Here is a 56,499-nt window from a genome sequence, read left to right as displayed (position 1 = left end):
ACGGGATGGGGTGGCAGGCAGGCTTGCCCTGGAAAGGGCCTAGGCAGAGCACCTGCGCTTCGCGCTGAAGATAAAAACCGACCCAGTTCAGCTCGCTGAGCTCCTGCTGAATAAACGCGCAGGTTTGGGCGCTGTTGGTCAGCCAGTCGCGGGTATCCAGCAAAGCCTCTAACTGGCGGTTTAACAGCGTGTAATCGGTTGTCGACATACCGTCTCCTTTGGTGAAAACGCATCAGGCCAGCCTCTCGGCTGGCCTGATAGTACTAGCTTAAGATCGTGCTTGAATGAGCGGTGGGGAAGATTACTCTTCAATCCAGCCCGGTACTGCTGCGCCTTTGAACAGCTCTTCGGCTTTTTCAATGACTTCGTCACGCTGGTAGGCGTCTACTAGTTGACGAATCTCTTCGCGCTCTTCATCGCCACTGCGCACGGCAATCAGGTTCACATAAGGAGACTCTGGGCCTTCTTTGATCAGCGCGTCGTCAAGGCTTAAGCCGGCCGGCTGGGCAAAGGTGTTGTTGATGAAGGCCATGTCTACGTCAGGCAGTACGCGGGGCAGCTGCGCCGCTTCGATTTCACGGAAGCGGAAGTTACGCGGGTTTTCGGCGATATCGATCGGCGTGGCTTCCAGGAACGTCGGATCGTTGAGCGTGATCAGGCCTTCGTTGTGCATTAGGATAAGCGCACGCCCTTCGTTGGAGGGGTCGTTGGGCAGCGCGATTTGTGCGCCGTCCGGCAGCTCATCAATGCTGTCGTACTTTTCAGAGTAAGCGCCGATGGGATACACGAAGGTGTAACCGGCAATGGCAAAGTCGTAGCCGCGGTCATTCACCATCGCCTGCATGTAGGGCTCGTGCTGGTAAGCGTTGGCATCCAGGCTGCCATCGGCCAGTGCGGCATTCGGCGTTACGTAGTCAGTGAACTCGATGATTTCGACGTTCAGGTCGTACTCTTCTTTGGCAATGCGAGCGGCGACTTCCATCACTTCGGTTTCAGGACCAGCTACGGTGCCCATTTTAATGGTACGGGTTTCCGCATTGGCAACGTTGATGGCAAGTGCAAGCGCGGTCAGGCTGCCGATAATGACTTTTTGCATGGCGTTACTCCAGTGTCGTTATGCATCGTGGTGCAATGATGAGGGAATAAGAAACGCAAGTCTAATGCGTTTTTGTTATATTTAGCTATGTCGATGAAAGGCGCTGGCTATGACTATTTACGGTCGCTTTTGCGCACTAAATAGTCGCCTAGGCTTTGGAACCCTTGTACCAGCACCACTAGAATCACCACAGTGATTAGCATGATGGTTGGGTTGAAGCGGTTGTAGCCATAGCGAATGCCAAGGTCGCCAAGGCCGCCGCCGCCTACTGCGCCTGCCATGGCTGAGTAGCTCACCAGAGTGACGAGCGTAATGGTGAGGCCAGTAATAATACCGCCGCGAGCTTCGGGAATCAGCACCTTGGTAATAATTTGCCAAGGCGTCGCACCCATGGATTGTGCCGATTCAATTAACCCTGGAGAAATCTCGTTGAGCGCGCCTTCAATGAGGCGAGCCACAAACGGAATTGCTGCAATGGTCAGCGGTACGGAGGCGGCGTTGATGCCGATAGACGTACCTACCAGCATGCGGGTGAAGGGGATGATGGCCACCATCAAAATGATGAAGGGAATTGAGCGGCCAATATTGGTAATGATACCCAACACTTGGTTAAGCACCGGCATCGCCAGAATTTGCCGCGGGCGGGTAACATAAAGCATTACGCCCAGCGGCAGGCCAAGCAGTGTGGCGATGACGCCGGACACTGCCACCATATAAAGGGTATCCAGCGTGGCCTGTAAAATAAGATCAAACATTGCGCTGGACATGGCCGAGTACCTCCACCTGTAGTTGATGCGCTTCTAAATAGGACATGGCTTGCTGGGTTTGCTCATGGCTGCCCAGTAATTCGGCAATCATTAGGCCAAGCGTGCGGTCCTGAATAGACTCGACTTTGGCCTGCAAAATACTGACATCGACGCTGCACTCACGCGCCAAGCGAGAAATGAGCGGTGTGGAAACGGCGTCGCCTGAGAAAGTCAGCCGCACCACCGGATGTGTATGTTCGCTGGGGCTCTCTTCCAGGCGTTCCAAAAGCTCTTTAGGAGGACTGAGCTGTAGAAAGTCGTTCAAAAAGTCGCGGCCAAGCTGGGTGGCTGGCGCAGTAAAGAAGTCGCCGACTTCCGCGTCTTCTACCAGCTTGCCGTCAGAGATCAGGCTGACCCGATGGCAAATCGATTTCACCACTTCCATTTCGTGGGTAATCAGCAGAATGGTAATCCCCAACTGATGGTTGATATCCCTGAGGAGTTCAAGGATTGAACTGGTCGTTTGCGGGTCGAGGGCTGAAGTCGCTTCGTCGCATAGCAGCACGTTGGGCTTGCTGGCCAGGGCGCGGGCAATGGCCACGCGCTGTTTTTGGCCGCCGGAAAGCTGGGCAGGGTACTGCTTCGCTTTATCGGCTAAGCCCACCATCTCCAATAGCGGTAAAACACGATTTTTGATAGCGCTGCGCTTTTCGCCCATCAGCTCCAGGGGGAGGGCGACATTATCAAACACGGTACGCGTGGTGAGCAGATTAAAATGCTGGAAAATCATGCCAATACGGTGGCGGGCTTGGTTAAGCTCGCGACGGCGTAGACCGGTCATTTCTTGACCATCCACCAAAACGCTACCGCTAGTGGGGCGTTCTAGCAGATTGACGCAGCGAATGAGCGTCGATTTGCCCGCACCGGACAGACCAATCACGCCGTGTATCGTGCCTTTGGGAATCGTTAAATTAACATTCTGAAGAGCATGGACGGCGCTGTCGCCGCTGCCATAGGTTTTACTAACGTTGCTAAGTTCAATCATAGCGTCTGCCTTAATGGTAGGCCGAAGACGGAGTGCGAGGGGCAAGCGTAGGGCGGGGAACAAAAAAAGGCCACCCTTGCGGGTGGCCATCAACGCTGGACACACCCTTTTAGCTGCATTTCACCCCGCCAAAGGCCAGGTGGACGCCCGCAATCTGGGTACAAATCGGCGTCATTACATTTGCGGCGAAAGTCTAAAGAGTGGCGAATGGGTTGTCAATTAAATCCGTTCTATTTCATGTTTTTAAGTTCGCATACGGGTTTATTTTCCTTTTTATTGGTCATGTTTGGTTTTTATTGCTGTTTTGGGGTGATTGAGCTGCTTGCTAACAGCAAAAAAGCCATGATCAATAGACGTCTGCTAACCACTGGCTGCACAAGGTTGGGTCATTAGTAGTAAGCTTGCGCGAGTTTTTATGGTCTATGCCATCCTACTAACCTGAGATTGAAAGGAAGGGCCAATGTTTACTGGCATTGTTCAAGGTATCGCAGAGGTCGTTGAGGTGCATGAACTAGAGGAGTTCCGCACCCATGTGGTTGCTCTGCCAGAGAGTATGCGTAGCGGGTTAGAGATTGGTGCATCAGTGGCACATAACGGCGTTTGCCTGACGGTAACGGCGATAGATGGTGAGCGCGTTAGCTTTGACCTGATGCGCGAAACGCTGAGATTGACCAATCTTGGTGCAATTACGCCAGGCCAATGCGTCAATATAGAGCGCGCAGCTCGTTTTGGGGATGAAATTGGCGGGCACTCCATGTCAGGCCACATTATTTGTATGGCGAAGGTAGCGGCTATTGAAGAGGCTCCTAATAACCGTCGGCTCTGGTTTGCGTTGCCTGATAAAGCGGCCAAGTTTTTGTTTGAAAAGGGCTATATTGGCGTCGACGGTATCAGCCTCACCGTTGGCGATGTACGCCCATCTGCCGATGGGGCAGGGGTGGAATTCAGTGTTAATCTCATCCCTGAAACATTGTCACGCACGATGTTAGGTAGCCGTTTGATGAATGACTGGGTCAATATTGAAGTTGACCCGCAGACTCAAGTGATTGTTGAGACGGTGGAGCGGGTTCTAGCGAGCCGCCAATAGTGGGAAATCTTGGCTCTTTGTTGACCAATCGGTTAGCTCATGGCCTGAAGTTTGCTAAATAAATTAGGTATGAGGCTTCTCCTCAACTTAGCCAGCCGCACTTGAGGTGCTCGCATCGCGTGGTGCCTTTCGGTAGTATGTGCGGCTTTTCTCGCATCAAGGGACGCATTCAGCGTAAGCGCGAAGGATAAAAACTAAATGAAATCACTGGACAACTACTTCAAGCTCACAGAGCAGAAGACCAATGTAAAAACGGAAGTGATCGCCGGGATTACAACGTTTCTTACCATGGCGTATATCATCTTCGTTAACCCAAGCATTCTCTCGGAAGCGGGAATGGATTACGGCGCTGTGTTCGTAGCCACCTGTTTGGCCGCGGCGATTGGCTGTTTCGTGATGGGCCTATGGGCCAATTATCCGATCGCTCAAGCGCCGGGTATGGGGTTGAATGCCTTCTTTACCTACGGCGTGGTGCTCGGTATGGGCTACACCTGGGAAGCGGCGTTAGGGGCCGTCTTCTTCTCTGGTTTGACCTTTTTCCTGCTGAGTATTTTTAAAATTCGCGAATGGATCATTAATTCTATTCCGCTGTCGCTGCGATTGGGCATTGCGGCGGGTATCGGTCTGTTCCTGGCGATGATCGCCCTGAAGAATGCGGGCATCGTGGTGTCCAACCCGGCGACCTATGTGGCGCTGGGCGACCTGTCCCAGCCGCCGGCCATTTACGCCTTGTTGGGCTTTTTCGTGATTACCGCGCTGGCCTACCTGCGCGTGACCGGTGCGGTGATGATCGGTATTCTGGGGGTGACCGTCATGGCCATGGTGCTGGGCCACAACCAGTATGGCGGGATCATGTCCATGCCGCCTTCCATCGCGCCGACGTTCATGGCCATGGATCTGATGGGTGCGCTGGACGTGGCCATGTTGAGCGTGATTTTTGCGTTCCTGTTCGTGGACCTGTTCGATACCTCGGGTACGCTGGTGGGCGTGGCACACCGTGGCAAGCTGCTGGACAAGGATGGCAAGCTGCCGCGCATTGGTCGTGCCATGATGGCCGATAGCACGGCGTCCATGGCCGGTGCTGCGCTGGGTACTTCCACCACGACCAGTTACATCGAGTCGACAGCGGGCATTGCCTCGGGCGGCCGTACCGGTCTGACGGCGGTGGTTGTTGGCATACTGTTTTTGATCAGCCTGTTCTTTGCGCCGCTGGCGGGTTCCATTCCGGCCTATGCCACGGCGGGCGCTCTGCTGTACGTGGCGGTGTTGATGGCGGGTAGCCTGGCGCATGCCAACTGGGAAGACCCCACAGACGCCGCGCCGGTGCTGATCGCTGCGCTGGCCATGCCGCTGACCTTCTCGATTGCCGAGGGTATTGCCCTGGGCTTTATCAGCTACGTTGCCATCAAGACCCTGTCAGGTCGATTCAGCGACCTGAATCCGGCAGTGGTCGTGCTGGCGCTGCTGTTTGCAGCAAAGTTCCTGTTCCTGGGCTAACTGCCCGCATTTTGACTAATCAATGAGAGACGCGATGAGCATCTACGGCGATTACATTAAGTCCGTTATTCGCACGGTTCCTGACTGGCCAGAGCAAGGAGTGAACTTCCGTGACATCACTCCGCTGCTGCAAAACAGCGCTGCCTTTCGCAAGCTGATCGATAGCTTCGTGCACCGCTACCAGGAGATGAACTTGGATGCCATCGCGGCCATTGACGCCCGTGGCTTTATTATCGGTGCGCCGCTGGCGTATGAGTTGGGCTGCAGCTTTGTGCCGGTGCGCAAAAAAGGCAAGCTTCCGTTTAAAACTATCAGCGAAACCTACACGCTGGAGTATGGCCATTCAGAAGTAGAGCTGCATGCTGATGCGTTCCAGGAAGGCGACCGGATCCTGTTAATGGACGACTTGATTGCCACTGGTGGCACGATGCTGGCAGCCGCGAATTTGATTCAGCGCTGCGGTGGGCAGGTGGTGGAAACAGCCACTATCATTGATCTACCTGAGCTGGGTGGTTCTCAGAAAATTCGCGATGCGGGCTATAGCGTATTCGCGGTCTGTTCCTTTAACGAAGACGAGTAACTCCCCATGAGCAGCGAACGCTACCATCAACATTTCACCGTCTCTTGGGACCAAATTCACCGCGACGTGCGCCAACTTTGCCATCTTTTAATCGAACGTGATTTTAAGGGCATTGTGGCGATTACTCGCGGCGGCTTGATTCCGGCTGCGCTGATTGCTCGCGAACTGAATATCCGTTTGATTGATACCGTGTGCATCAAAAGTTACGACCATATGGATCAAGGTGGTCTGGATATTATGAAAGGGGTGGATCACGACGGTGACGGCTGGCTGCTGGTTGATGACCTCGTCGATACGGGAAAAACGGCACGCGCCGTACGCGAAATGCTCCCAAAAGCGCACTTTGTCACGATTTACGCTAAGCCAGAGGGTCGCCCTTTGGTGGATCAATACCTGACCGAAGTGGCTCAGCAGTGCTGGATTCAGTTCCCTTGGGATATGGGCATTGCCTACGTAGAGCCTCTCGCTGACCAAATGAAAAAGTAATATGGCTAACCCGCTACCCGAAGACTGGAGCCAGTGGCTGGGGCAGGATTTTCAGGCTGACTATATGTCCGCCCTGAAAGCATTTTTGGCCGCAGAGAAAGCGGCTAAGAAAGTGATCTACCCTCACTCCTCAAACTGGTTTCGCGCCTTTGAATTAACGCCGCTCTCCTCGGTGAAAGTGGTAATTCTAGGGCAGGATCCTTACCACGGGCCTAATCAGGCCCATGGGCTCTGTTTTTCGGTACAGCCGGGCGTGCAAGTGCCGCCGTCGCTGGTCAATATCTACAAAGAGTTGGCAAGCGATGTCGGTTTTACCCCAGTGCGTCATGGCTTTTTAGAGTCGTGGGCGAAGCAGGGGGTGCTGCTGCTGAACACAGCGCTTACCGTTGAACAGGGCAACGCCGCGTCGCATCGGGGAAAAGGTTGGGAGCATTTTACCGACCGGGCTATTGAAACCGTGAGTCAGCATGCAGAGTCCTGCGTTTTTTTGCTGTGGGGTAGCCATGCTCGCCAGAAAAAAGCGCTCATCGATACCTCTCGCCATTTGGTACTTGAGTCACCACACCCGTCGCCCCTGTCGGCGCGCCGTGGTTTCTTTGGTAATCACCACTTTTCGCGGGCGAATCAATTCTTGCAGGAGCAAGGGCGGACGCCAATTGAGTGGCAATTGCCCGAAACCCCTTAACCTGATGGTCAGTTGCGGGTAGAATGGCGCGCAATTTTGTAAGCATGTCGATGCGACCTAGGTCGCCATCCTGAATCCCCTGCAGTGAGGAAGCCCCATGAGTGTCTACGCCATTAACCATCCGCTTGTTCAACATAAGCTGGGATTGATGCGCGAAGCTGATTTGAGCACTAAGAGCTTTCGTGAACTGGCAGGTGAAGTGGCTAAGCTTTTGACCTATGAAGCAACCAAAGGTCTGGAGCTGGAAGACCATGAGATTCAGGGCTGGAACGGCGAGCCCATTGCGACCCGTCGTTTGAAAGGTAAGAAAGTCACTATCGTGCCGATCCTGCGTGCCGGGCTAGGCATGTTGGAGGGCGTAACGGATTTAATCCCTAGCGCACGGGTAAGCGTTGTTGGCCTTTACCGGGATGAAGAGACGCTTCAACCGGTACCTTACTTCGCTAAATTCGCCAACGACATCGAAGAGCGCATGGCGATTGTGATTGATCCGATGCTGGCGACTGGTGGTTCGATGGTGGCCACGCTGGATATGCTGCGTGAGCGTGGCTGTGAACATATGAAAGTGATTGTCTTAGTTGCTGCCCCTGAAGGGATTAAACGGGTGCAAGATGCTTATCCTGATGTAGAGATTTACACGGCGTCGGTGGATGACCGACTCGATGAGAATGGCTACATCGTCCCCGGCTTGGGAGATGCCGGCGATAAGATTTTCGGAACGCGTTAAGCGCTCCGCCTCAAAAGGCCCCTTACGCTTCGCGTTGGGGGCATTTTTTTGCCTCCGTTACTAATAACCGACCCCCAGGAGTGGTGTGATGACAAACAGTGCTGGTCAAGAGTCGTGGCCTAAAATGCTGCTTACCGGCGCGCAAATGCTGTTCGTGGCCTTTGGTGCGCTTGTGTTGGTTCCGCTATTAACCGGGCTAGACCCCAGCGTGGCACTCTTTACCGCCGGGATTGGCACGTTGGTGTTTCATGGCGTGACCAAACAAACGGTGCCGGTGTTTCTAGCTTCTTCCTTTGCATTTATTGCTCCTATTCAAGGCTCAATCGCCAGTTTTGGCGTTTCTGCCACGCTGGGTGGCCTGATGGCCGCGGGACTTGTCTATGTTGCCATTTCCCAGGCGGTGCGCTTGAAGGGCACCGCCTGGTTGCATCGTTTGCTGCCTGCTGTCGTGGTGGGCCCAGTGATTATGGTGATCGGCTTAGCGCTAGCGCCAGTCGCGGTCAGTATGGCAACCGGTGAAATCAGCGATAATATTAGCTATGGGCAAGCTATTTTTCTCTCCATGGCCAGTCTGTTAGTAACCTTATTGCTTGCGGTGCTTGGCCGTGGGCTGCTGCGTTTAGTGCCGATTATAGGCGGCATTGCAACGGGGTATGCGTTGGCGCTGATTATGGGGGTGGTTGATTTTACTCCGGTGCGTGAAGCGGCTTGGCTCTCTATCCCCAACTTTACCGCGCCGAGTTTTCACTGGGCGGCCATCCTGTTTATGATTCCAGTGGCCATCGCTCCCGCCGTTGAGCATATTGGCGATATGGTGGCGATTGGCTCGGTGACACGTAAAAACTATCTTGAAAAACCTGGCTTGCACCGCACGTTACTGGGCGATGGCTTGGCAACGACGGCAGCAGCCCTGTTCGGTGGGCCGCCTAACACGACCTATTCAGAAGTTACCGGTGCTGTGACGCTAACCAAGGCATTCAATCCAAAATATATGATTGTGGCTGCCGTTATTGCCATCATCCTTGCCTTTGTTGGCAAATTGGGGGCGCTGCTGCAGACAATTCCCGGGCCGGTCATGGGGGGGATTATGACGCTGCTATTCGGCTCTATTGCTGTAGTGGGGATGAATACCCTGGTGCGCGCAGGTCAGTCGCTTACGGCGGCGCGTAACCTAGTGGTGGTGTCACTTATTTTGGTGTTTGGTATCGGTGGTATGCAGTTTGGTGGCGGGCAATTCACTTTGCAGGGCGTTAGCTTAGCCGCTTTGGTAGGCATTGCGTTAAACTGGTTATTGCCCGCAGAAAAAGAGGATGAGTAACCCGTGGCGCGAATGGTGACTTATGAGTGATGCCCTACGATGCTCGTTTCCCGTATTAGGGGTGGCAGCCTGGAGTGGGACCGGTAAAACCACGCTGCTAGAGCAGCTGTTACCTCTACTGCGTGAAAAGGGCCTTTCGGTAGCGGTGATTAAACATGCCCACCACCAGTTTGATGTGGACCAGCCGGGTAAAGACAGCTACAAGCTGCGTAGCGCCGGGGCCACTCCTATGCTGATTGCATCGCGCCAACGTTTTGCACTGATGCAGGAGACGCCAGGGCAGGAGGAGCCTAATTTAGCCTATTTGCTTACCCTAATGGCACCGCATCACCCAGATCTGGTGATTGTGGAAGGCTTTAAAGCATGGCCTATTCCCAAGCTGGTGCTTTACCGAGACGGAATAGGCGATCCGGCTATTTTATGCGATGAGTGGGTGCAGGCGGCTGCGCTTACTGCTGAGCCGCCGGTGGCTCTTAGGCCATCGGTGGCCCGCTTGGATTTAAATAATTGTGAAGAGATTGCTCGCTGGGTAAGTGAGTGGGCCGACCAACAACGCCGCACTCTGGCTTGATGATGAAAAGGTGACACCATGCAGTTAACCCACCTGAACGCGCACGGCGAAGCGAATATGGTTGATGTCGGCGATAAGCGCGAGACCCGTCGTGAGGCTGTTGCCTCTGGGCGAATCGTGATGCAGCCCAATACTCTGCAGCTATTAAGCGATGGGGCGCTGCCCAAAGGGGATGTACTCGCAACAGCGCGTATTGCGGGTATTCAAGCAGCGAAGCGAACTCATGAACTGATTCCGCTCTGCCACTCGCTGGCGCTCTCCAAAGTAGCGGTGGATTTCGATATTGACCATGCAAATGGCTGGGTGAATGTATCGGCCATGTGTCGCTTGAACGGGCGCACGGGCGTCGAGATGGAAGCGTTGACGGCCGTTTCGGTTGCTTGCCTGACGCTTTACGATATGTGTAAAGCCGTTGATAAAGAGATGCGCATTGAAGCTGTGCAGCTCGACAGCAAGCGAGGCGGATTGCGTGGTGACTATCAGCGGGAGCGTGAGATGGTCACGCCTATTGTCACCGGTGAAGGCGCAGTGGGAGAGGTAAGCTTAGGTGAGCGCTGTGCCTCGCCCTGTGTGCGCGTCAAGTTTTTGGCAGAGCTGCGTGAGCGGGTCGGTGAGAGTGATCTGGCCATTGGGCTTGATAAGCTGCCAAGTCGCGATGTGGCCGGGCTAAAAGCTGCGCTTAGTGCCCAGGATGCACGCTTTTCCGTGCTGGCTGATCAGCGCACTCTATGTGCCATTAACCAAGTGATGGCAAATGATAGCGCTCGTATCACTGATGATGACGAAGTGGCCTTTTTTCCACCGGTAACGGGAGGCTAAGCCGTGTCTGTTAGCGAGCCGACATTGCCAGACATCGCGGTAGAAGTGCAGTCCGCTCCGTTTTCAATGGCGTACGGCTATGAGAGCGCGCTGCGCCAGCGCACCGACATTGGTGCGATTGTGACGTTCACCGGGTTAGTGCGAGATTTTAACGAGACGCCCGACGTAACGGGGTTAACCCTTGAGCACTATCCAGGAATGACTGAGCGCACCTTAACGCAAATTGCTGAGCAAGCCTGGCAGCGCTGGGCGCTGCAGGCGGTGCGTGTTATTCATCGGGTGGGCGACTTATCCCCGGGCGACCCTATCGTTAGAGTGCTGGTGGCAAGCGCACACCGCCGCGATGCGTTTGAGGCCTGCGATTTCATTATGGATTATTTAAAAACCCAGGCGCCGTTTTGGAAGAAAGAGCACTCCAAGCAGGGGGCGTACTGGGTTAAAGAGCGCCACACCGATCAGCAGGATGCTGAACGCTGGTAACACCTGTGTTTAAGGCTCGTCGTTTAACTCTTCGATGGTCGGCATTTCAGCGGCCATGATCTGCAGGTGCACGTCTGGCATATGTTGCAAGTGGTTAGCCAGCCAGTGCACCAGCCTTGGCTGCAGCGCATGGCGCAAATCAGCCAAGGTGTCTGCCTCAATCTCTTCTAGCTGCTCATCCAGCCACTCGCTGAAGCTATCTTCATCCATAGGGCTTGCGCCGTTGGCGTCAAGCATCAGACGACCAATACGACACCATCCCGTTTCTGTTGCTGCTACCGGTAGCGCTAGAAACAGACTGCCACGACGGGCAGTGGGATGGCTGCTCTCAAGGCCAGGGTGAGGCACGACGCTATTTTGGTTAACAATGCAAGGCGGCTGTGGGTAGCGCGTTTCGCAGCGCAGCCCTTGGTGGTCAAGCACGATCATATCGCCATTCACCGGTGCTAGCGGCGCTCTGATACCTAGCTCCTCAGCAAGCGCTTGGTGCGCCTCCTGATGGCGCGCTTCACCATGTACCGGCAGTAGCATTTTGGGCCTCACCCACTGGTAGAGCTTTTTCAGCTCTTCCTGAGCGGGGTGGCCGGTTGCATGAAGCTCGGGGTGGTTCATTTCGTCGAACAGCGTGACACCGAGTTGCAGTAAACGTTTTTTAAGCTGCTCGATAGGGCGCTCATTGCCTGGAATTGTTTTGGCGGAAAAAATCACGCTATCGCCGGGTTCCAAGTCCACAAAGGGGTGTCGACGCTGCGCTAAACGCTGCAAGGCAGCGCGAGGCTCGCCTTGGCTACCGGTGGCAATAATCACGACCTCCTCCGGTGGTAGATAGCCCAAATCATGGGGTGGCACCAGGGGGGGGAAGTTATCCAGATAACCAAGGCCTCTAGCAACACTGACCATGCGCTCCATTGAGCGGCCCATCAAACTAACGCGACGGCCACACGCTTGGGCCGCTAAGCCAATGGCCAGTACGCGCGCTAGGTTGCTAGCAAAACAGGACACTACCACGCGGCCTTTACACGCTTTCAATGTGGTGGAAAGCGCCTTGGCAACATCCCCCTCGCTGCCCGACTGCCCTGGCATTGGCGCATTGGTCGAGTCACCTACCAGAAGATCCACCGGCGCCAGTGCTCTAAACTGGGCAGCGTTCACGGGGGCGCCAATCAGTGGGTTGGGGTCGAGTTTCCAGTCGCCGGTGTGCAGTATGCGGTAATCACCCGCCTGCATCATGATGGAGCAGCTTTCGGGGATGGAGTGGGTAACACTCAAGTAGCGCAGTGTAAATGGCCCGCTCTCCACCGCATCGCCTGGTTCAATCACTTCAATGGAGGCGCTGCTGAGCTGGTGTTCGGCGAATTTGTAACGCAATAGCCCTGCTGCGAGAGGAGTGGCAAAGATAGGGCAACCCCATTTGGGCCATAGCCACGCCACCGCACCAATATGATCTTCATGACCATGGGTGATAAACAGCGCCTTAGGTGTGATCTTCAGTGCCTCTAGGGTATCGGTATTAGGTACTTGCAGGGGCGAGTTGGGCAGGTCTTGGCGAATCATCATGCCGCAATCTACGGCGATCCACTGGTCGTCGTATCCATACAGCGTAAGATTCATTCCAATTTCACCACATCCACCTAGCGGGAGTAGGCGCAGGGGCGGGCGACGACGGGGACGAAGTTGAACGCGGGATGGATGCATCAGTTATGAAAAGCCTAGAAAGTAATTCCTTAACTATACGGGAAGCGGGGGGCGGGTAACAATCATCGCGGCACCTGACCACGATGCTTCCTCATCGTGCTTACGGTACACTACCGCCGCTAATGTGGTTTACCTGCTGGTAGGCAGGTGCTTGGCGAGCGTGCCGTTAAATACGTTAAGAGTGTTTGTTATGTCTCATTACTATCGTTTAGTTGTTTCCTGCCCAGATCAAGTGGGCATCGTGGCGCGTGTCTCAAGTTTTATTGCTCAACAAGGCGGCTCAATTACCGAAGCCAGCCAGCACTCTGACTTAGAGACTGGCCGCTTTTTTATGCGTTACGAGATTCTGGCGGATTCTCTGGGTATGTCGGCGGAAGCACTGCGCACGTCGTTTGAGCCGGTGGCGGCTGAATTTGATATGCAGTGGTCGCTGGTGGATACCCAAAAGCGCCGCCGTGTGGTGTTGATGGTGTCTCGGGAATCCCACTGTTTGGTGGACCTTCTCTACCGCTGGCAGGCAGGTGAGTTGGATTGCGATATTGTCGGCGTTATCTCTAATCACGATGATATGCGCTCGCTGACTGAATGGTATGGCATCCCTTATCATCATGTACCAGTTGACCCGGCTAATAAACAAACGGCTTTTGAACAGGTGCAGGAGCAGATTGATGCTGCCCGCGCTGACTGCATAGTGCTGGCACGCTATATGCAAATTCTGCCGCCTTCGCTTTGCGAACGGTATGCAGGACGCGTGATTAACATTCATCACAGCTTCTTGCCTTCCTTTGCGGGTGCCAAGCCGTATCATCAAGCCTATGAGCGGGGCGTGAAACTGATTGGGGCAACTTGCCACTATGTGACAGAAGAGCTGGATGCAGGCCCCATAATTGAGCAGGACATTCACCGGGTCAGCCACTGTCACACGCCTACTGATTTGGTACGTTTTGGTCGCGATGTGGAAAAAGCGGTATTGGCGCGGGGGCTGCGTTGGCACCTAGAAGATCGCGTGCTAATTCACGGCAACAAAACGGTCGTTTTTAGCTAATCGGCAGAAGGGGGCGCTATGTCGTTTGCACAAAGCGTATTGGCACCGTGGGCACTCGTGATGACGTGGCTTTTATCGTTGGGTGTCATCGTCTGGTGCTTATGCCTGCGCCCCTGGCGGCCACTGCTTGAGGATACAGCGCTTCAGCACCGCTGGATGGCAGCTACGTTGGCCATCATGTTGATGTGGCAATTGCGTGCGCAAGCGGTGGACTGGTTAACGCTTCACTTGGTGTTTACGGTGCTGATGACGCTAGTCTTTAAAATGCCGCTGGCGTTGATCAGCAATGTGATGATTAATGTCGCCATGGTGGCTATTGGCAGAAACGATTGGTCGCTAATGGGGGCAAATATGCTGGTGACAGGTATTGTGCCTGCGACCGTGACCGGTTTTGTATGGCGAATCGTTGACCGTCGGTTGCCTGATAATTTGATGGTGTTTTTATTTGCTTGTGGCTTTTTTGGAACGGCCTTGGCGACCTTAGGGGGAGGGCTATCTGCTGTTGCGCTGATTATCGTAGCGGGCACTGATCCCGAGGCCGTCTATCTCGCCCAAGAGTATGCCCGCTTTTTACCGTTACTGATGCCGTCAGAGGCATTTATAACCGGTATGCTGCTGAGTATTTTACTAGTGTACCACCCAAGCTGGGTGGCCACCTTTAATGACCACCGCTATATCGACTTGCAGTAGCCTGCCTTACAGGTTGGGCAACTAGCCAAGCGCTTGCCCATTACCACCGCGAATAACACCAACACCCACGCCTTCAATATCAAGCTGCTGAGTGCGTAGGTCGATCTCAATTGGTGCGAAATCTGCGTTCTCGGCAATCAGTGTTACTTGATGCCCTTGGCGTTTAAAACGCTTGACCGTTACTTCGTCTTCTAATCGTGCCACGACAATTTGCCCATCGCGAACGCGGTCAGTGCGATGCACGGCCAGAAGGTCGCCTTCAAGAATGCCTACATCTTTCATGGATAGGCCGCGCACCCGTAGCAGGTAATCTGCTTTAGGCGTGAAGTACTCAGCGGGCAGCGGGCAGTAACGGTCAATATGTTCAGCCGCAAGGATAGGGCTGCCAGCGGCGACCTCACCAATCACAGGAAGCCCATTGGGCAGCGGCTCATTAGTAGCAGGTGCTGCAGCCGCTGGCGTTTCAGTAAGCTCCTGCGGCTCCTGGTTAGGTAAGCGGATGCCTCGTGATGTATTGCGAATTATACGAATAGCGCCTTTGCGCTCGAGCGCACGCAAATGCTCTTCTGCTGCGTTAGGCGAGCGGAATCCCAGCGCTTTGGCAATTTCGGCGCGGGTAGGGGGGTAGCCAAGCTCACCCATGGTCTTAACAATAAAATCAAATACGTGCTGCTGACGTGCTGTGAGTGGACGCGACATACCAAACTCCAAAACAGTGAAAAGACAGTAGCTACATGTCGGCTTAATCAGTATGTGTTTAAGTATACAGTATGTTGCTCTGTCCAGTACATGACGAGTTACACCCAACCGAGACAGTCGTTAAGTGTTTAGTTAACGCTTACTACCCTTTGGATAAGAGATTGAGCCAGCAGGGGTTATGACATAGTATTCAGCTATGTTTAAAACACCTGTTTTTTGGAGGGCGCTATGGCCCAATCGGATACGGTAACGCGTATTTTAGATACTGCAGAGGTACTGTTTGCAGAGCGAGGCTTTGCCGAGACGTCGCTGCGTAATATCACCAGCAAGGCCCGGGTTAATTTGGCGGCCGTGAACTACCACTTTGGTTCCAAAAAAGCGCTAATTCAAGCGGTGTTTTCCCGCTATCTCGATCCATTTTCAGAGCGTTTTCACACCGCACTGGACGAGCTAGAAGCTCACTATCAAGGCCAGCCTATTCCTCTAGAAGTGCTGTTAGAGACCATGGCCACTACGGTACTGGCAGTGCCCGCCGAACGTAATAGCCTAAAGGTATTTATGCGGCTACTAGGGTTAGCCTACAGTCAGGCGCAAGGGCATCTGCGTCGCTATATTCAGCAGCAGTATGGCGATGTATTTACCCGTTTTACCGAGCTGGTGCGTAAAGCCACGCCTGAGCTGCCGGACGCCGAGCGCTTTTGGCGGCTACACTTTATGCTAGGCACAGTGATATTTACGCTCTCAGGACTGGATGCCCTGCGTGATATTGCTGCAAAGGATTATCAAGAGCAGGTGACGGTGCGTGACCTTGTGCGGCGGCTACGTCCAGTCGTTGTTGCTGCGATGAACGCGCCGCTACCGGCTGCGGTTGAAGAGGGAAACCATGGCAACGCCCAGGCTAGCTGAATTACCGCCTTCCCAATCTGGTTGGGTGGAGATTGACACCCAGCGGCAGCGGTTGCGCTGGTGGCAGGGAAAGGAAGTGAACTATGAGTGCACGATCTCCACTGGGGTTGCTGGCGTAGGGCAGCAAGAGGGTAGCGGCCAAACACCGCTGGGCTGGCACTATGTCCGTGCGTCTATCGGCAAGGGCTTGCCTGATAATGCGGTATTTCGTGGTCGCCGATGGACTGGCGAAGTATTTTCGCCTGAATTGGCGACCAATTACCCTGAGCGAGACTGGATTCTAACGCGCATTATGTGGCTCTGCGGGCTGGAGCGCGGCGTTAACCGCGGCGCTGACGTGGACTCCCAGCGGCGCTACATTTATTTGCACGGCACGCCTGAAGACCAACCGATGGGTGTGGCTGCCTCTCACGGCTGCATCCGCCTGCGAAATCACGATTTACACTACCTGTTTGCACACGCCCAACCCGGTACGCCGGTTTGGTTGCATTAAGCCCACTTCCGGGCGTCCTGCCAGAATTTTGACACGCTAAGCGGTTAGTCTAAAATGGCGCCCTTTTTGTCGGATCCTCCCCATGACGCAACCCATTGGCCCGGTCATGCTTGACCTAGAAGGGCCACAGTTATCCAACGCTGAAAAGACATTGCTAAAAGACCCTGCGGTGGGCGGCGTTATCCTATTCGCCCGTAATGTCGAAGATGCGTACCAAGTGCGGCAGCTCTGCAGCAGTATTCGTCGTGTGCGTGGTGATCTACTGCTAGGTATTGACCAAGAGGGCGGTCGAGTCCAGCGGATCAAAAAAGGGGTGACCAAGCTGCCCGCCATGGCGCGAATTGGCGATCTGTATGCCAGCGACCCAGTAGCAGGGCTCACCTTAGCCAAAGACACAGGCTGGCTGCTGGGGATGGAAATGGCCGCCTGTGGGTTGGATATGAGTTTTGCGCCAGTGTTGGATGTTGAGAGCGGTATCTCCAGCGTCATTGGCGACCGTAGTTTCAGCAGCGATCCAGAGCATGTCGCCCAACTAGGGCGCGCCTTTATCGAAGGCTTGCATGAAGCTGGCATGGCGGCAGTTGGTAAGCATTTTCCTGGCCATGGCGGAGTGGCGGCGGATTCCCATATTGCGCTGCCAGTGGATGAGCGACCCCTGGCCGAGCTGAAAGCCCGAGACCTCGTGCCGTTTCGCGAGTTAGCGGGTGTGTTGAACGGTGTCATGCCTGCCCACGTGACTTATTCAGCGTTTGATACTCGCCCTGCAGGGTTCTCACCCAACTGGTTAGGCATGCTGCGTGAATCATTGGGGTTCAAAGGGTGTATTTTTTCCGATGATTTAAGCATGACGGGGGCGCATGAGGCAGGCGGCCCGGCTGAGCGTGCCAAAGCGGCGCTGGCCGCTGGCTGCGATATGTTGCTGATCTGCAATGACCGAGCGGCAGCCATTGAGGTACTAGGGGCCTGCCAAGGGGTGCTGAATAAACGGCCTGCCAAGCTGCGTTACGGTCGTGCTAGGCCTGAACTGGATGCACTGGCTGCACTCGGCCGTTGGCGCCGCACGCATGCCAAGCTCGAAGCGCTAGCGAATTAATTCCATTTTTATACCGTTTTCTTATTAGATGTTTTTGGAGAAGTAGCATGTCCAAGTTGGATAAAGAAGCGCTTGAATCGTTAGATTCTATGCGTGAGTTGATGGATAACGCCGACTGCCTGATTTCACAAGAGCAGGTTGAGCGAGCGTTGGATCGCATGGCGGAAGAGATCACGCGAGACTTGGGCGACAAGCTACCGGTGTTTTACTGCGTTATGAATGGCGGGCTCATTACCACGGGGCATCTGCTGACGCGTCTTGGTTTTCCGCTGGAAGTGGACTATTTACATGCGACCCGTTACCGCAACGAGCTGCGCGGCGGTGAGCTTTTCTGGCGCGTATCGCCTGAAATTCCCATGGCGGGCCGACATGTAGTGATTGTTGACGACATCCTCGATGAAGGCGCAACCCTAGCGGCCATTCTGAAATACTGCAAAGAAGCCCAGGCGGCCAGTGTGACTACCGCAGTGTTGGTCGACAAGCAGCACGACCGCAAAGCCGTTCCGGGATTAAAAGCAGATTACTGCAGCCTAGAAGTGGCCGACCGTTACGTGTTTGGTTTTGGTATGGACTACAAAGGCTACTGGCGTAATGCCCCTGGAATTTTTGCTCCCAAGGGCATGTAAGCTAGCGCAATCCTAGCGGGGTGAGAACCGCCTCGCTAGGCCGGTTTCCGCAATCATGCGCGTAGAGATCTCTTCTATTGAAAATCGCGTCGTATCAATAAACGGAATATGCATTGCCCGGTACAGCGATTCTGCCTGCTCTACTTCTTGTAAGCACTGATCCATCGAGCTATAGCGGCTATTGGGGCGGCGTTCATTACGAATGGCCGAGAGTCGGCGTGCATCAATGGTAAGGCCAAACAGCTTGTGCCGATGAGGTGCCAGCGCTTTGGGTAGCTTCAAGCTGCCATCTTCATCCAGGTCATCTTCGGTGAGCGGATAGTTCGCGGCGCGAATGCCGAACTGCAGCGCCAAGTAGAGTGAGGTCGGCGTTTTACCACAGCGGGAAACCCCCACTAGAATAATATCGGCTTTGTCGTATTGGTGGGTGCGTGCTCCATCGTCGTTATCGAGTGCAAAGTGAACCGAGTGGATGCGATCCATATATACGTCGTCGCTACCGATGGAGTGTGTTCTGCCGACGCTGTAGGAAGAGTGCGTTTCCAGCTCCTGCTCAAGGGGTTCTAGAAACGTCGAAAAAATATCGACCTTAAACCCCGACGCTTGGCGGATAACGTTACGAATCTGTTGATCCACAATCGTATCAATGATAATCGGTCTACAGCCATCGCGTACGGCGGTCGATTCGATAATCTGTGCCAGTGCCTGTGCTTTTTCAACCGTATCAATATACGGTTTAGTCAGCATATTGATCTCCACATCACTGAACTGCGCTAAGAGACTGCGCCCTAAGCTTTCTGCGGTGATGCCGGTGCCATCCGAAATAAAGAAAGCTGTTCGTTTCATAACCTGATCCGCCAGTCTGCTATGTTCATGGATAAGCTATTGTGTGCTGTGCAAACGACGAGCACAACGCCTAGTCGATACTACATAAAACGCTAATTTCGTGTATTTGTTGTAAAAATCCTCCACTCCCTTCGCTGTTAGACCAATGGCGAATACGCTGCCGCAGTGCTAGGGTGACAACGTCTATTAGTGTCGTCCCAACGGGTCGTAACGAAGTCTAAAAGCGAGGGGGTTGCGTGGAAGAGTACATTCTGTGGTTCGATCAGCTAGGTATGGCAGACGTCGAACGCGTGGGTGGTAAAAACGCTTCGCTTGGCGAAATGATTTCCAATTTATCGGGTGTAGGCGTCACGGTGCCAGGCGGCTTCGCGACCACTGCTCACGCGTACCGCGAGTTTCTCTCTCACGAAGGTCTGAACGACCGCATTAACGACAAGCTTGCTCGTTTAGATGTCGATGATGTCAAAGCACTGGCTGAGGCAGGAAAAACGATTCGTCAGTGGATCATTGATACACCGCTGCCGCCTGGCTTTGAAGCCGCGCTTCGCGATGCCTACGAACAGCTCCAAACGCAACATCCAAGCCTCAAAGTAGCCGTGCGCAGCTCCGCCACGGCGGAAGACCTTCCCGATGCCTCCTTCGCTGGGCAGCAGGAAACCTTCTTGAACATTGAAGGTTTTGCCAATATCAAACATGCGGTGCATGAAGTGTTTGCCTCGCTGTTTAACGATCGCGCCATCTCCTACCGTGTGCATCGTGGCTACGCCCACGAGAATGTTGCGCTGTCAGCGGGCGTTCAAAAGATGGTGCGCTCTGAAACCGGCGCATCAGGCGTTATGTTTACCCTGGATACCGAATCTGGCTACCGTGATGCCGTTTTTGTCACGGCCTCTTGGGGGCTGGGCGAAACCGTGGTGCAGGGAGCCGTCAATCCTGACGAGTTCTATGTTCACAAGCCCACCCTGGCTGCTGGCCGCCCGGCCGTTCTGCGCCGCACGTTAGGGTCCAAGTTGATCAAGATGGTTTACGGCCAAGATGCCAGCGCCGGTAAATCTGTTGAAACCGTTGACGTGCCTTTCAAAGACCGTGGCCGCTTCTGCATCAACGATGAGCAGGTGATGGATCTTGCTCGTCAAGCAGTGACCATTGAGCAACACTACCAGCGCCCGATGGATATTGAGTGGGCATTGGATGGCGATGACGGCAAGCTCTATATCGTTCAAGCGCGTCCTGAAACCGTCGTGTCACAGCAGGAGGGCGGTAAGCTTGAGCGCTTCCAACTGCGTGAGAAAGGGCGCACGCTGATTACTGGCCGTGCCATTGGCCAGCGTATCGGCAGCGGGGCAGTTAAGATTGTCCTCAGCCCAGACGAGATGGACAAAATTCAAGAAGGCGACATCTTGGTCACCGACATGACGGACCCAGATTGGGAGCCCATCATGAAGCGCGCCTCGGCAATCGTGACTAACCGTGGTGGGCGTACCTGCCACGCGGCGATTATTGCCCGGGAATTGGGCATTCCTGCGGTGGTTGGCTGTGGCGATGCGACCACGCAGCTACAAGAAGGCATTGCCGTTACGGTTTCGTGTGCGGAAGGGGATACCGGCCACGTTTATGAAGGGTTGCTGGCTTTTGACTGCAACGTGTCCAGCGTTGATTCCATGCCGGAGATTCCGTTTAAAATTATGATGAACGTGGGCAACCCGGATCGCGCTTTCGGTTTCGCTAGTTTGCCCCATGCAGGCGTTGGCTTGGCGCGTCTTGAATTCATCATCAATCGCATGATTGGTGTGCACCCGAAAGCGCTGCTTGAGTACGATACGCTGCCTGCGGATCTTCAGCAGGTGATCGATCTACGTACTGCTGGTTACGCCGACCCGGTGAGCTTTTACGTCGATAAATTAGTTGAAGGGATCTCTACGCTAGCGGCAGCTTTCCATCCACAGCGTGTGATTGTCCGTCTATCGGATTTCAAATCCAACGAGTATGAAAACCTGATAGGCGGTAAGCTCTACGAGCCCGGTGAAGAGAACCCTATGCTGGGTTTCCGTGGGGCTTCTCGCTATATCTCCGAGGCATTTCGTCCTTGTTTCGAGCTCGAATGTCGCGCGCTGAAACGTGTGCGTGACGACATGGGGCTGACCAACGTCGAAATCATGGTGCCGTTTGTGCGCACCACGGATGAAGCGCGTGAAGTAGTCGATCTGCTAGCGGCTAACGGTTTGCAGCGTGGCGGTGATGAGCACCCTGATGGTTTGAAGATCATCATGATGTGTGAATTGCCTGCCAACGCGCTATTGGCGGACGAGTTCCTCGAGTATTTCGATGGCTTCTCCATTGGCTCGAATGACCTTACCCAGTTAACGCTGGGCTTGGATCGGGATTCAGGCATCGTGGCGCACTTGTTTGACGAACGTAACCCCGCGGTGAAAAAGCTGCTGGCCATGGCTATTAAGGCCTGTAAAGAGAAAGGTAAGTACGTGGGGATCTGCGGCCAAGGCCCTTCGGACCACCCGGATCTTGCCAAGTGGTTGATGGAGCAGGGCATTGACTCCGTGTCACTCAACCCCGATGCAGTGCTGGAAACGTGGTTCATGTTGGCGGGGGAAACTATTGCTTAGCCTCCTTCAGCTTGATTAGCGTGCTTGCTATTTTGCGCCTGGCCATTGTGCCGGGCGCAGTCGTTTTATAGGCTACGCTATTGCTTGAGCGCTCAAAAGGCGGTTACGCCTTGGTGATTCACGTCTGAGACACGGTTTAAGGAGAAAGGTTATGCTGCCAAAAAGGGCGCTCTCACTCACTGGTTTACTGCTGGCGCCAATGGTGAGTTGGGGGTTTGGTTACGAAACACCCTCCATTACACCGGAAGTAGGGTCAGGCTTTGAGGAGAAGCCGGGATGGGCGGCAGACTCCTTCGCGGTGGCGGCGGCTAACCCGCTGGCTACCGACGCGGGCTATCAGGTGCTCAAGGCTGGGGGGAATGCCATTGATGCGGCGGTCGCCGTACAAATGGTATTAACTCTGGTGGAGCCGCAATCCAGTGGGATTGGTGGCGGCGCATTTTTGATGCACTTTGATGGTGCTGATGTACAGGCTTATGATGGCCGTGAAACGGCGCCTGCCGCCGTAACCGGCGAGCTCTTTATGGAAGATGGCGAGCCGCTGCCTTTTATGGAAGCGGTCGCCAGCGGGTTGTCGGTGGGCGTGCCCGGTACCTTGCGTATGTTGGAACAGGCCCATGCTGAGCACGGCCAGTTGGCTTGGCAAGAACTCTTTACCCCCGCGATTACACTGGCGGAAGAGGGGTTCGCGGTGAGCCAGCGGCTGCACACCAGCCTGGCTAATGACGAATATCTGCGCGAAAACGACCTGGCTCAAGCGTTTTATTACTCCGCCGATGGAGAGCCCCTGGAAGTGGGCACCACACTAAAAAATCCTGCCTTAGCCGCTATTTTGCGTCGCATTGCAGAAGAGGGCAGCGCTGCCTTTTATGAAGGTGAGGTCGCGGAGGATCTCGTTGAGCAGGTGCAGTCGCATCCGGTTCGACCCGGTAAGATCTCGCTTGATGACATCAGTGGTTACCAATCTCTTGAGCGTGAGCCGCTATGCACCCCCTGGCAGCAGTGGGAAGTGTGCGGGTTTCCTCCTCCCTCTTCTGGCCATCTAACGATCATGCAAATTCTCGGTATGCTGGACCAGCAACCGCTGTTGGAGGCGCCGCTGGAAAATGGCGTGACCAGTAGTGGCTGGCTGCATCAATTTCTAGAAGCCTCGCGGCTGGCGTTTGCTGACCGGGGCCGCTACATCGCTGACCCTGACTTTGTCGAGGCACCGGGCGGTGACTGGTCGCTCATGCTAGCGCCTGATTACCTTGGTAAACGCAGCGAGCTAATCGGTGAAGAGAGCATGGGTGAGAACGCCGAGCCGGGCAATCCAGGTGAATTGGCTGTTAGCTTTGCCAGCCAGCCCGAGCAACCTGAGTATGGCACCAGCCATATCAGCATTGTGGATGCCGATGGCAATGCGATTGCGATGACGACCACCATTGAGCAAGCCTTTGGTTCACGTATTCTGGCAGATGGCGGCACTGACCTGCCTGGCGGCTATTTATTGAATAACGAGCTGACGGATTTCTCTTTTACTCCTGAGGTGGACGGGCAGCCGGTGGCTAACCGAGTGGAGCCTGGTAAGCGGCCACGCTCTAGTATGAGCCCCACCTTGGTATTTGATCAGGAAACCGGTGCGCTGGTGGCGAGTCTCGGCTCCCCTGGTGGCGCTGCGATCATCCACTATACTGCTCGAACACTGGCAGCAATGCGCGATTGGGGGTTGAACGCTCAGGAAGCGCTGAGTCTTCCCCATGCGATTACGTTGGGTGGTGATGTTTACTTAGAGGAGGGTCGCTTCCCTGAAGAGATCATCGAATCGCTGCGTGAGCGGGGTCATAACGTGAGCGAACGTGAGCTCACGAGCGGCCTTCAGGCGATTCGGCGATTGGAGGATGGCACACTGTTTGGTGGTGCCGACCCGCGTCGGGAAGGCGTCGTGATGGGTGAGTAAACGACGCCCCGACTGTTACTGACGTAACCAGTTGCGTAGCTTGACCAGCATAAGACCGCCGTCGCTTAGCGCACGGCGGTCTTCTGTTAAGGCGTGCAAGCGATCAGGATAATCGGTAATGATGGCATCAACGCCGAGGTCTATCAGCGCCGACATGCGCGCCCGATCGTTGACCGTCCAGGCATGAATCTCGTAACCGAAAAGCGCCGCCAGGCGCACCTCTTGGGCGCTAATGCGGTTATGCCGCAGGCCTAATGCATCAAATTGGCGTCGGTCTAGGGTGCCTGGAAGAATGAGCTGTGCTAGCAGAGTAACACGCAGCCCCGGGGCCTGTTGCTTGATGTAGCGCACCAGTGCAGGCGACGTGGTCGCCAGACGCATATCCATCAGCGCGTTAGGAAAGCCGCAGGCCGTCACGGCTGTTAGTGCTTCTTGCTGGGTGGCCCAGCAGCGATAGCGTATGTCGCTTTCCTGCCCCAGTGCATCGATGACTGCTTGTGCCAGCCTCTCTTCTTGACCCGGCAGGGCTTTCATATCGATCATCAGCGATGCGCGCCCGCGGACGGCGGCCAACGCTTCATCCAGCCCCGCTATGCGCTCCCCTTGAAAGGCGTCGCCAAACCAACTACCCACATCAAACTTGCTGAGTTCGCTACGGGTGAGGTCGCTAAATTCTCGAGGATCACTGGTGAGGCGGGCGAGCGTTCGGTCGTGATAGAGCATGACCTGATTATCGGCACTCAGGCGAACATCCAGCTCTACGGCGTCAGCGCCATCCTCCAGCGCTTGAGACACGGCAGCAAGGGTGTTTTCCGGTGCCACCATGGAGCTTCCGCGATGGGCGATGATGGCCACGTTATCGCGAATCTCAAAACTGTTAAGAATCCACCACGCCTGTAGCCCTGCGAGCAGCAGCACGCTAAGTTCAATCGCCCATGCCATGCGTCCAGGGTGGGCATCGTGGGAAGGCGGCGCAGGGCGTGGTTCGTGATGGGCCAGCTGTAAGTAGAGGCAGGCGGACAGCAGAGCGTTAGTAGCAATACCAAGGAAAGTGATGGTGAGTGTTACCAGCACATAGCCGGTTAAATAGGCCAGCATCGCTGGAATCAGCACCGTGTTGTGCTCTGGTAGCCACCACAATAAGGGCGTGACCAGCATGTCAAACAGCCATGTGGTAATAATGGGTAAGCTAATAATGATCAGTAGCAGGGTGAGCACAGCCACTCCAATAGAGCGGTGCCAGCCACGTGTTAAATAAACGCTTCGCGTGAGTGCTTGATACGGTGAGCAAGATTCCAGCGACACTAGTGGCAGTGCCAGCAGCCAGCGCAGATACAGCCACGCTGCTAAGATCATCCAGATAACCACCAACGGTGTCGCGCAAGCTAAAAAGTACCACAGCACAGGAGGGCGAATGCGCTGCAAATAGTAGGGGTCGACACCGCTAAGCCATAGATCGTATAGCCAGGTAAGAGCCATCATAAAAGGGGCAAGCAGCAATAGGTGAGCCCCGACCTGGAGAGTCACCAGCACCGCCAGAGCGGGAAGCCGTCGTGTGCTCAACCAGAGCGCCTCGAACGCTAGCCGGTAATGGTTATCTTTTGGCCGGACAGCCACTTGCAACATGCCAGCCTGCTGCCAGTAAATGAGTAAAAACGTAAAGCCAAGGCCCACCAGCATGACCAATAGCCCTAATGGGCTGAAGAGCAGCGCTAAGAGTGCATCCGTGGTGACCACCGTGCGGTTTAGCTGTGCCAAAAAGCGTTGCGATACCCAGGCAACGGCCGGTACCAATAAGGCAGAGGCCAGTAGGGTAAACAGCAAGTGATAAGCTATGAGCGGACGGAGGTGATCTCGGAGAGTGCGAAGAAGGGCGTTGCCTAATTGAGTGAGCGGCTGCATAGTCACAAAAGTGTCAGAGTGAAGCATCAGGGTGGCACTAACTGCCACCCTTGACAAGCGGGATTAGGAGAGCTTTAAGGGCTGCTCGGCGATGATAATGCCGTTATTATCAGCATACAGCCACTGGCCAACTCTTAAAGTAACGCCCGCAAACGTTACGGCGATATCCCGCTGGCCTTCGCCGCGCTTTTCGCTTTTACGCGGGTGGCTGCCGAGTGCCTGCACGCCTAAAGGAAGCGTGGCCAAAATGTCGACATCTCTCACGCAACCGTACATCAATACGCCTGCCCAACCATTTTGCGCTGCCTGCTCTGCCAGCATATCGCCTAACATCGCGCAGCGATGAGAGCCGCCGGCATCCACAACCAGTACGGCACCTTCGCCAGGCTCCGCCACAGCCTGTTTGACCATTGAGTTATCTTCGAAGCACTTTACCGTGCGAATTGGGCCATAAAAGCTGTCGACACCGCCGAAGTTAGCAAAGAGGGGCTCTAGCACCTCTACGTCGGGGTAAGCGTCGCATAGATCGGGGGTGACCACTTGGGTTGTCGTTGTCATGAGTTACTCCTATGGTTACAGCGCTATGTTCACAGCGTCATAAAAAACGCCCCAACCTCAATAGGAAGGGGCGTTCTGTCATCGGCTCAGCGAGGGATTACCCAGGCTGCGATGTTGCGAGCATCGGCGATGGGTCGGTGCCACTGGCGATTAAGCCTCTTGGGCTACCGGAATCACGTTCGAGGCGATTTTTTGATACTCCTCGATTTCGTGGAAGTTCATGTAGCGATAGATCTCGCCTGCCATGGCGTCAAACTCACCCATGTAACGCTGATACTCATCAACGGTCGGCAGACGACCTTCTACAGCAGCAACCGCTGCTAGCTCTGCCGAGGCGAGGTAAACATTTGCACCATCGCCCAGACGGTTCGGGAAGTTACGTGTAGACGTGGACACCACAGTGCTCTTCGCTGCAACGCGTGCCTGGTTACCCATACACAGTGAACATCCCGGCATTTCCATGCGGGCGCCTGCACGGCCATAGATGCCGTAGTAACCCTCTTCGGTCAGCTGGTGCTGATCCATTTTGGTCGGTGGCGCAAGCCACAAGCGGGTTTTCAGGCTGCCCGCAGGCTGTTTTTCGAGCAATTTACCTGCCGCGCGGAAGTGACCAATGTTGGTCATGCACGAACCGATAAACACCTCGTCGATTTTCTCACCGGCAACATCAGACAGTAAGCGGGCGTCATCCGGGTCGTTCGGGGCGCAAAGAACCGGCTCTTTAATGTCAGAGAGGTCGATCTCGATGACTTCGGCGTACTCGGCGTCTTTGTCGGCGCGCATTAGACTCGGATTGGCCAGCCACGCTTCCATGCCTTCGATACGACGGCTGATGGTGCGCTCGTCGCCGTAGCCATTAGCAATCATCCACTTCAGCAGCGTGATGTTGGATTTCAGGTACTCGGTCACGCTCTCTTCAGACAGCGTAATAGTACAGCCAGCGGCGCTACGCTCAGCGGAGGCATCGGAAAGCTCAAATGCCTGCTCGACGGTGAGGTCTTCTAGGCCTTCGATCTCCAGCACGCGACCAGAGAAGGCGTTTTTCTTGCCGGATTTCTCGACCGTCAGCAGACCTTGCTTAATCGCGTACAGCGGAATGGCGTGAACCAAATCGCGTAGCGTAACGCCCGGCTGGCGCTTGCCTTTGAAGCGCACCAGAACGGATTCCGGCATGTCCAGCGGCATAACGCCCGTAGCAGCGGCGAAGGCCACCAGGCCAGAACCGGCAGGGAACGAAATGCCCAGCGGGAAGCGGGTGTGAGAGTCACCGCCAGTACCCACGGTGTCCGGCAGCAGCATGCGGTTCAACCAGCTGTGGATGATACCGTCGCCGGGGCGCAGCGAAACGCCGCCACGGTTCATGATGAAGTCCGGCAGGGTGTGGTGAGTGTCCACATCTACTGGCTTCGGATATGCCGCCGTGTGGCAGAAGGACTGCATGACCAGATCGGCTTGGAAACCAAGACAAGCAAGATCTTTCAGCTCGTCGCGGGTCATCGGGCCAGTGGTGTCCTGGGAGCCTACGGTGGTCATCTTCGGTTCGCAGTACATGCCGGGACGAACGCCGTCCATGCCGCAAGCCTTACCCACCATCTTCTGCGCTAGCGTAAAGCCTTTGCCGGTATCGGCCGGCTGATCGGGCAGTCGGAAAACGTCTGAAGGCGCCAAGCCTAGCGACTCGCGCGCTTTACCGGTCAGGCCACGGCCGATGATCAGCGGGATACGGCCACCGGCGCGCACCTCGTCGAGGATCACCTGGGTCTTGAGTTCGAAGGTGGTCAGTACCTCGTCGGTGCCGTGCTTGCACACTTTGCCTTCATAGGGGTAGACGTCGATCACGTCGCCCATCTCGAGTTTGGAGACATCCATCTCGACGGGCAGGGCACCGGCGTCTTCCATGGTGTTGAAGAAGATCGGGGCGATCTTGCCGCCGAAGCAGAAACCGCCGGCGCGCTTGTTGGGCACGTAGGGGATGTCGTCGCCGAAGAACCACAGCACGGAGTTGGTGGCCGACTTGCGCGAGGAGCCGGTGCCGACCACGTCGCCCACGTAGGCGACCGGGAAGCCCTTGGCCTTTACTTCCTCGATCTGCTTCAGCGGGCCGGTGGTGCCGGGCACTTCAGGCACGATGCCTTCGCGCTCGTTCTTGAGCATGGCGTTGGCATGCAGCGGAATGTCGGGGCGCGACCAGGCGTCCGGCGCGGGGGAGAGGTCGTCGGTGTTGGTCTCGCCCGGCACCTTGAAGACGGTAAGGGTTATCTTCTCGGCCAGTGCCGGCTTGGAGAGGAACCACTCGGCCTCGGCCCAGGACTGCATGACGTCCTTGGCCACCGCGTTGCCGGCCTTGGCGCGCTCTTCCACGTCGTGGAAGGCATCGAACATCAGCAGGGTGTGCTTGAGCTGTTCGCCGGCCTCCTTGGCGAGCTCGGCATCGTCCAGCAGCTCGACCAGGGTGGCGATGTTGTAGCCGCCCTGCATGGTGCCCAGCAGTTTGACCGCGTGAATTTTATCGATCAGCGGAGAGGTCGCTTCCCCTTTGGCAATGGCCGTCAAGAAGCCAGCTTTGACGTAGGCGGCTTCGTCGACACCGGGAGGAACGCGATTGGTGATTAAGTCGAGAATGAATTCCTCTTCACCGGCCGGGGGCGCTTTGAGTAATTCGATCAAGGCCGCGACTTGCTCGGCGGTCAGGGGCTTAGGCGGGACGCCCTCTGCGGCGCGTTCCTCGACATGTTGGCGGTAAGCTTCAAGCACGTTGGGGCCCTCTCATCTTCTTAGTAGTGATGAATCAGTGGTGCCGAACGACTACTAGCATGGTGGGTGAGGCGTTCGGACACGTGACAGACGCTTGACAAACAGCGTCTGGTGGATGAGCGAGATTCTACGGGAAACTGTCGACAATGTTAAGAAGCCAAGCTAAGTGCCTGCTTGTACTTTATGTTGAGGCGCTGATATTGAGCTCCTTTCTTGCGGCTTTTTTGGTTAATGTGCCCAAAATCTGAAAGTTTTTTACCAGCAGGGGTGTTTTGAGGTAAGCGCGGGTGTGATTATTGTGATGCCGCGTTACCATAGGCATACGATTAATTCGTTATTAAGTAACGTAGTGAAGTGGTTTAGGCGGTGTGTGGAGCGCCAAATAAGCTGGGCTTATATATTAGAAATATGCTATATGAGAATTGAGGCGCCATTAAATAAGTGGCCTTCGGATAGCTAGGGAACAAACGCCAACGGCGTTTATATGTTATACAACAGTGAGATAAGCGCTCGGTAGCGGTATTATGTCTATACAACTAATGGCACTAAAAACAGCAGATCACTCCCTTTCAGCGGATGATTTGCTACCAGAAAGTCTGCATCAGTTTCTTGCTTGCCCAACGCCTGATGCGTGGTTGCAGTGGGCGCTTGCCAATCCTGAAACGCTGCTGATTGACCATGCGCAGTGTGAGAAGAAGGCGGCTTCCACCGCGATGAGTTTGCTTTACCGCTATGTCGATCAGCCGCTTTTATTAAGCAAAATGTCTCAGCTTGCCCGCGAAGAGCTGCTGCACTTTGAACAAGTGGTGGGCCTGATGGAAAAGCGTGGTGTGGCCTATCATCACCTCACTGCCTCGCGCTATGCCGAGGGGCTGCGCAAACATTTACGCAGTAACGATCCTGAGCGCTTAATCGATGTACTGATTATTGGCGCATTAATTGAGGCACGAAGCTGTGAGCGCTTTGCCCGCCTTATCCCTTACTTAGACGAAGAACTGGCGAAGTTCTACCGCACGCTGGTGAAGTCAGAAGGGCGCCATTTTGAAGATTATCTGCTGTTGGCGCGTCAACAGACCGCTGAGCCGATTGATGACCGTATTGCCTTCTTTGTCGCACGTGAAGCGGAGCTGATGACGACTCCGGATACGGCGTTTCGTTTCCATAGCGGCGTGCCCGCCTAAGTCGCTGCTAGTCAGGCGGGATGTGTATCATGCGCGATGCTCAACAGACAGACCAGCTGACCTTGTTTGGTCACTTCTCCTTAACCCAGGGGGAGGATGTACTCACTCATTTCAATTACGACAAAGTTAAGGCCCTGTTGGTGTATCTTTTGTTGCATCGCCAGCCGGTCAATCGTGCGGCACTGGCTGAGCTGCTCTGGCCAGACCAGGGGCTTTCGTCAGGTCGTACCAACTTGCGCCACGCGTTGCACTGCCTGCGTCAGTCCATGGGTGATAACGCCGATCAGGTATTGAACGTATCGCGACAGACTATCGCCTTTCATTTACCTGCCCACTGGCAGGTAGATCTACATGACCTGCAGCAGTTGCTAGAAGGCCCCAAGGATTTAGAAACCCTTGAGGAGGTGATGTCATGCTACCAAGGCGATCTAATTGAAGAGTTGCAGTTGGCAAGTTGCAGCGAATTTCAGCGCTGGCTAGTGCAGGTGCGCAATGAGTGGCGTCAGCGGGTGATCCGGTTTGCCGAGCAAGTGCTTGAGGTTCATGACGAAACGCCAGACGAGATGCTGGAAGGCCTGGTGAGCCGCTTTTCAGGCTATGGGCCTTTCCATGAACGTTTGGTGCGTCAACTGGCCGAAAAAAATCAAATGGCCGCTGCTCATGAACAGTACAACAGCTATTTGCAGTTGCTCGCGCTGTCGGGCCAGCAGCCGGAGCCCGGTTTCTTACAGTTGGCCAGCTACTGGTCGGACGGCCACCACGACCCGCGAGCCTTGTCGCCCCAGGGCGCTTTTTCTCGTGCACTGGCAGCCGATAGTAAGCCGCTGCGTGAAGATGAGATTGAGCTTCGCCAACTGTCGGTCATGGCGATTCGCTTACGTCTGAAAGGCGACTGGCAAGAGCGGGCGGCAACTCGTAACTGTCTAGCGCTTCAGCTGGAACTATTGCGCTGGCTAGAGCAGCAGTGCCATCACTTAGGTGGCTTCTGGCTGCCTGGGGCCACCGGCGGTTTGGGACTGGCGTGTTTCGGCACCCACGGCCCTGCGCATCAGCTTGCCGAGCTGGTAGCGCTCTATGAACACTGCCGCCAAGCGCTGCCGCAGGAAACTCAGCGCCATTGGAGTGGGGAAGGGGAAGCGCCTTCGTTTGAGCTGGCGGCTGGGTTACATAGCGGCCGTGTGGTCTATCTGCCTGAACGCCAGTTGGCTGACCCGCTTGGCCAAGTCACACAGGTCTCCCTTGAGCTAATGGGCGCTGCTGAAGGTAGTGAACTAGTGATTTCTCAAGAAGCCAGCCAGCACATGCCCCCGGCACTGGACCTGCAGCCGCGCTTGGTGTCGCGCTTGATGGCAAGCGATGGTCGAGTGCGCTTGCGGGCGCTGGTGTTAGGCCAGAATGAAGGCGGCCGGGATGCGCTGCCGCCCAGTCTGGTCGGCCGCGAAACGTCTCTGCGTACGCTGCGTGATGCGCTGGCAAGAGCGGGTATCGGCTTAAGGCAAAGTGTCTTGGTGCGGGGGGCCTCAGGCATGGGAAAATCGGCGCTGATGGTTGGTTTTCGTCAGCTTGAACTTAGCCGCGACGCCGCTATCTGTTGGCAGCCAACCACACGCTTGTCGGTGTTAGAGCCTTACGGGGTGGCCCGTTCTCTCTTGGCGTGGCATCTAGGCGCCACGCCTACTCAAGAAGCATTGCATGAGTTGCAGGCATCGTTGGGTGATACAGCGCTAGACGATGCTCGCCAACAGCTGTTGGAAGAGGCGCTGGGGGTTAGGGACGTTCAGGAAATTACTCAGCTTACCCAAAACGGGGAAGCGGTAGAGTTGGTCGTGAAACTGCTGCACCGTCTGATCGACCAGCGCGCTGGCGCCCAGACTCTCGTCTTGATGGTTGATGATCTACAGTGGTTGGACGAACCCTCCTTCAAAGTATTGGCCGGTTTACAAGCTCGTTTGCCCATCAATACAGCCTTCATGCTGGTGGCCAGTCATCACGGTCGTGAAGCGCTACCAGTGAAGCTGCATTGGGATCAGCAAATTACCCTCGGCAAGCTCGATGCGCTGCAGTCGTCTCGGCTGCTCTCCCAGCTATCGCGCCGCTATCGTATGCATTTAAGCCCTCGACTGTGTAACCAAATTATTGAGCGATGCGATGGCGTGCCGCTCTATATGCAGGAGATTTGCCGTCGCCTGGATATGGATCGTCGCGAAGGGCGTAGTGTTCAGTTCGATGAATTGCCCAAAGGGCTGCTTGGCCTGCTGGCCAGCCGTATCGATCAGCTGGAAGGGGATCGGGAAATTGCCCATATTGCGGCGGTGCTGGGTAAACGCTTCCGCCTCGACTTCCTGGCTGAATGCAGCGGCTGGGATAAAGCGCGGATTTCTCAAGCCGTAGAGCATATGCGCCTGCTGGAAATTATTGAGCCGGTTGATAAAGAGAGCGGCGAGCACGAGTACCAGTTTAGCCATCAGCTACTACAAGAAGCGGCTTATCTCTCCTGCCCCCGGGATGTACGGGTCAAGCTGCACCAGCAGGTCGTTACGCTGATAGAAGAGCGTTTCCCTGTGTGGATCAGCCGCCATCCGGGGGATTTCGCCACCCATCTGCGCCGCAGCGGCCACTACGCTCGAGGCGCGCGCTATTTCGAACTGTCTGCCCGTGAAGCGCTGAAGGTGAGCGCGAACCGTACGGCGCTGCGGATGGCCGACTTCGGTTTGGCCAGTTTGCGCCACGTTGACCATGAAGTGGAGCGTGAGGTCAGCCTACTTACCGTGCGTGGGCAGGCAGCGTTTGCGCTGGAAGGCCATGGCTCGCCCACTGCCCACGAAAGCTTTGTGCGCGCCCGGGAGCTGCTGCGTCAATCCGGTGGTAATTCGCCGGACGACCCGGAAGATTTAGAACAAATTTTCCTAGTCAAGTGGGGGCTGTGGGTAGGCCGCAGCCAGCGCTACGCCCATGCCGACGCGTTTGCACTTGCCTCTGCCTTGGCGGATATTGCCGAACGTCTGGAAGACCCGCGCTATCGCCGTTTGGCCGACTATGCCCGGGCGCACTGTGAGTACTGGGCCGGACGAATTCAGCAGGCCCATGACCACCTGGATGAAATCGACCCGCTCAATGCGCAAATGATGATCGAGTGGCTGCCCTTCTCGGATCACCCGCAAGTGACAGCTGCCTGCTTCCAGGGCTGGGCACTCTGTTTACGTGGCGACTATCAGCGCGCCGAGCGTCACGTCTCGTCGGCCATCCGTCTTGCTGAAAAAATTGGTCACCCGGGAACGCTTGCCATGGCGTTAATGTTTGCCGCAGCGCTCTATCGCCAATTAGGGCATGTGCATCTTGCGGCACGCCATGCTGAGCGCGCGGCCGCCATGACGGGCACGCCGGACCTTCAGCTGTGGCAAATCTCCGCCCAATGTGTGTTGGGTTGGCAGAGGGCCATGGCGGGGGATCACGCTGGTTTAGTCCAATTAAGAGATAGTCTGGACCAGATGGCTGAGCTGAATGGGCGAGATCGTTTCCAGCGCCCCGTCCTTTGGTACTCAGATGCCTGTATTGAACTTGGCGAGTTAAAGGCCGCCGAGGAGTATCTGGATCAGTGTTTGGTGATTGCCCGAGAGCGCACCACGCTCTTTTTGCCCGAGTTGGCGACTCAACTGGCCAGAGTGCGTGACTTGCTGGGGCGCCCGGCCAGTGAAGTAAAGGCGCTTGCCGAAATGGCGATTGTGCAGTCACGGGAACACGGCAACCGCCATCAAGAGTTAGCGGCCTTGGAGCTTTGGCTTACGCGGATTTCACCCAATGATCAGCAGGCAAAAGAGGCGTTCCGTCGCCTGTTGAGCGAGGTTAGCCACAGCGATGCACCGGTGCTGGTGCGCTGGGTTAGCCTACTGGGTCGCCGTTTGCCCCACTCGCTAAGTGTTGAAAACGAGGCTTAAACATTCAGCGAGTGCTCTCTTCTAGCCACGACAGCGTGGCGATCGCCTCATCACGGTGCTCGCCACACACGGTGGGGTCATAATCGAACTGCCCGCACACCATCGGGCGCAGCGGGCTGCCAAACAGCATGCATAAGTTGTTGGCGTCGAGTTGAACGCAGCGCACCCCCGCCGGTTTGCCCTCGGGCATTCCGGGTATCGGCGATGTAATAGACGGAGCTATACAGCAAGCGCCGCAACCTGCTCGGCATGTGGCGCTGCTGTCACTGGTGATCAACTCACTCATGGGCTCGCTTGTGCTGTCGCGCCTTTGTCGATTCCTTCAAAGGCGTATACGTGAGTGGCGGCCCCCGTTTGCTTGGCGATCTGATCGGCCAGCCAGAGGGCAATATTTTCTACTGTTGTGGGCTTTGGCAGCACGCTACAGCGCTCAGATGGCAAGGTGATTGAGAAGCTGCCTTGGGCTGCTTCATAGCGGCAGGTGAGCTGTGACTCGCTATGCTCTGCTATATCTGCCTCTTCCAAAAGATAACGATTATCCAGCCACGCTCCCCATTGCTGTTCCAACTGCGGCTGTCGCTGTTGTTCCTGGAAGATATGCAGGCGAGAGCGATGCCCGTGGGCAATGCGCTGGCAGTTACCCGAATGACGTTTTAATCCATGGCTATAGCCATAGGCAGCACCATTGATAAGCTCATCGCTTAGCGTGAGCGTCACGCGTTCAACATTGGCTGGCCGCTGCTCGGTGAGTTGGGCGCTGAGGTGCTGAGTCACCCGTTCTAGAGTGATCGATGCCCAGGGAAGTAGGGTAAATGCCTCTGTCGGTCCACGAACTTCCATCACGTAGGGCGTGGTGGTGCGAATGCAGAGTCCTTCATCGCATTCGCTGACCTCAACACCGGGTGCTTGGGTGGGCACCAGTAGGGTGTGGTCCAGTCCGCTATCCAGGGTGCGTTTGATCCACGGCTTTACTTCACCGAAGTCGAACAGCATTCCGTCCTCGCCTAGTTCACCCTCCAGTTGAGCATCCACTTGCCAGCTACAGCCAACCAACCCTTTCGTGGGGCACCAAAGAGAGACATCGATATGGGTCAGATGATTAACAAATAGCGCCATTACTCGAATCCTGCGATTTTGTGCGTTTGCAGTGACAGCCGCCACTGTGGGTTGGCCATGCAGTACGCGGTGGTGGCCTGAACGGTCGCTGCGCCGTCGGTGGCAATACTTTTTTGAGCGACGGCACTGAGATCCATCGGCTGTAAAAAGAAGTGGCTAAAGGCGAGGTGAGAAAACTGCTCCGGTGGCGCATCGGCCTGGGGGAAAACCAGTTTCAACTCATCGCCTTGGGTGATCGCTAGCGGGTTACTACCCTTAGGGCTAACGCAGAGCCAGTCAATCCCCGCAGGAGCGGGCACCGTACCGTTGGTTTCCACTGCCACTTCGAAGCCTTCGCTATGCAGCGTGGCAATGAGCTCGGTATCGAGCTGTAGCAGCGGTTCGCCGCCGGTAAATACCACGTATGGCACGGCGTTGTTAGCTTCCTGAGGCCACAGCGCTTTGATGTGTTCTGCCAGCGCCTGGGCTGTGTTAAACCGGCCGCCATTAACTCCGTCGGTACCGTTAAAGTCGGTGTCGCAAAAGGTACATTTTGCGTTTGCTCGATCTATTTCCCGGCCTGACCAAAGATTGCAGCCTGTAAAACGGCAGAACACGCTGGCACGACCTGCCTGGGCGCCTTCACCCTGTAAGGTGTAGAAGGCTTCTTTAACGTGATACATCAGTGCGCCACCTGTGAAGTGTCGATGGCGTAGTCGAGAGGATCGACGCTGTGGTTAGCCGCAAAGGCGGCCAGCCGTTCACGGCAGCTACCGCACTGGCCGCAGGCGAGCTGCTGGCCTTCGTAGCAGGTCCAGGTATAGCGGTAATCCAGGCCCATGGCGAGCCCATCACGCAGGATGTCGGCTTTGCTGGAGGCCAGATAAGGGGCATGGACGGTGACGGGTTCGAAGTTGGCAATCTGCGCCACATCGTTCATGGCTTCGACGAAGGCCGGGCGGCAGTCGGGGTAAAGCACGTGATCGCCGCCGTGCGCGCCATAATCCACACGGCTGGCACCGATATTGACTGCCTTGGCAATGGCTAACGACAGCAGAATCATGTTGCGATTGGGCACCACGGTGCTGTGGAGCGAGTCGGCATCGTACTCCCCTTGAGGCATGGTCAACGCAGCGTTGGTCAATGCCGAGTTGTCGATCAGCCCGTGGATGGCGCGAATATCGACGACCTGATGAGGGATGGCCAAGGACTCACATACCTGACGTGCAACGTCCAGTTCACGACGGTGGCGCTGACCGTAATCGAAGGATAGCGCATGGACAGCGAGGCCCTCGCGTAGCGCACGGTGAAGGACGGTATAGGAGTCCATGCCGCCGGAGTAGATGACGACGGTGGATGGCGCCTGGGCGCCGGATGATGCAGTGGATGACATGCTGGGTACTCATGGTCGGAGAATTTATGTCGTGCCTGCCCAAGCAGCAGGGCGGTGTTCCGGGGTCCGGTCCGGAAGGCGGGCAGTTTACGCAATGCCGCGCTTGCTGACCAGTGTTCTGGGTGGTGGCATCCGGTGTGCCAAGGGAATTGGCGTGATAAGCTACTCATCTACAGCCGCTAGAGATGGACGCATGGCCACCATAGAACATAGTGAAATCGTTAGAGCCTCCCCGGAGCGCGTATTTGACTTGTTACGCCGAGTGGAAGATTTTGCGGATTATTCGGACCTGATACGCTCGATCGATCGTCTTGGCGAAAACCGCTACCGCTGGCACGTGCGGGCAGTGGGCATGGATTGGGCGTTTGACGTGGAGGTAACCGATATCGATCCTCCAACGGTGCTGGCCTGGGAATCCCTGGAAGGTGTCAAAAACCAGGGGCGCTATCAGCTGCGTGCCGTACCCGAAGGGACTGAGGTGTCGCTGACGCTGAGCTATGACATCCGCAATCGTCTGATGGAAAAAGCGGTGAACAAGGCGGCCAAACCGCTGGTCGGAAAGGTCAGTCGACAAATTCTCGAGCGGGTTGAAGCACGCCTCAATGCGTAAATTATCTCTCTATTCCTGGCGTTGGGCGGCCGCGTTTGCGGTGGCTGCCATGCTGGCCTACATATGGCTTTGGTACTCTCCGGACCTGATGGCGGTGAAACGCTGGGCCGCGACCATGTCTCATCATCCCGTGGTCGTGGTGACGGTCATGCTGATCATGGCGGTCACCCTGGCGATTGGCTTGCCTGGCAGTATTGGACTGTGGTTGATTGCCCCCTTTTATCCCCCCTTGGTCGCTACGGTGATGTTGACCATCAGCAGCGTCGCGGGTGCCTGGGGAGCCTATCTGCTTGCTGCACGGGTCGGCGAGCGTTGGCAGCCCAAGGGGCTGACCCTCAAGGTCATGGACACGCTGAAAGCGCGTAGCGATCTGCTGACGCAATGTGCCATGCGTGTGTTGCCGGGCTTTCCACATTCAGTGATCAATTTTGCGGCAGGCTTGGGGCATATTGCCCTGGGGCGTTATCTGCTGGCTGCAGCCTTGGGGCTGGCCGTGAAATGGGCTGTCTACAGCAGTGCCATTTACGGTGCGCTGGAAGCCATCGAAGAAGAAGACCCGCTGCAGATGGACGTACTGCTGCCGCTTCTGGCGTTGACGGCTTTGTTGCTGGCGGGGGCCTGGTACCGGCGCCGCCTGGAAGCGGCGCAGGAGCAGGCGTGATGCGAAGGCCTATTCGGCTTTGTGCATCGAGGCATCCAGATGATCGACGACCTCGGCCCAGTCGGCATCTTCTTCCACTGCTTCGCGTAGAAAATCCGCTTGGCCCTCGTTCCAGCAGGGGGCGTCGGCCAAGGGCATCTCTTTGGGCAGCGGGGAGTTCCGTTCGATAAAGCGTTCGATGGAGGCTGAATCCGAGCGCAGCCCCAGTTGCTCAAACAGTTCGCTAAAGTGATGTACCGGTTGATCCATAAGTGGCTTCCTATCCAGTGGGTGGTTAATACACGTTAAGGACATTGTTTAACCATAGCGGGAATAAACCACTATGCCAGTGTAGTACTGGCTAGATCATTTAACGTTCGCCCACTAGCGTCGTTAAAAACCGTCGCCTCTGATCCTCTAATGAAATTGGTTGCGCTAGTACATGCACCAGTTTGGTGTAGGCGGCCTCGGGCGTCATGTCATCGCCGGATAGCACCCCAGCATTGTTGAGACCGTGCCCTGCTGCATAAGCCCCCATATGCACACTTCCTTGTGGGCATTGGCTGATGGCGGCGATGAGTTTGCCTTCTCCGCTCGCCTTGGCAATCACCTCTAGTAGTGCGGGATTATCCGGTAAATTGCCTGCGCCCCATAGCTGTAGCAGCGCGCCTTTCACGTTTGGATGGCTAAGCCACGCCTCTAATTGCCAGGGCGCTATGCCAGGCCATAGGGTAATGCGAACCACCTCGCCATTGGCGACAGGCTGGTAGTCCACCAGCTCAAAGCGCGGAGCCCCGCGCTGCTGGTAAGACAAGCCGCGGCTGGGGAACAGAATAAAGTCGTCGCCGATGCGCTCGCCCAGCAGTGGGTAGCTGGGTGATGAAAACGCCTCGACAGCCTCGCTGTGCTGTTTGATGGCGCGCGTGCCTCTGAGCAGGCGGTTGGCAAAATAAATGGCCACTTCCTGCAGTTCGGGATGGGCAGCAAATCGTAGAGCGCCGTAGAGATTTTGTAAGGCATCGCTGTTAGGAGCCTCTAGGGGAGCCATGGCACCCGTCAACACCACAGGCCTATCTAAGCCCTGCAATTGGTAGGCTAAGCTAGCGGCGGTCCAACTTAGCGTGTCGGTACCGTGAATTACCACAAAACCACGATGCTCTGTAAAGCGCTCGGCGATGTCGGCGGCTAACTGCTGCCATGTTATTGGGGTCGCCGCGCTGGAATCAATCAGAGGTGAGTAGCTGATGACATCATAAGCAGGGAGCATTTGTTGGTCCCGCAACGGCAGCTGGCTCAGTGCGCTGGCCAAGCGTTTAGGAAAATCACCGGCAGGTGAGAGCCCGTTAGCCTGAGGCTGCATGCCGATCGTGCCGCCGGTGTAAATCACAAGCAACCGCTCTTGGCTGCTTTGAGCATCTGCAAGGAGAGGAGCCTGGCTCATCGCTGTATCCTGTTGAAAGCTAAGAAGTAGTTAGCGGTGATATACCTGTAGTTGGCCGCTTTGGTCATCAAGCTGCCGTTTGCGTCCCGCAAAGAACGCAAAGCCGCAGCAAACGCCGATCAATCCAATCAGTAGCCAAGCAATATGCTGCGTGGTAGCACCGGCTTGGAGCATCAGACCAACCCCAAAGGGCCCCAGTGCGGCCAGGGTATAGCCGCCCCCTTGCACCAAGCCAGAAAGCTGGCCTGCAAGGCGTTCGTTCGCGGTTCGCAGTACCAATAAGCTTAATGCAAGGCTAAAACTTCCACCTTGCCCAAGCCCCAGCAACACGGCACCGGGCCATCGCCATGCCAACGGAGCGGCTAACAGCATGACAAGCCCTAGGGCGGTACATACCAATACCAACAGCAGGGCCGGGCGCTGGTCGTGATGCAATCGCGCAATCCAAGGCGCACTCAGTGCTGAGACCAGTTGGCACATAATGGAAACGGCCATCGTCCAGCCAGCGGTTGCCTCGCTGTATCCGCGCTCAATCAGAAGAGTTGGCAGCCAGCCGAAAACGATATATGCCATGGAAGATTGAATGCCCATAAAGAGCATCACCTGCCAGGTTAGCGGCTGCCTGAGTAGCGACACGAGGGGGATGCTGGTGGGCAGGTGAAGCGTTGGTTTTGGCGCAGGAGATGGTGCATAGCTGATCCATACGATGAGTGTAGCCAGTGCGAGCAGTGACCAACTGACTAGGCTGGCTTGCCAGTTGCCCAGCCACTGCATTAACGGCACGCTGAGCCCAGCGCCTAGAGCGCCCCCCAAGCAGAGTGCCATGGTGTAGAGCCCGGTGAGCAAATCCGCATTTTGAGGCAGCTCACGCTTGACTAGCGCGGGTAACAGCGTGCCCGCCAAGCCAATAGCACTACCGGCCATGGCGGTACCTAGATAAAGCAATCCAGGAAAAGGCAGAACCCGTAACAGCAAGCCGCTGGCCAGCAGGAGTAATGCGGCACTAAGTGCACGCTCACTCCCTATACGGTTGCCAATCATTGGTGCCAAGGGGGCGGTTAAGCCAAGAAAAAGAACGGGGAGCGTGGTTAGCAAGCCCGCCGCTGAGGCGGAAAGCCCCGCACTTTCTTGCAGCCGACTTAGCAGGGGGGCGACCGAGGACATGGCAGGGCGTAAATTTAGCCCCACCATAAACATCAGCAAAATGAATCGGCAAGCGTGGCGTGAGATCATGAAGCGGCGCTTATTTTAAGTAGGGGCGAAGGTCGCCTCGCACCGCATCTAGCAAGGTGATGAAGTGATAATCTTGCGTGGTATCCAAGCAATCAACACGTGCCTGGGTACGCATGCCTTTATTGATATCAAGCTTGTCGTAAATTTCCAGCGTTAGCTTGCGTGCCGGTTTATCACCTGGCGCGATGATGCCATCTTCTAGGGTAAAAGTTTCCAATAGTGTGACCCGAACGCGGGTGCTGTTGCCTTCGCTTAGTACGCGCCGTACAAATAACCAACCTTCACAGGGGAGTGAGGCGTTATCGCGTTCGCGTAAAAACAGAGTGCGATAACAGGCACCTTCGTTTGAGGCTTTTTCAGCCATGCTGCGATAGGCCTGCAAGACCTGATTAGCTGAGGCGCGGGCGTCCTCTAGGCGCTGAGAAATACCTTGATGCTCGCGGCTGAGTTGCTCCTGACGCTGAAAAGTCAGCCATTGACGATAATCTGCCATGAGTTGTGAAGACGCCATAATCACTCCATGAATTAATTCAGCAAAAACGCCGGAATAAGCGAGGCGCTACCTTCGCATATTCCGGGCGTTCGGGCTACCGGCGAGTGCGACGGCAGCGCTCGCCACCAGCATTGGCAGCTTGGCCGCCAGGCTTGCGGTTAGCCCTTGGCTGGCGCTGGCCGCGGCGGCCATTCTCGATCGGTTCTGGCTTGGCGTTGGGGTCTGGCTCAAAGCCTGGCTCAATATGTTTCGGCAGCGTTTGATTAATCAGGCGCTCAATGTTTTTGAGTAGGCCGTGTTCATCGACACACACCAAAGACACCGCTTCGCCATTGCTACCCGCGCGCCCTGTGCGCCCAATACGGTGGACATAGTCTTCAGCCACGTTGGGCAGATCGAAATTCACCACGTGAGGAAGTTCATTAATATCTAGCCCGCGTGCCGCAATATCGGTGGCTACCAGCACTTGTAGGTCGCCGCTCTTGAAAGCACCCAGCGCCCGAGTACGTGCTCCTTGGCTTTTGTTGCCATGGATCGCCATCGCGGGAATATCCTGCTTGGAGAGCTGTTCAGCGAGCCGGTTAGCGCCATGCTTGGTGCGGGTAAACACCAGCACCTGGAACCAGTTGTGGCGCTGGATCAGATGGGCCAATAGATCGCGTTTTTTGTCGCGATCAACGCGGTAGATGGCCTGCTCAATTTTTTCTGCCGTGGTGTTGCGTGGAGCCACTTCGATGAGGGCAGGGTTATTCAGCAGTTGCTGGGCCAGCGTTTGGATCTCGTTAGAGAAAGTGGCAGAAAACAGCAGGTTTTGGCGCTGTTTCGGCACCAGACGCAATAGCCGTTTGATATCGTGGATAAAGCCCATGTCTAGCATACGGTCGGCTTCATCTAACACCAGAATTTCAATGGCGGAGAGGTCGACATGCCCTTGCTGGTGCAAATCAAGCAAGCGCCCAGGGGTGGCTACTAGAATGTCCAGGCCGGCTCTTAAAGCGTCGACTTGGGGCTGCTGGCCCACGCCACCAAAAATAATGTGTGAACGTAGTGAGAGGTGCTGCCCATAAGCAGCCACGCTTTCCCCCACTTGTGCAGCCAGTTCGCGGGTGGGTGTGAGGACCAGTGCGCGAACCTGGCGTTTGCCAGGGCGTTTGCCATTTGCCAAGCGCTGTAGCATCGGTAGCGTAAAGCCAGCGGTTTTGCCGGTACCGGTTTGTGCGCTGGCAAGAAGGTCGCGACCTTCAAGAACGATGGGGATGGCCTGTTGTTGAATAGGCGTAGGCTGTGTATAGCCCTGCGCAGTTACCGCGCGCAATAAATCGTCATGCAGACCAAGATCAGAAAAACTCATGCGTTCTCCGCAATCGCATAGCAATCGGCGCCACTAGCTCGGCGGCGTTGCTAGGCGTAATGTTCAAAAAGCGAGGATGGTACACCGTCGCGGCAGCGAAGTTTGCCAGATAATACGCTGTGCCGCGACGGGCATTTATACGTCTTGTAACGCCATACCAGGCATAACAAGGGGGTGACAGGGTAGCGCTGACAGTGATGTCATTTATTGGCAAAGAGTGTAACACGAAAGTCTCACACCAATGCTGTTCCCCTAGCGATTGCAATAAAGGTTTAGAAGTAGCCGCCTTGTCGAACCTGCTGAGCAATTTGTGCAGCAACACTCTCCCAGCTTTCGCCCAACGAACGGACCAGGGCAGGGTAGCCATCCTGTTCAAGAGTGGTTTCTGCAGTGAAGCTTTTGAGTGCGAGCAACTCGCCATCGGTATCTCGAAGCTGCCACTGGCCGCTGGCTACCGCGACACCGTCAAAGCGGCCTTGGAATTGATCCACTTCCATGGACAGGGTGAGCGCCCCAGGGCTGCTACCTTCTGCTCGTACCACTTGCACGCTGGGTAACTGATCTGCCAATTCGGCCCGTAAGGCGCGTTCAAGCTGGCGCCCAATACCCTCCGCCCACTGGTGCTCCCGCGCTTCGTTTAACGTGATGTCGTCTAACTGCATCACAATCCCGTCCACGTCTAAATAGTGGGCTAGTCGAGGTGTGCGCACTTGCAGCGTGGCCTGGGTGTTAGCCGGTGCGTTCACTGCTGGGCTGGCAGGAAGCATATAGCGTGCAGGGGGAGAGACACTGCTAGCGCAGGCGGAAAGCAGCAAGCTCAAACTGATGATCAGCAGTAGTAGCGGTAATCGGCGTAACATGACGTTCAATCCTTCTTAACGGGGAGCACGAGGAATCGGGTCCTGCGTTTCTAAATTGTCGAACAGCAGCGCGCGTGGGTTCTCGTTCAGCGTCCGAGTGAGCGGTTGTAGGTCACGCATCAGCCGATCCAAACGCTCAATGGCGCCGGTAAGCTCTTGATAGGCGGGCGATGAAGGCGAGACCCCTTGAAGGGTGCTGCGCAGCTCTTCCAGCGTGCCGTTGAGGTTGCTCCCGATGGCTTGCGTTTCTGGATCATTGAGCAACTGATTGATAGACGCGCTGACTGCACGCACTTCGTTCAGTACACTTTCAGAAGCTTGCAGGTTGCGGTCCAGCCCGGCTATCAAAGGTTCTACTTCCAAGGCGTTTAGTTTTTCAAGCAGGCTAGTCACCTGAGCCTGAATCTGTGCAAAACCGCCCGCTACCGTCGGGAATACGGTCCGCTCGGAGAAAACTTCCGCGACGTATTCGTCGGTAAGGTCACGCCGGAAGTTAAGGTCCACAAACAGCGCACCCGTTAACAGGTTGCCATTCTTGAGTGATGCCCGAAGGCCTAGGCCGAACATGCGCTTAAAGCGGTTATCCCACTCCTCCAGGTCGATATCGGTGTTTTCGATCCCTAAGCGTTGTGGTTCGATGCGGATGAGCACAGGGATGGCGAAACGAGCCCGCGAATCGGGCTGTGGCGCCGTAAAATTCCAGGGTACTGCTGCCACGGTACCAATTCGGACGCCACGAAACTCGACCGGTGCGCCTCGTGATAGCCCGCGAACCGTGTCATCAACAAGCAATACATACTCTAGATAGCGGTTAAATGTGCCTTCCCGGGCAGTATCTTCATCAGCATAGAGGTTAAAACGTGTATTGGCTTCTACCGGCTTACCCATGGGAAGATCTTCAGGCACACCAAAGGTGACACCGCCACCCAGCAGAGCTTCCAGCGATTCTACGTTGACCCGCACGCCGTCAGCATCCAGGCGGAAGTCCACTCCGCTAGCGGTCCAGAAGCGGGTGCTATCGGTCACGAGCTGGGCGTAGGGTTCTTCGATAAATACTTGGTGGTGCATGGTACGTGTGTCTGCATCGAAGCGAGCGTCTTCTACGCGCCCTACCGTGTAACCTTGATAAGAGACGGGATCCCCAACACGCAGCGAATTGCCTAATTGGCTGACAAGGCTAATTTGTAATCCTGCTTGCCCAGCAGGCGCGACCGGTGGGAGATCGCTTACCTCAAACTCCCGCTTAGGCTCCTCTGATTGCCCAGGCTCAAGCTGTATATAAGCCCCCGAGAGTACCGTGCCCAGGCCGCTGATGCCTTCGCGACCAATGCGCGGCTTGACGACCCAAAAGCGACTGTCTTCGCGGAGCATGGCTTCGGCTTCGGGTTGAATTTGAGCCATCATCACCGCGTGAGACAGGTCATCAGACAAACGAACGCTCTGTACGCGGCCAATCTCAACATTGCGGCTGCGGATCAGCGTACTGCCCGCCTCAATACCTTCTGCGCTGTCCATGGTCAGCGTCACCATGGTGCCCCGGCTTGAGTAGTTATCATAAACCAGCCACAGCCCAATAATGACGGCCACCAAAGGAACTATCCAAATAGGCGATAGCCGAGTTTGTGGCGACGATTTTGCTTTATGTAACTCATTGTTTTCAGCGTTTGAGGTATTCTGAGGCGTGGAATCATTAGCCATCAACAGGTTCCTTGGTGGCCGCTTTACGGCGAAGAGGGCGTGGAGTGTGGGTATCCCAGATTAAGCGAGGGTCAAATGTCATGGCAGCCAGCATGGTGAGCACTACGACGGCACCAAAAGCTAGCGCGGCAGGACCTGGTGTAATCGACATTAATGACCCAGCGCGGATGAGGGCGACCAAAATGGCCACGACAAATACGTCAACCATTGACCAGCGTCCAATAAATTCAGTTAATCGATAGAGGCGGGTACGGCTCTGTGCGTTGAGCTCGTTGCTGCGCTTAATCATCAAGCATAGCCATGCGAGTGCCACCAGTTTGCCAACAGGCACAATCACACTGGCGATAAAAATCACCGCAGCCACCGGCCAGGACCCCATTTGAATGAGCTGAACAACGCCGCCAACGATAGTGGAGGGTGCTGAGCTGCCTAAACTGGTAGTGGTCATGATGGGGTAAAGGTTGGCGGGTATATACATGATGCTAGCTGCAAAGAGAAGCGCCCAGGTGCGCTGTAAGCTATGTGGTAGGCGCTTATGCAGTTTTTCATGGCAGCGAACACAGCGTTCTTTTCCATGCTGAATGCGATTAATCAATCCGCAGGTAGGGCAGCCAGTGACATGCTGGCTAGCAGCGGTGGTGCCAGTGAGCGTGCCTTCAGGAGCAAGGGGTTCGCCTTCCAATGAGAACCACATCCAGTCAGCGTCAATGGACTGCACCGTCATTAATAACAGTATGGCGAACAAGCAGAATGCCCAAAAGGAGATGCCAAGTTCAATCTGCGCCATGCCAGCAACTTTAATTAAGCTTACCAGTGCGCCGATGATGAATACATCGGCCATCATCCATGGGGTTAGATGTGCCAGGGAGCGGGCAATGTCACGGCTAAAAGGCATAGGGCGAGACTGCAGTAAGCCAAACTGAAGCCAGACGACGCTTACAAGATATACGGCGGGCAGCACGACAATAGTCATCATGACCGCAATAGCTACTATCGGCTGGTGGAAAGCAATCAGCGTGGTGGCGGTCTGCGATAGATCAATGCGGTTGCCAACACCGCTAACGCTGAAACTGACAAAAGGAAAAGATACCGCGACTATTAATGCGACCAATGAGGCTAACGCTAGCGCCATACTGCGCTGAGCAGGATAACGGTGGCGCTTCACTAACACATGCGAGCAGCGAGGGCAGGTGGCTTTTTCACCAGAGTTCAGGGGGGGGAGCGCAGATACCCAGTCACATTCATGGCACGCACGCAAACGCCTTCGCTGGGTGCGAGTTTCAGGGGGGGAGCAATCAACCTGGGGTGTATTAACCGGCAGCGAAGGCCGTTTCATAAAGGCGTAATGGGGCAACAGCAAACTCTCTGTGCATAATACGGTTAGAACCAATACGATGGTATATCGTGTGTGTCAACCTAGGTAACCTGATAACTACTTGCAAACAGTACTTGACCAAATACCAGAGTTAGACAAGGATGCAGCCGCGATAGTGCCTAACATTATGACATCAAGGAACTGAAATGTTACTTGCCTTTATTGCTGTGGTAGTAGGCTTGGTCCTGCTCATCTGGAGCGCAGAAAAATTTATTGATGGCGCTGCGGCAACTTCGCGGTGGCTGGGGCTGTCGCCGCTGCTGATTGGTATGTTGGTAATCGGTTTTGGTACTTCTGCACCGGAAATGATGGTGTCGGTGCTGGCAGCGATGCAAGGCAACCCAGGCCTGGCGGTGGGGAATGCGTACGGTTCCAACATTGCCAATATTGGTTTGGTTTTGGGCTTTATCGCACTTATCTCTCCGTTAGCTGTTCATTCAGGTGTTATCCGTAAAGAAATGCCCCTGTTGGTAGCGGTGATGCTGCTTACCGGCTATATGCTTTTCGACGGTTGGATTTCCCGTGCTGAAGCTATTGTGCTGCTAGTGGCGCTGGGCATATTTATTGCGATCAGCATTATTCGTTCTCGAGGTCAGGAGGATGATCCGTTGTTGGGTGAAGTGACCGAAAGTCTTGATAGCAACCCGATGTCGCGCGGTAAGGCCATCATGTGGACGCTGATTGGCTTGGTGCTGTTGATTGCCAGTTCGCGGCTGCTGGTATGGGGAGCTGTCGAGATCGCGGTAGCTTTCGGAGTCAGTGATTTAATTATCGGTTTAACCGTAGTCGCCGTAGGTACTTCTTTGCCGGAACTGGCTTCTTCAATCAGCGCACTGCGGCGTAAAGAGCACGATATGGTGCTGGGCAACGTGGTGGGCTCCAATCTGTTCAATAGTTTGGCCGTGGTAGGGTTGGCGGGTGTCATCACACCTATCGAAGTGGGTCGTGAGGTGCTGGTGCGTGACTGGAGTGTCATGACCTTTATGACGCTTATGATGGTGCTCTTCGCATTTTCTTGGCGTGGTCGCCCACGGCGTATCAACCGCGTTGAAGGCGGTGTTCTCTTCGCCATTTTTATCGCCTACACAGGCTATATGGTCAGCATTGTGGTGATGTCTTAAACGATTGCACCGAAAAATGGTGGTTTGTCTGAGGAGTATGCGTCAATGCGACACAGCTTTTTGGGCAAACTTGCGCTGTATAACGGGTGTCGAAGCGTTAAAATGCAACACAGCTAAAGAATAAGCTTAGTGCTTATAACTAAAATGCAGCGCCATTAAGGCTCAACTAAGCTTGTGACACCCATTGATGGGATTTTAATCCAGGTCTTAGGAGCGTGTGATGGAACTCGACCCCCTTTTACTATCGCGAATGCAGTTCGCCTTCGTTGTATCGTTTCATGCGATTTTTCCGGTCTTCACCATCGGTCTGGCGTCTTACATAGCGCTGCTTCATGGGCTGTTCTTCAAGACCAACAACCCCGCTTGGGACCGCCTGGCACTGTTCTGGACCAAGGTGTTTGCCGTGGTTTTCGGAATGGGCGTCGTCTCCGGGATCGTCATGTCTTTCCAGTTTGGCACCAACTGGAGCAACTTCTCCCAGGCGGCCTCCAACTTCCTCGGGCCGGTGCTCAGCTACGAGGTCGTTACCGCTTTCTTCCTTGAGGCGGCATTCCTCGGTGTCCTGCTCTTTGGCCGAGGCAAGGTGCCACAAGGGGTTCACCTGTTTGCTGCCATCATGGTGGCGATCGGTACTTTCATTTCGTCGTTCTGGATTCTTTCTGCCAACAGCTGGATGCATACGCCGGCAGGGGTAGAACTCATCGACTATCGGTTCCACGTGGTTTCCTGGACCGAAGCGATATTCAATCCCTCCTTTCCTTACCGCTTCGCGCACATGGCCATGGCATCTTTTCTGACCGGTGGCTTCGTGGTGGCCGGTGTGAGTGCCTGGTTCCTGCTGCGTGGTCGCGACCCGGAAGCCAACCGTCGAGCGCTTTCCATGTGCCTTTGGTTGCTGCTGTTTCTGGCGCCAGCCCAGGCGGTCGTGGGGGACTTCCATGGTTTGAATACTCTGGAGCACCAGCCGGCCAAAGTGGCGGCCATGGAAGGGCATTGGGAAACCTCTGGCAACGTTCCGTTGCTGCTGTTCGCCATTCCGGACCAGGAAGCGCAAACCAATCGCTTTGAAATCGGTATCCCCAATCTTGCCAGTCTCATACTGACCCACTCTACGGATGGGGTTATTCAGGGGCTGAATGAATTTGCTCCTGAAGAGCAGCCACCGGTCTGGATCGTCTTCTGGGCGTTCCGCGTGATGGTAGGGATCGGACTGTTGATGATTGCCACCGCCCTGATAGGACTGTTGCTGCGTCGCAAAGGCAAATTCCATCAGCACACCGGGTTCCTCAAGACGCTGGTGTACATGATCCCCATGCCGTTCGTCGCCGTGCTGGCTGGTTGGATCGTGACCGAGTCAGGACGTGCCCCATGGCTGGTATACGGCATGATGACCCATGCGGAAGGCGTTACGCCTTCGCTAACCGGCCCCATGGCGCTGTTTACGCTGGTGGGCTACGTGCTGGTGTACGCGGTGGTGTTCTATGCCGGTATCTACTATCTGACCCGCGTGGTGCGTAACGGCATGCTGCCCAAGGAAGAGCGTGAAGCGGCAGGCGACAATTTCAGACGCCCCATGCGTCCACTGTCGGCCACGGAAACTCCCTTTGATGACGATGTCGACCCGGTGAGGAACTGAGACATGGAAATGTTTGATCTGACGATAATTTGGGCAGGCATTATCGGGTTCGGACTGATGATGTACGTGCTGATGGACGGTTTCGATCTGGGGCTTGGGATTCTGTATCCCTTCGCCCCGGACGAAGACGCCCGGGATGTGATGATGAACTCCGTGGCGCCGGTCTGGGACGGCAACGAGACCTGGCTGGTGCTGGCGGGTGCCGGTTTGCTCGGGGCTTTCCCGCTGGTCTATTCGGTCTTCCTGCCCGCACTCTATATTGGTGTGTTCTTGATGCTGGCGGGGCTTGTTTTCCGGGGTGTGGCCTTCGAGTTCCGCTTCAAGTCCCGGCGCAATCGTCGCTGGTGGAACCGCGCCTTCTGCTGGGGCTCCGGCGTGGCCGCTTTCGCTCAAGGGGCGGTGGTTGGTGCTTACATTCAGGGGTTTCATGTCGAAAACTTTGCCTTTGCAGGTGGCGCTTTCGATTGGCTGACGCCATTCTCGGTACTGACCGGCTTCGGCCTGATGGCAGGTTATGCGTTACTGGGAGCCACCTGGCTGATCTTGAAATCCGAGGGCCACATTCAGGAGTGGGCGTACAAGATCACCCCGCTGCTGTTGGCGCTGGTACTGGGCGTCTTCGGTATCATCAGCATCTGGACTCCGTTCGTGAATCCGGTGGTCTGGGAGCGCTGGTTCGGTCATTTGCAACTGATCTGGGTGTTCCCGGCATTGGCGCTGCTGTCGGCTTTCATGGTGTATCGCTCCGTGAAACGTCGTGACGAGGGCATTCCCTTTGTAGCCACCATCGGCATCTACGTGTTCACTTACCTGGGGCTGATCGTCAGCAAGTGGCCCATCATCGTGCCCCCCAACTACACGCTGTGGGATGCCGCTTCCGCTCCTGAATCTCAGCTGTTCCTGCTGATCGGTGTGCTGTTCGTCATTCCGATCATCCTGACCTACACCGCCTGGACCTACTGGGTCTTCCGCGGCAAGGTGCGTGTAGGAGAGGGGTACCACTGATTCATGCCCCCTCCTGCGGCCCAGTCAAATTCGTTGACGCCGCGCCGTTGGCTGAGCACGCTGGCTCGTCGTGAGCGTGCTCGGCTGGCGCTGGCGGCGTGCTTCGGCGTGCTGTCCGGCGCTCAGACGATCTTGCTGGTGGTCGGGTTGGCGTGGTCGATCGAGCAACTGGTCGTTCATGGCCGCTCACCTGTCACGCTGGTGCCCGTGCTGCTCGGCCTGGTGGTCGCCGTGGCGTTGCGCTCACTGTTTCTTGCCCTACAAGAGTCGTTGAGTGCAACTGCCAGCTTGCGCATCCGTCAGTATGCTCGGGAGCAGGTCTTGAACAAGGTCGCCGCGCTAGGCCCGGTCTGGATGACGCGGCAGCAGAGCGGTGCCCTGGCGACCCAGTCGGTCGAGCACATCGAAGCCCTCGATGGCTATTTCGCGCGTTTCCTCCCGCAAATGCGCATCGTGCTGTTACTGCCACTGCTAATAGCCGTCGTGGTGGGCTGGCTCGATTATCTGGTGGCCATCTTCTTGCTGCTCTCTGCGCCATTGATTCCGCTGTTCATGGCGCTGGTCGGCATGGGGGCAGAGCGTCTCAACAAGGAGCAGTTTGCTTCCGTTGCCAGGCTCTCGGCGCATTTCGTCGACCGCGTACGCGGCATGACGACGTTGCAGCTATTTGGTCATACGCGTGCTGCCCAGCAGGACGTCTGGTATGCCACCGACCAGTATCGCCGCCTGAGCATGCGCACTCTCAGGCTGGCATTTCTCTCGTCAGCGGTATTGGAATTTTTTGCCTCGGTGGCCATCGCCGTCGTCGCCATGTACGTGGGGTTTGGTCTGTTAGGCTATATCGATTACGGTCCTTCCCCCTCGCTGACCCTGTTCAGCGGTCTGGCGGTGTTGCTACTGGCTCCGGAGTTCTTCCAGCCCTTGCGAACCCTCTCGCAGCATTATCACGACCGTGCTGCGGCGCTGGGGGCGGCAGAGAGCATCGTGACCATCCTCGATGAGCCTGACGTGGTGCCGACCCGGTTCGACGCCCCCGTCGAACCAGATGCACTGATTGAATTGGTGAATGTCGAGGTGGGCTATGGTCGGCACTCGGCGGTCTTGACGGGCGTCTCGGCCACGATACGTCAGGCAGATGTGGTGGTTATTACCGGAGAGTCAGGCAGTGGCAAATCTTCCTTGCTGTCGCTGATGGCTGGTTTTATGGCGCCTCTGCGTGGCGCTTGCAGAGTCCGCCAGGGCGAGCAAGTGGCGTGGCTGGATCAATCACCCTGCATCATTCAAGGCTCGTTGGCCGATAACCTGCGCCTGGCGGCGCCTGATGCGACACCGGCTGCCATGCAGGAGGCCCTGGAAAACGCAGGCCTGGGTGAATTGTTGGCTGCCTTGCCCCATGGTCTGGAGACGGTGGTAGGGGAGCGCGGGGTCGGCTTGTCAGGAGGTCAGGCGCAGCGCTTGACCCTGGCTAGAGTATTTCTCAGCCAAGCACCGCTGGTGTTGTTGGATGAGCCCACCGCCAGCCTTGATTCGGCGACGGAAAAGAGCGTGATCGACGCACTGCTGGCCTGGTCGGCGGAAGGGCGAACGTTAGTCATTGCAACACATCACCCTGCGGTGATGGCCGTTGCCACTCGCCACTGGGTGTGTCGAGACGGCCAGCTTCACGAGGTGGCGCCATGAAGTTTCTGCACAATGACCTGAGCCCATGGCTGGCGCTCATGTTAAGGCGCAGGCAGCGCTTCCTCGTTGGTGCGCTGCTGGTATGGGTAACATTGCTGGCGGGCCTTGCGCTGCTGGGTTTGTCTGGCTGGTTCATTGCGGCGTGTGCCCTGGCGGGCATTGCGTTGGCTGCTGGGTTGCCGTCATCGCTGGATATTTATGTGCCCGGCGGCGGCATTCGTTTTTTTGCCTTGCTGCGCACTGTCGCTCGATATACCGAGCGGCTCTACAACCACAATACCGTGCTGACGCTGCTGGCGGATTTACGCTATCGCGTCTTTGGTGACTTGACGCGCCTGGATGACGCATCGTTGCGGCGTCGGCGAGTCGGTGAGTGGTTGAGTCGCCTGACGTCGGATATCGATGCCCTGGATAGCCTGTATCTACGCCTGCTGGTGCCGCCAGTAGTGGCCTTGTTGAGTGTCTGGATCGTTGCAGGTTTCATCGCTATTTGGTTGCCGCTGGTGGGAGCCGTCGTGGCCTGTGTATTGACGCTGCTGTGGCTGGTCATCACCCTGGGCTTTGCCAAGCTAGGTTTCACCAACAGCCATCAGCAAGTGGATGATCAGGAGGAGCTTCGGCGGCTGGTGTTGGATCAGGTGCAGGCGTCCGCTGAGCTGATGAGCTACCGAACCAGTGACTGGTATCACAGAAAAATACGATCTCACGAACAGCAAGCGCTGGATAACCAGCGTCAGTTGGCCGTGAAGGCCGCGCTGGGAAATGCGCTACTGATGGCGGTAACGGGGCTGTTGATCATTGGTGTGCTCTGGTTGGGGAGTCTGGCACTGGCTGAACAGCGCGTGGTGGGCCCCATCATGGTCATGGCCGTGATTGCCGTGTTTGGTATCAATGAAGTGTTGGCCAGCCTGCCTGCCGCTTTTGTGCGGTTTGGCACCAGCCACGGGGCGGCTCAGCGGCTGAATGCCCTGCAGGCGACACAAGGGCAAACGCGTGTGGACTCGCTTCCGGATGACGAGGGTGGCCATGCCCTGCAACTGCGTGAGGTCATGTTCCGTTATCCTGATGCGGCGAGCTGGGCGATATGTCAGGTTTCTCTGACGCTGCCTGCCGGTCAACGTGGTGCCATCATGGGTATTTCGGGTTCGGGCAAATCGACGCTGGCCAATTTGATCATGGGCCGTATCTCTCCCACTGAAGGGGATGTGTGGGTGGCCGAGCATGCACCCTCTGTCATTACCCTCGAAAGTAGCGCAGCACATATGGGGTATCTGCCCCAGCAAATAGACCTGTTCGATGGATCGCTGGCCGATAACCTGAGGATCGCCAAGCCTGACGCGACAGACGAAGAGCTTTGGCAGGTGCTTGCCCAGGTCGCTCTCTCGGACTGGGCGAAACGCCAGCCTCGTCAGTTGGCGACTCAGGTGGGAGAAAGAGGGCAGCAGCTTTCAGGCGGGCAGGCGCGCAGAGTGGCGTTGGCGAGGCTGTTCTTACGCTCGCCCTCGGTGGTATTGCTGGATGAGCCCTTCGCGGGAGTGGATGCGGCAACCGCCCGGCACGTGGCGGCCTCGCTGGACGCCTGGTTGGTAGGCCGTACGGCGATTTTCTTTGTTCATCAAGTGGATGATGCGGCTCTGGTGCCGGGTTTGGCTCATCAATGGCGGCTTGATGGTGGTAAGTTAATTCACGATACTTCATTTTGATATTCACCGAATCGGCAAGTAGGCGGCGACCATGAACGACTTTTTACGACACCTTCCCAAGGCTGAGCTTCACTTGCATATCGAAGGTTCTCTCGAGCCGGAACTGATGTTCCAACTAGCGGAACGTAACGGCATCGAACTCCCCTATGCCACGGTCGAAGAGGCCAAGGCAGCTTACGATTTCAAAGACCTGCAAGAGTTTCTGAATCTTTATTACCAGGGCATGAACGTCTTACGCAGCGAACAGGACTTCTATGACCTGGCCATGGATTATTTCAAGCGTGCCCGTTCGGAAGGCGTGCTGCATATCGATATGCACTTCGACCCTCAGGCGCATCTGCAGCGTGGGGTACCTTTGGAGGTGGTCATGGCGGGACTGCTCAGGGCCAAACAGGAGGCCGAGAGCCAGCTGGACCTTTCAGTGGGTATGATCATGGCCTTCCTGAGAGATCGTCCAGCCGACGAGGCACTGCACGTTCTCGAGCAGGCGGCACCCTACTGGAAAATGCTGGATGCCATTGGCCTGGACAGCGCCGAGCGTGACAACCCGCCCGAGAAGTTTCAGGCCCTGTTTGCGCGCGCCAAGGAGCTTGGGCTGGTGCGTGTGGCTCATGCGGGCGAGGAGGGGCCTGCCGCTTACATTACGCAAGCCCTGGACCTGTTGGACGTTCAGCGCATCGACCACGGCGTGCGCTGTCTCGAAAGCGAAGGCGTCGTGCAGCGCCTCAAGGCGTCTCAAACGGTGCTGACCGTGTGCCCGCTCTCCAATGTCAGCTTGAAAGTGGTTGATCAATTGGATCAGCATCCGCTACCGGCGTTGTTGGAAGCGGGGCTAAAGGTCACCATCAGCTCTGACGATCCTGCCTATTTTGGTGGTGGGCTGCTCGAAAATCATATCGCCTGTGCCGATGCCTTTGGCTGGGGAGAAGATACCTTCAAATGGCTGAATCGCAATGCCATGGAAGAAGCCTTCGTCAGCGACGCGCGGCGCGCCGAACTGTTGAAGCGCCTGGAAGCAGCCTGATACAGCCTGCTGCCGCCCCTATGGGCGGCGGCATAGTGCATCAGGGTAGAGCGGGCACCTCGAAATCGGGCATTTCACCTGTCAGGGAGTGCAGAAATGCCGTGATGTTATCAATGGTGGGTTCGTCAAACTCACGTCCCAGCATTTCCTGGCCCATGATGGCCACGGCTTCTTCGAGCGTTTCGGTGGCACCATTGTTCATGTACGGGTAAGTGACGCCGACATTACGCAAGGTGGGGGTGCGGAAGCGGTACTTGTCTCTTTCTTCGCCGGTCACCACGTAGCGACCCAAATCTGTCGACCCCGGCACCTGAATGGCGTGGAACTGGCTATCGGTAAAGTTGGCGCCGCGATGGCAGGCAATGCAGCCATTATCAACAAAAGCTACCATGCCCTCTTTTGCCTGATCGCTGATGGCGTCCATATCACCCCGCAAATAACGATCGAAAGGTGCGTTGGGCGTGTTGAGCGTTCTCTGGAAGGCGGCCAGTGCCTTGGCCAGGTTCTCGGCATTGATAGGGTCATCCTGGTCGGGGTACGCTTCCGTGAAGCGCTCTTGGTAGAGCTCGAACTCTGTCAACCTGTCCAGGGCGTGTTCCAACTGCATGGCCATCTCGACATCGGCTTCGATGGGGCCCAGTGCTTGACCCTCCAAATCCGGCTCCCGTCCATCCCAGAATTGCGATCCCAGGAAACCACTGTTGAGCACGGTGGGTGTGTTGCGTTCGCCAACCTGACCGTTATGGCCCACGGCTCTAGGAATGCGATCTGACCAGCCGAGCGCCGGGTTATGGCAAGTGGCACAGCTGATGACACCGCTGGCGGAGATCCTGGGCTCGAAAAACAGCATGTTGCCCAGCATCACCTTTTCATCGGTCTGTGAATTGTGGGCAGGTAAAGGTGGTAAGTGGGGCAGCGGTTCGAACCTGTCGCGGTAGCTACCGAGTTCGTCGTCTGCCCACAGTGAAGTCGTGCCTAATAGCGCGACACTCGCAAGTCCGATGGCAATACGTGATGTTGTCATGGTTTCCCCCTCCTGTTTGACCGGTCTGGTGTGCACCGTTCTTTTCAGCGGTGCTTCAACAAGTCTAAAAAAGCGGGGAAGGGCAGGGCTTGCCTCAGGTCAACTTTCCGGCCATTGGTGACCCGCAGGTGCTTGAACGGTGAATGAGAAAAAAGCTTGACGATCAAAAAGAATTGGGTAGAATACGCCCCACATCGAACGGCAACGCCGACAGATGGCTCTTTAACAATTTGATCAGGTAATTCATGTGGGCGCTTGCCGATGAGGGTGAATCATCACCCAATATCAAGGCAAGCGAACACCAAGATACTCTTCGGAGTATCGCAGTGAATTCGTTTGAACCTTGAGCCAAGTTTGATCCGCTTTTGTTGCCTTCGGGCAGCGAGTAAGGATCGCATTGATCTTAAACTGAAGAGTTTGATCATGGCTCAGATTGAACGCTGGCGGCAGGCCTAACACATGCAAGTCGAGCGGTAACAGATCTAGCTTGCTAGATGCTGACGAGCGGCGGACGGGTGAGTAATGCATAGGAATCTGCCCGATAGTGGGGGATAACCTGGGGAAACCCAGGCTAATACCGCATACGTCCTACGGGAGAAAGGGGGCTCCGGCTCCCGCTATGGGATGAGCCTATGTCGGATTAGCTAGTTGGTGAGGTAACGGCTCACCAAGGCGACGATCCGTAGCTGGTCTGAGAGGATGATCAGCCACATCGGGACTGAGACACGGCCCGAACTCCTACGGGAGGCAGCAGTGGGGAATATTGGACAATGGGGGCAACCCTGATCCAGCCATGCCGCGTGTGTGAAGAAGGCCCTCGGGTTGTAAAGCACTTTCAGCGAGGAAGAACGCCTAGTGGTTAATACCCATTAGGAAAGACATCACTCGCAGAAGAAGCACCGGCTAACTCCGTGCCAGCAGCCGCGGTAATACGGAGGGTGCAAGCGTTAATCGGAATTACTGGGCGTAAAGCGCGCGTAGGTGGCTTGATAAGCCG

51 protein-coding genes and 1 rRNA gene (1 of these 52 only partly in view) are annotated in these 56,499 nt (G+C 55.9%); 29 read left to right on the top strand and 23 right to left on the bottom strand.

The features are described 5' to 3' along the window. The 4 genes from L1249_RS00260 to L1249_RS00245 all read right to left on the bottom strand — a co-directional run. Positions 1-208, bottom strand: partial view of a GAF domain-containing protein gene (locus tag L1249_RS00260; protein WP_044628309.1) — the beginning only. Its footprint begins 263 nt before the window's first position; only the first 208 of its 471 coding nucleotides appear in the window; its start codon is at positions 206-208; the stop codon falls past the left edge of the window. Between the two features lie 93 nt (positions 209-301). After that, complete coding sequence (locus tag L1249_RS00255; RefSeq protein ID WP_052509913.1) at positions 302-1,096, bottom strand: MetQ/NlpA family ABC transporter substrate-binding protein; 795 nt, start codon at positions 1,094-1,096, stop codon at positions 302-304. 113 nt (positions 1,097-1,209) lie between these two features. Then, positions 1,210-1,863 carry a methionine ABC transporter permease gene (locus L1249_RS00250; protein WP_044628308.1) on the bottom strand — a complete coding sequence of 218 codons (654 nt, stop codon included), beginning with the start codon at positions 1,861-1,863 and terminating at the stop codon, positions 1,210-1,212. After that, positions 1,844-2,887, bottom strand: a complete 1,044-nt coding sequence (locus tag L1249_RS00245; protein ID WP_044628307.1) for a methionine ABC transporter ATP-binding protein — start codon at positions 2,885-2,887, stop codon at positions 1,844-1,846. The genes L1249_RS00250 and L1249_RS00245 overlap by 20 nt, the downstream gene beginning before the upstream one ends. 460 nt (positions 2,888-3,347) lie before the next feature. Between L1249_RS00245 and L1249_RS00240 the strand changes: the two genes are divergently transcribed. The 10 genes from L1249_RS00240 (at position 3,348) to moaE (ending at position 11,137) form a co-directional block, all read left to right on the top strand. Then, positions 3,348-3,974 (top strand): riboflavin synthase, encoded by a 627-nt coding sequence (locus tag L1249_RS00240; RefSeq protein ID WP_044628305.1) that lies wholly within the window; start codon positions 3,348-3,350, stop codon positions 3,972-3,974. 198 nt (positions 3,975-4,172) lie between these two features. Beyond that, entirely contained in the window at positions 4,173-5,471 is a 1,299-nt protein-coding gene (locus L1249_RS00235; RefSeq protein ID WP_044628304.1) for an NCS2 family permease, read from the top strand. A 34-nt stretch (positions 5,472-5,505) separates the two neighbouring features. Further along, complete coding sequence (locus L1249_RS00230; RefSeq protein WP_044628303.1) at positions 5,506-6,051, top strand: adenine phosphoribosyltransferase; 546 nt, start codon at positions 5,506-5,508, stop codon at positions 6,049-6,051. Between the two features lie 6 nt (positions 6,052-6,057). Continuing rightward, positions 6,058-6,537 carry a xanthine phosphoribosyltransferase gene (gene gpt / locus L1249_RS00225; protein ID WP_044628302.1) on the top strand — a complete coding sequence of 160 codons (480 nt, stop codon included), beginning with the start codon at positions 6,058-6,060 and terminating at the stop codon, positions 6,535-6,537. A gap of 1 nt (position 6,538) precedes the next feature. Further along, positions 6,539-7,222: a uracil-DNA glycosylase gene (gene ung, locus L1249_RS00220; RefSeq protein WP_062360396.1), complete on the top strand. Its 684-nt coding sequence runs from the start codon at positions 6,539-6,541 to the stop codon at positions 7,220-7,222. A 97-nt stretch (positions 7,223-7,319) separates the two neighbouring features. Next, on the top strand, positions 7,320-7,949 hold the full coding sequence (gene upp / locus L1249_RS00215; protein ID WP_044628300.1) for a uracil phosphoribosyltransferase: 630 nt from the start codon (positions 7,320-7,322) through the stop codon (positions 7,947-7,949). A gap of 88 nt (positions 7,950-8,037) precedes the next feature. Beyond that, positions 8,038-9,267 carry a uracil-xanthine permease family protein gene (locus tag L1249_RS00210; RefSeq protein ID WP_235252944.1) on the top strand — a complete coding sequence of 410 codons (1,230 nt, stop codon included), beginning with the start codon at positions 8,038-8,040 and terminating at the stop codon, positions 9,265-9,267. 22 nt (positions 9,268-9,289) lie between these two features. After that, positions 9,290-9,838, top strand: coding sequence for a molybdopterin-guanine dinucleotide biosynthesis protein B (mobB, locus tag L1249_RS00205; RefSeq protein ID WP_044628298.1), 549 nt, complete (start codon positions 9,290-9,292; stop codon positions 9,836-9,838). A gap of 18 nt (positions 9,839-9,856) precedes the next feature. Next, positions 9,857-10,657 (top strand): cyclic pyranopterin monophosphate synthase MoaC, encoded by an 801-nt coding sequence (moaC, locus tag L1249_RS00200; protein WP_062360390.1) that lies wholly within the window; start codon positions 9,857-9,859, stop codon positions 10,655-10,657. A 3-nt stretch (positions 10,658-10,660) separates the two neighbouring features. Next, complete coding sequence (gene moaE / locus L1249_RS00195) at positions 10,661-11,137, top strand: molybdopterin synthase catalytic subunit MoaE (RefSeq protein ID WP_074210515.1); 477 nt, start codon at positions 10,661-10,663, stop codon at positions 11,135-11,137. 9 nt (positions 11,138-11,146) lie between these two features. Here the strand turns inward: moaE and L1249_RS00190 are convergent, their stop codons facing one another. Further along, the gene (locus L1249_RS00190; protein WP_044628296.1) at positions 11,147-12,748 is read right to left on the bottom strand and encodes a ribonuclease J; all 1,602 of its coding nucleotides are present in this window, start codon (positions 12,746-12,748) and stop codon (positions 11,147-11,149) included. Between the two features lie 274 nt (positions 12,749-13,022). On the opposite strand from L1249_RS00190, the gene purU reads away from it, so the two are divergent. Next, a complete protein-coding gene (gene purU, locus L1249_RS00185) occupies positions 13,023-13,877 on the top strand; it encodes a formyltetrahydrofolate deformylase (RefSeq protein ID WP_044628295.1) in 855 nt (284 codons plus the stop codon). Between the two features lie 18 nt (positions 13,878-13,895). Then, the gene (locus L1249_RS00180; RefSeq protein ID WP_172416242.1) at positions 13,896-14,567 is read left to right on the top strand and encodes an energy-coupling factor ABC transporter permease; all 672 of its coding nucleotides are present in this window, start codon (positions 13,896-13,898) and stop codon (positions 14,565-14,567) included. Between the two features lie 21 nt (positions 14,568-14,588). On the opposite strand, the gene lexA is transcribed toward L1249_RS00180, so the two are convergent. Beyond that, the gene (gene lexA, locus L1249_RS00175) at positions 14,589-15,266 is read right to left on the bottom strand and encodes a transcriptional repressor LexA (protein WP_044628293.1); all 678 of its coding nucleotides are present in this window, start codon (positions 15,264-15,266) and stop codon (positions 14,589-14,591) included. 228 nt (positions 15,267-15,494) lie between these two features. Between lexA and L1249_RS00170 the strand changes: the two genes are divergently transcribed. The 4 genes from L1249_RS00170 (at position 15,495) to L1249_RS00155 (ending at position 18,384) form a co-directional block, all read left to right on the top strand. After that, a complete protein-coding gene (locus L1249_RS00170) occupies positions 15,495-16,172 on the top strand; it encodes a TetR/AcrR family transcriptional regulator (protein WP_044628292.1) in 678 nt (225 codons plus the stop codon). Continuing rightward, positions 16,150-16,665 (top strand): L,D-transpeptidase, encoded by a 516-nt coding sequence (locus tag L1249_RS00165; protein WP_172416241.1) that lies wholly within the window; start codon positions 16,150-16,152, stop codon positions 16,663-16,665. The genes L1249_RS00170 and L1249_RS00165 overlap by 23 nt, the downstream gene beginning before the upstream one ends. Positions 16,666-16,747: 82 nt before the next feature. Continuing rightward, positions 16,748-17,758, top strand: coding sequence for a beta-N-acetylhexosaminidase (gene nagZ, locus L1249_RS00160; protein ID WP_062360384.1), 1,011 nt, complete (start codon positions 16,748-16,750; stop codon positions 17,756-17,758). A gap of 47 nt (positions 17,759-17,805) precedes the next feature. Further along, complete coding sequence (locus L1249_RS00155; protein ID WP_089675309.1) at positions 17,806-18,384, top strand: hypoxanthine-guanine phosphoribosyltransferase; 579 nt, start codon at positions 17,806-17,808, stop codon at positions 18,382-18,384. Between the two features lie 12 nt (positions 18,385-18,396). Here L1249_RS00155 and ppsR read toward each other — a convergent pair whose 3' ends face one another. Then, a complete protein-coding gene (gene ppsR, locus L1249_RS00150; RefSeq protein WP_044628288.1) occupies positions 18,397-19,230 on the bottom strand; it encodes a posphoenolpyruvate synthetase regulatory kinase/phosphorylase PpsR in 834 nt (277 codons plus the stop codon). Positions 19,231-19,466: 236 nt separating this feature from the next. Between ppsR and ppsA the strand changes: the two genes are divergently transcribed. Then, complete coding sequence (gene ppsA, locus L1249_RS00145; protein WP_235252943.1) at positions 19,467-21,851, top strand: phosphoenolpyruvate synthase; 2,385 nt, start codon at positions 19,467-19,469, stop codon at positions 21,849-21,851. Between the two features lie 151 nt (positions 21,852-22,002). Beyond that, positions 22,003-23,790 carry a gamma-glutamyltransferase gene (gene ggt, locus L1249_RS00140; RefSeq protein WP_044628286.1) on the top strand — a complete coding sequence of 596 codons (1,788 nt, stop codon included), beginning with the start codon at positions 22,003-22,005 and terminating at the stop codon, positions 23,788-23,790. A 15-nt stretch (positions 23,791-23,805) separates the two neighbouring features. On the opposite strand, the gene L1249_RS00135 is transcribed toward ggt, so the two are convergent. The 3 genes from L1249_RS00135 to acnB all read right to left on the bottom strand — a co-directional run bounded on the left by L1249_RS00135 (position 23,806) and on the right by acnB (position 29,004). After that, complete coding sequence (locus L1249_RS00135) at positions 23,806-25,749, bottom strand: glycerophosphodiester phosphodiesterase family protein (RefSeq protein WP_228168380.1); 1,944 nt, start codon at positions 25,747-25,749, stop codon at positions 23,806-23,808. A 6-nt stretch (positions 25,750-25,755) separates the two neighbouring features. After that, positions 25,756-26,250 (bottom strand): ribonuclease E activity regulator RraA, encoded by a 495-nt coding sequence (gene rraA / locus L1249_RS00130; protein WP_044628284.1) that lies wholly within the window; start codon positions 26,248-26,250, stop codon positions 25,756-25,758. A gap of 150 nt (positions 26,251-26,400) precedes the next feature. After that, the gene (gene acnB, locus L1249_RS00125) at positions 26,401-29,004 is read right to left on the bottom strand and encodes a bifunctional aconitate hydratase 2/2-methylisocitrate dehydratase (RefSeq protein WP_062360374.1); all 2,604 of its coding nucleotides are present in this window, start codon (positions 29,002-29,004) and stop codon (positions 26,401-26,403) included. 524 nt (positions 29,005-29,528) lie between these two features. Between acnB and L1249_RS00120 the strand changes: the two genes are divergently transcribed. Beyond that, positions 29,529-30,185, top strand: coding sequence for a tRNA-(ms[2]io[6]A)-hydroxylase (locus tag L1249_RS00120; RefSeq protein WP_054640852.1), 657 nt, complete (start codon positions 29,529-29,531; stop codon positions 30,183-30,185). A 29-nt stretch (positions 30,186-30,214) separates the two neighbouring features. Beyond that, complete coding sequence (locus L1249_RS00115; protein ID WP_228168379.1) at positions 30,215-34,120, top strand: AAA family ATPase; 3,906 nt, start codon at positions 30,215-30,217, stop codon at positions 34,118-34,120. A gap of 4 nt (positions 34,121-34,124) precedes the next feature. On the opposite strand, the gene L1249_RS00110 is transcribed toward L1249_RS00115, so the two are convergent. Genes L1249_RS00110 through queC form a run of 4 tightly spaced genes read right to left on the bottom strand, consistent with a single transcriptional unit; the run spans position 34,125 to position 36,608 of the window. After that, the gene (locus tag L1249_RS00110) at positions 34,125-34,406 is read right to left on the bottom strand and encodes a YkgJ family cysteine cluster protein (RefSeq protein ID WP_054640853.1); all 282 of its coding nucleotides are present in this window, start codon (positions 34,404-34,406) and stop codon (positions 34,125-34,127) included. Then, positions 34,403-35,236 (bottom strand): 6-carboxytetrahydropterin synthase, encoded by an 834-nt coding sequence (locus L1249_RS00105; protein ID WP_054640854.1) that lies wholly within the window; start codon positions 35,234-35,236, stop codon positions 34,403-34,405. The genes L1249_RS00110 and L1249_RS00105 overlap by 4 nt, the downstream gene beginning before the upstream one ends. Continuing rightward, positions 35,236-35,898, bottom strand: coding sequence for a 7-carboxy-7-deazaguanine synthase (gene queE / locus L1249_RS00100; RefSeq protein ID WP_044628278.1), 663 nt, complete (start codon positions 35,896-35,898; stop codon positions 35,236-35,238). The genes L1249_RS00105 and queE overlap by 1 nt, the downstream gene beginning before the upstream one ends. Then, on the bottom strand, positions 35,898-36,608 hold the full coding sequence (queC, locus tag L1249_RS00095; RefSeq protein ID WP_044628277.1) for a 7-cyano-7-deazaguanine synthase QueC: 711 nt from the start codon (positions 36,606-36,608) through the stop codon (positions 35,898-35,900). The genes queE and queC overlap by 1 nt, the downstream gene beginning before the upstream one ends. Positions 36,609-36,801: 193 nt before the next feature. Between queC and L1249_RS00090 the strand changes: the two genes are divergently transcribed. Beyond that, positions 36,802-37,218 (top strand): SRPBCC family protein, encoded by a 417-nt coding sequence (locus L1249_RS00090; RefSeq protein ID WP_039182150.1) that lies wholly within the window; start codon positions 36,802-36,804, stop codon positions 37,216-37,218. Beyond that, complete coding sequence (locus L1249_RS00085) at positions 37,211-37,879, top strand: VTT domain-containing protein (protein WP_228168378.1); 669 nt, start codon at positions 37,211-37,213, stop codon at positions 37,877-37,879. The genes L1249_RS00090 and L1249_RS00085 overlap by 8 nt, the downstream gene beginning before the upstream one ends. 9 nt (positions 37,880-37,888) lie before the next feature. Here L1249_RS00085 and L1249_RS00080 read toward each other — a convergent pair whose 3' ends face one another. From L1249_RS00080 to L1249_RS00045, 8 genes are all read right to left on the bottom strand, one after another. After that, complete coding sequence (locus tag L1249_RS00080; RefSeq protein WP_039182146.1) at positions 37,889-38,128, bottom strand: DUF2789 domain-containing protein; 240 nt, start codon at positions 38,126-38,128, stop codon at positions 37,889-37,891. A 100-nt stretch (positions 38,129-38,228) separates the two neighbouring features. Beyond that, entirely contained in the window at positions 38,229-39,299 is a 1,071-nt protein-coding gene (locus L1249_RS00075; protein ID WP_044628275.1) for an asparaginase, read from the bottom strand. Positions 39,300-39,329: 30 nt separating this feature from the next. Then, a complete protein-coding gene (locus L1249_RS00070) occupies positions 39,330-40,532 on the bottom strand; it encodes an MFS transporter (RefSeq protein ID WP_228168377.1) in 1,203 nt (400 codons plus the stop codon). Positions 40,533-40,542: 10 nt separating this feature from the next. Then, a complete protein-coding gene (locus L1249_RS00065) occupies positions 40,543-41,043 on the bottom strand; it encodes a hypothetical protein (RefSeq protein WP_044628273.1) in 501 nt (166 codons plus the stop codon). Between the two features lie 76 nt (positions 41,044-41,119). Continuing rightward, positions 41,120-42,376: a DEAD/DEAH box helicase gene (locus L1249_RS00060; protein ID WP_235252935.1), complete on the bottom strand. Its 1,257-nt coding sequence runs from the start codon at positions 42,374-42,376 to the stop codon at positions 41,120-41,122. A gap of 272 nt (positions 42,377-42,648) precedes the next feature. Further along, on the bottom strand, positions 42,649-43,236 hold the full coding sequence (locus tag L1249_RS00055) for a PqiC family protein (protein WP_054644963.1): 588 nt from the start codon (positions 43,234-43,236) through the stop codon (positions 42,649-42,651). 15 nt (positions 43,237-43,251) lie between these two features. Next, on the bottom strand, positions 43,252-44,934 hold the full coding sequence (gene pqiB, locus L1249_RS00050) for an intermembrane transport protein PqiB (RefSeq protein WP_044628270.1): 1,683 nt from the start codon (positions 44,932-44,934) through the stop codon (positions 43,252-43,254). After that, complete coding sequence (locus tag L1249_RS00045; protein WP_228168427.1) at positions 44,927-46,270, bottom strand: paraquat-inducible protein A; 1,344 nt, start codon at positions 46,268-46,270, stop codon at positions 44,927-44,929. Before L1249_RS00045 ends, pqiB begins: the two co-directional genes overlap by 8 nt. 185 nt (positions 46,271-46,455) lie before the next feature. Between L1249_RS00045 and L1249_RS00040 the strand changes: the two genes are divergently transcribed. The 6 genes from L1249_RS00040 (at position 46,456) to L1249_RS00015 (ending at position 54,478) form a co-directional block, all read left to right on the top strand. Then, a complete protein-coding gene (locus L1249_RS00040; protein ID WP_228168376.1) occupies positions 46,456-47,430 on the top strand; it encodes a calcium/sodium antiporter in 975 nt (324 codons plus the stop codon). Between the two features lie 220 nt (positions 47,431-47,650). After that, complete coding sequence (locus L1249_RS00035; protein ID WP_062360351.1) at positions 47,651-49,066, top strand: cytochrome ubiquinol oxidase subunit I; 1,416 nt, start codon at positions 47,651-47,653, stop codon at positions 49,064-49,066. Between the two features lie 3 nt (positions 49,067-49,069). Then, positions 49,070-50,071, top strand: a complete 1,002-nt coding sequence (gene cydB, locus L1249_RS00030; protein ID WP_054644964.1) for a cytochrome d ubiquinol oxidase subunit II — start codon at positions 49,070-49,072, stop codon at positions 50,069-50,071. Positions 50,072-50,074: 3 nt separating this feature from the next. Continuing rightward, positions 50,075-51,751, top strand: coding sequence for a thiol reductant ABC exporter subunit CydD (gene cydD / locus L1249_RS00025; protein ID WP_228168375.1), 1,677 nt, complete (start codon positions 50,075-50,077; stop codon positions 51,749-51,751). Next, on the top strand, positions 51,748-53,454 hold the full coding sequence (cydC, locus tag L1249_RS00020) for a thiol reductant ABC exporter subunit CydC (RefSeq protein ID WP_228168374.1): 1,707 nt from the start codon (positions 51,748-51,750) through the stop codon (positions 53,452-53,454). Before cydD ends, cydC begins: the two co-directional genes overlap by 4 nt. Before the next feature lie 31 nt (positions 53,455-53,485). Further along, positions 53,486-54,478, top strand: coding sequence for an adenosine deaminase (locus L1249_RS00015; protein WP_137093366.1), 993 nt, complete (start codon positions 53,486-53,488; stop codon positions 54,476-54,478). Between the two features lie 40 nt (positions 54,479-54,518). Here the strand turns inward: L1249_RS00015 and L1249_RS00010 are convergent, their stop codons facing one another. After that, positions 54,519-55,502: a cytochrome-c peroxidase gene (locus L1249_RS00010; protein ID WP_081138154.1), complete on the bottom strand. Its 984-nt coding sequence runs from the start codon at positions 55,500-55,502 to the stop codon at positions 54,519-54,521. A 405-nt stretch (positions 55,503-55,907) separates the two neighbouring features. Between L1249_RS00010 and L1249_RS00005 the strand changes: the two genes are divergently transcribed. After that, positions 55,908-56,499, top strand: a 16S ribosomal RNA gene (locus tag L1249_RS00005); the annotation flags it as partial.

The sequence above is a fragment of the Halomonas sp. Cn5-12 genome (genome assembly GCF_021532545.1).
GTDB lineage: Bacteria > Pseudomonadota > Gammaproteobacteria > Pseudomonadales > Halomonadaceae > Vreelandella > Vreelandella aquamarina.
The sequence above is the reverse complement of the archived record's forward strand: the minus strand, read 5'-3'. Positions and strand labels throughout refer to the sequence as shown.

What these genes read in the sequence shown, in the direction of transcription:
- L1249_RS00255 (WP_052509913.1), bottom strand. Translation starts at nt 1,096, where the DNA reads ATGCAAAAAGTCATTATCGGCAGCCTGACCGCGCTTGCACTTGCCATC.
- L1249_RS00250 (WP_044628308.1), bottom strand. Translation starts at nt 1,863, where the DNA reads ATGTCCAGCGCAATGTTTGATCTTATTTTACAGGCCACGCTGGATACC.
- L1249_RS00245 (WP_044628307.1), bottom strand. Translation starts at nt 2,887, where the DNA reads ATGATTGAACTTAGCAACGTTAGTAAAACCTATGGCAGCGGCGACAGC.
- L1249_RS00240 (WP_044628305.1), top strand. Translation starts at nt 3,348, where the DNA reads ATGTTTACTGGCATTGTTCAAGGTATCGCAGAGGTCGTTGAGGTGCAT.
- L1249_RS00235 (WP_044628304.1), top strand. Translation starts at nt 4,173, where the DNA reads ATGAAATCACTGGACAACTACTTCAAGCTCACAGAGCAGAAGACCAAT.
- L1249_RS00230 (WP_044628303.1), top strand. Translation starts at nt 5,506, where the DNA reads ATGAGCATCTACGGCGATTACATTAAGTCCGTTATTCGCACGGTTCCT.
- gpt (WP_044628302.1), top strand. Translation starts at nt 6,058, where the DNA reads ATGAGCAGCGAACGCTACCATCAACATTTCACCGTCTCTTGGGACCAA.
- ung (WP_062360396.1), top strand. Translation starts at nt 6,539, where the DNA reads ATGGCTAACCCGCTACCCGAAGACTGGAGCCAGTGGCTGGGGCAGGAT.
- upp (WP_044628300.1), top strand. Translation starts at nt 7,320, where the DNA reads ATGAGTGTCTACGCCATTAACCATCCGCTTGTTCAACATAAGCTGGGA.
- L1249_RS00210 (WP_235252944.1), top strand. Translation starts at nt 8,038, where the DNA reads ATGACAAACAGTGCTGGTCAAGAGTCGTGGCCTAAAATGCTGCTTACC.
- mobB (WP_044628298.1), top strand. Translation starts at nt 9,290, where the DNA reads ATGAGTGATGCCCTACGATGCTCGTTTCCCGTATTAGGGGTGGCAGCC.
- moaC (WP_062360390.1), top strand. Translation starts at nt 9,857, where the DNA reads ATGCAGTTAACCCACCTGAACGCGCACGGCGAAGCGAATATGGTTGAT.
- L1249_RS00190 (WP_044628296.1), bottom strand. Translation starts at nt 12,748, where the DNA reads ATGAATCTTACGCTGTATGGATACGACGACCAGTGGATCGCCGTAGAT.
- purU (WP_044628295.1), top strand. Translation starts at nt 13,023, where the DNA reads ATGTCTCATTACTATCGTTTAGTTGTTTCCTGCCCAGATCAAGTGGGC.
- L1249_RS00180 (WP_172416242.1), top strand. Translation starts at nt 13,896, where the DNA reads ATGTCGTTTGCACAAAGCGTATTGGCACCGTGGGCACTCGTGATGACG.
- lexA (WP_044628293.1), bottom strand. Translation starts at nt 15,266, where the DNA reads ATGTCGCGTCCACTCACAGCACGTCAGCAGCACGTATTTGATTTTATT.
- L1249_RS00170 (WP_044628292.1), top strand. Translation starts at nt 15,495, where the DNA reads ATGGCCCAATCGGATACGGTAACGCGTATTTTAGATACTGCAGAGGTA.
- L1249_RS00165 (WP_172416241.1), top strand. Translation starts at nt 16,150, where the DNA reads ATGGCAACGCCCAGGCTAGCTGAATTACCGCCTTCCCAATCTGGTTGG.
- nagZ (WP_062360384.1), top strand. Translation starts at nt 16,748, where the DNA reads ATGACGCAACCCATTGGCCCGGTCATGCTTGACCTAGAAGGGCCACAG.
- L1249_RS00155 (WP_089675309.1), top strand. Translation starts at nt 17,806, where the DNA reads ATGTCCAAGTTGGATAAAGAAGCGCTTGAATCGTTAGATTCTATGCGT.
- ppsR (WP_044628288.1), bottom strand. Translation starts at nt 19,230, where the DNA reads ATGAAACGAACAGCTTTCTTTATTTCGGATGGCACCGGCATCACCGCA.
- ggt (WP_044628286.1), top strand. Translation starts at nt 22,003, where the DNA reads ATGCTGCCAAAAAGGGCGCTCTCACTCACTGGTTTACTGCTGGCGCCA.
- rraA (WP_044628284.1), bottom strand. Translation starts at nt 26,250, where the DNA reads ATGACAACGACAACCCAAGTGGTCACCCCCGATCTATGCGACGCTTAC.
- L1249_RS00120 (WP_054640852.1), top strand. Translation starts at nt 29,529, where the DNA reads ATGTCTATACAACTAATGGCACTAAAAACAGCAGATCACTCCCTTTCA.
- L1249_RS00115 (WP_228168379.1), top strand. Translation starts at nt 30,215, where the DNA reads ATGCGCGATGCTCAACAGACAGACCAGCTGACCTTGTTTGGTCACTTC.
- L1249_RS00110 (WP_054640853.1), bottom strand. Translation starts at nt 34,406, where the DNA reads ATGAGTGAGTTGATCACCAGTGACAGCAGCGCCACATGCCGAGCAGGT.
- L1249_RS00105 (WP_054640854.1), bottom strand. Translation starts at nt 35,236, where the DNA reads ATGGCGCTATTTGTTAATCATCTGACCCATATCGATGTCTCTCTTTGG.
- queE (WP_044628278.1), bottom strand. Translation starts at nt 35,898, where the DNA reads ATGTATCACGTTAAAGAAGCCTTCTACACCTTACAGGGTGAAGGCGCC.
- queC (WP_044628277.1), bottom strand. Translation starts at nt 36,608, where the DNA reads ATGTCATCCACTGCATCATCCGGCGCCCAGGCGCCATCCACCGTCGTC.
- L1249_RS00090 (WP_039182150.1), top strand. Translation starts at nt 36,802, where the DNA reads ATGGCCACCATAGAACATAGTGAAATCGTTAGAGCCTCCCCGGAGCGC.
- L1249_RS00085 (WP_228168378.1), top strand. Translation starts at nt 37,211, where the DNA reads ATGCGTAAATTATCTCTCTATTCCTGGCGTTGGGCGGCCGCGTTTGCG.
- L1249_RS00080 (WP_039182146.1), bottom strand. Translation starts at nt 38,128, where the DNA reads ATGGATCAACCGGTACATCACTTTAGCGAACTGTTTGAGCAACTGGGG.
- L1249_RS00075 (WP_044628275.1), bottom strand. Translation starts at nt 39,299, where the DNA reads ATGAGCCAGGCTCCTCTCCTTGCAGATGCTCAAAGCAGCCAAGAGCGG.
- L1249_RS00070 (WP_228168377.1), bottom strand. Translation starts at nt 40,532, where the DNA reads ATGATCTCACGCCACGCTTGCCGATTCATTTTGCTGATGTTTATGGTG.
- L1249_RS00065 (WP_044628273.1), bottom strand. Translation starts at nt 41,043, where the DNA reads ATGGCGTCTTCACAACTCATGGCAGATTATCGTCAATGGCTGACTTTT.
- L1249_RS00060 (WP_235252935.1), bottom strand. Translation starts at nt 42,376, where the DNA reads ATGAGTTTTTCTGATCTTGGTCTGCATGACGATTTATTGCGCGCGGTA.
- L1249_RS00055 (WP_054644963.1), bottom strand. Translation starts at nt 43,236, where the DNA reads ATGTTACGCCGATTACCGCTACTACTGCTGATCATCAGTTTGAGCTTG.
- pqiB (WP_044628270.1), bottom strand. Translation starts at nt 44,934, where the DNA reads ATGGCTAATGATTCCACGCCTCAGAATACCTCAAACGCTGAAAACAAT.
- L1249_RS00045 (WP_228168427.1), bottom strand. Translation starts at nt 46,270, where the DNA reads ATGAAACGGCCTTCGCTGCCGGTTAATACACCCCAGGTTGATTGCTCC.
- L1249_RS00040 (WP_228168376.1), top strand. Translation starts at nt 46,456, where the DNA reads ATGTTACTTGCCTTTATTGCTGTGGTAGTAGGCTTGGTCCTGCTCATC.
- L1249_RS00035 (WP_062360351.1), top strand. Translation starts at nt 47,651, where the DNA reads ATGGAACTCGACCCCCTTTTACTATCGCGAATGCAGTTCGCCTTCGTT.
- cydB (WP_054644964.1), top strand. Translation starts at nt 49,070, where the DNA reads ATGGAAATGTTTGATCTGACGATAATTTGGGCAGGCATTATCGGGTTC.
- cydD (WP_228168375.1), top strand. Translation starts at nt 50,075, where the DNA reads ATGCCCCCTCCTGCGGCCCAGTCAAATTCGTTGACGCCGCGCCGTTGG.
- cydC (WP_228168374.1), top strand. Translation starts at nt 51,748, where the DNA reads ATGAAGTTTCTGCACAATGACCTGAGCCCATGGCTGGCGCTCATGTTA.
- L1249_RS00015 (WP_137093366.1), top strand. Translation starts at nt 53,486, where the DNA reads ATGAACGACTTTTTACGACACCTTCCCAAGGCTGAGCTTCACTTGCAT.
- L1249_RS00010 (WP_081138154.1), bottom strand. Translation starts at nt 55,502, where the DNA reads ATGACAACATCACGTATTGCCATCGGACTTGCGAGTGTCGCGCTATTA.